Origin of the sequence: Streptomyces sp. NPDC005808, assembly GCF_042871385.1 — a bacterium.
Taxonomy (GTDB): Bacteria; Actinomycetota; Actinomycetes; order Streptomycetales; family Streptomycetaceae; genus Streptomyces.
In genome coordinates this window covers 114,159-170,402 of sequence record NZ_JBIAIK010000009.1, presented here as the reverse complement: position 1 = coordinate 170,402, position 56,244 = coordinate 114,159, and the positions used below count along the sequence as shown (strand labels likewise).

60 protein-coding genes, 2 pseudogenes and 1 riboswitch (2 of these 63 running past the window's edge) are annotated in these 56,244 nt (G+C 65.5%); of the genes and pseudogenes, 52 read left to right on the top strand and 10 right to left on the bottom strand.

Features of this window, described 5'->3' with window-relative positions; all coding sequences use genetic code 11:
• From ACFYPC_RS21505 to ACFYPC_RS21295, 43 genes and pseudogenes are all read left to right on the top strand, one after another.
• Positions 1-284, top strand: partial view of an HK97 family phage prohead protease gene (locus ACFYPC_RS21505; protein ID WP_388678472.1) — the 3' portion only. The gene continues 370 nt to the left of window position 1, outside the view; only the last 284 of its 654 coding nucleotides appear in the window; its start codon lies beyond the left edge, outside the window; its stop codon occupies positions 282-284.
• A gap of 2 nt (positions 285-286) precedes the next feature.
• Positions 287-1,489, top strand: a complete 1,203-nt coding sequence (locus ACFYPC_RS21500; protein WP_388678470.1) for a phage major capsid protein — start codon at positions 287-289, stop codon at positions 1,487-1,489.
• A 68-nt stretch (positions 1,490-1,557) separates the two neighbouring features.
• Positions 1,558-1,926, top strand: a complete 369-nt coding sequence (locus ACFYPC_RS21495; protein WP_388678468.1) for a hypothetical protein — start codon at positions 1,558-1,560, stop codon at positions 1,924-1,926.
• Positions 1,927-1,944: 18 nt separating this feature from the next.
• Positions 1,945-2,367, top strand: a complete 423-nt coding sequence (locus ACFYPC_RS21490) for a hypothetical protein (RefSeq protein WP_388678466.1) — start codon at positions 1,945-1,947, stop codon at positions 2,365-2,367.
• A 14-nt stretch (positions 2,368-2,381) separates the two neighbouring features.
• Positions 2,382-3,377, top strand: a complete 996-nt coding sequence (locus ACFYPC_RS21485; RefSeq protein WP_388678463.1) for a phage tail tube protein — start codon at positions 2,382-2,384, stop codon at positions 3,375-3,377.
• Between the two features lie 10 nt (positions 3,378-3,387).
• Positions 3,388-3,819, top strand: coding sequence for an HK97 gp10 family phage protein (locus ACFYPC_RS21480; RefSeq protein WP_388678461.1), 432 nt, complete (start codon positions 3,388-3,390; stop codon positions 3,817-3,819).
• Between the two features lies 1 nt (position 3,820).
• Positions 3,821-4,096, top strand: a complete 276-nt coding sequence (locus tag ACFYPC_RS21475) for a hypothetical protein (RefSeq protein ID WP_388678459.1) — start codon at positions 3,821-3,823, stop codon at positions 4,094-4,096.
• 216 nt (positions 4,097-4,312) lie between these two features.
• Positions 4,313-6,502, top strand: coding sequence for a phage tail tape measure protein (locus tag ACFYPC_RS21470; protein ID WP_388678457.1), 2,190 nt, complete (start codon positions 4,313-4,315; stop codon positions 6,500-6,502).
• Between the two features lie 40 nt (positions 6,503-6,542).
• On the top strand, positions 6,543-7,409 hold the full coding sequence (locus tag ACFYPC_RS21465; RefSeq protein ID WP_388678455.1) for a hypothetical protein: 867 nt from the start codon (positions 6,543-6,545) through the stop codon (positions 7,407-7,409).
• A gap of 1 nt (position 7,410) precedes the next feature.
• Positions 7,411-8,400 (top strand): hypothetical protein, encoded by a 990-nt coding sequence (locus ACFYPC_RS21460; protein WP_388678452.1) that lies wholly within the window; start codon positions 7,411-7,413, stop codon positions 8,398-8,400.
• Between the two features lie 36 nt (positions 8,401-8,436).
• Positions 8,437-9,495 carry a hypothetical protein gene (locus ACFYPC_RS21455; RefSeq protein WP_388678450.1) on the top strand — a complete coding sequence of 353 codons (1,059 nt, stop codon included), beginning with the start codon at positions 8,437-8,439 and terminating at the stop codon, positions 9,493-9,495.
• Positions 9,479-10,114, top strand: a complete 636-nt coding sequence (locus ACFYPC_RS21450) for a hypothetical protein (RefSeq protein ID WP_388678447.1) — start codon at positions 9,479-9,481, stop codon at positions 10,112-10,114. Before ACFYPC_RS21455 ends, ACFYPC_RS21450 begins: the two co-directional genes overlap by 17 nt.
• Positions 10,105-10,365, top strand: a complete 261-nt coding sequence (locus ACFYPC_RS21445) for a hypothetical protein (protein WP_388678444.1) — start codon at positions 10,105-10,107, stop codon at positions 10,363-10,365. Before ACFYPC_RS21450 ends, ACFYPC_RS21445 begins: the two co-directional genes overlap by 10 nt.
• Entirely contained in the window at positions 10,349-12,322 is a 1,974-nt protein-coding gene (locus ACFYPC_RS21440; protein WP_388678441.1) for a hypothetical protein, read from the top strand. The genes ACFYPC_RS21445 and ACFYPC_RS21440 overlap by 17 nt, the downstream gene beginning before the upstream one ends.
• 68 nt (positions 12,323-12,390) lie before the next feature.
• On the top strand, positions 12,391-13,194 hold the full coding sequence (locus ACFYPC_RS21435; protein WP_388678439.1) for a peptidoglycan-binding protein: 804 nt from the start codon (positions 12,391-12,393) through the stop codon (positions 13,192-13,194).
• An 11-nt stretch (positions 13,195-13,205) separates the two neighbouring features.
• A complete protein-coding gene (locus ACFYPC_RS21430; protein WP_388678436.1) occupies positions 13,206-13,388 on the top strand; it encodes a hypothetical protein in 183 nt (60 codons plus the stop codon).
• A gap of 52 nt (positions 13,389-13,440) precedes the next feature.
• Complete coding sequence (locus ACFYPC_RS21425) at positions 13,441-14,007, top strand: hypothetical protein (protein WP_388678434.1); 567 nt, start codon at positions 13,441-13,443, stop codon at positions 14,005-14,007.
• Positions 14,008-14,178: 171 nt separating this feature from the next.
• Positions 14,179-15,702: a hypothetical protein gene (locus ACFYPC_RS21420; protein ID WP_388678431.1), complete on the top strand. Its 1,524-nt coding sequence runs from the start codon at positions 14,179-14,181 to the stop codon at positions 15,700-15,702.
• A 231-nt stretch (positions 15,703-15,933) separates the two neighbouring features.
• Positions 15,934-16,773, top strand: coding sequence for a hypothetical protein (locus ACFYPC_RS21415; protein WP_388678429.1), 840 nt, complete (start codon positions 15,934-15,936; stop codon positions 16,771-16,773).
• A 3-nt stretch (positions 16,774-16,776) separates the two neighbouring features.
• On the top strand, positions 16,777-16,962 hold the full coding sequence (locus ACFYPC_RS21410) for a hypothetical protein (RefSeq protein ID WP_388678426.1): 186 nt from the start codon (positions 16,777-16,779) through the stop codon (positions 16,960-16,962).
• Between the two features lie 110 nt (positions 16,963-17,072).
• Positions 17,073-17,273: a hypothetical protein gene (locus ACFYPC_RS21405; RefSeq protein WP_388678423.1), complete on the top strand. Its 201-nt coding sequence runs from the start codon at positions 17,073-17,075 to the stop codon at positions 17,271-17,273.
• A gap of 101 nt (positions 17,274-17,374) precedes the next feature.
• Entirely contained in the window at positions 17,375-18,001 is a 627-nt protein-coding gene (locus ACFYPC_RS21400) for an RNA ligase family protein (protein WP_388678420.1), read from the top strand.
• 187 nt (positions 18,002-18,188) lie between these two features.
• Positions 18,189-18,923, top strand: coding sequence for a hypothetical protein (locus ACFYPC_RS21395; protein WP_388678418.1), 735 nt, complete (start codon positions 18,189-18,191; stop codon positions 18,921-18,923).
• A gap of 734 nt (positions 18,924-19,657) precedes the next feature.
• Entirely contained in the window at positions 19,658-20,080 is a 423-nt protein-coding gene (locus tag ACFYPC_RS21390) for an HNH endonuclease (protein ID WP_388678416.1), read from the top strand.
• A gap of 48 nt (positions 20,081-20,128) precedes the next feature.
• On the top strand, positions 20,129-22,609 hold the full coding sequence (locus ACFYPC_RS21385) for a phage/plasmid primase, P4 family (protein ID WP_388678414.1): 2,481 nt from the start codon (positions 20,129-20,131) through the stop codon (positions 22,607-22,609).
• Positions 22,610-22,676: 67 nt separating this feature from the next.
• On the top strand, positions 22,677-23,177 hold the full coding sequence (locus tag ACFYPC_RS21380) for a DNA cytosine methyltransferase (RefSeq protein ID WP_388678411.1): 501 nt from the start codon (positions 22,677-22,679) through the stop codon (positions 23,175-23,177).
• 70 nt (positions 23,178-23,247) lie between these two features.
• Positions 23,248-23,730, top strand: a complete 483-nt coding sequence (locus ACFYPC_RS21375) for a DNA (cytosine-5-)-methyltransferase (RefSeq protein ID WP_388678409.1) — start codon at positions 23,248-23,250, stop codon at positions 23,728-23,730.
• Positions 23,731-23,823: 93 nt separating this feature from the next.
• Positions 23,824-25,734, top strand: a complete 1,911-nt coding sequence (locus ACFYPC_RS21370; RefSeq protein ID WP_388678406.1) for a DNA polymerase — start codon at positions 23,824-23,826, stop codon at positions 25,732-25,734.
• Positions 25,735-26,220: 486 nt separating this feature from the next.
• Entirely contained in the window at positions 26,221-27,225 is a 1,005-nt protein-coding gene (locus ACFYPC_RS21365; protein ID WP_388678404.1) for a hypothetical protein, read from the top strand.
• A 50-nt stretch (positions 27,226-27,275) separates the two neighbouring features.
• A complete protein-coding gene (locus ACFYPC_RS21360; RefSeq protein ID WP_388678401.1) occupies positions 27,276-27,593 on the top strand; it encodes an endonuclease VII domain-containing protein in 318 nt (105 codons plus the stop codon).
• A 27-nt stretch (positions 27,594-27,620) separates the two neighbouring features.
• On the top strand, positions 27,621-27,824 hold the full coding sequence (locus tag ACFYPC_RS21355; protein ID WP_388678399.1) for a hypothetical protein: 204 nt from the start codon (positions 27,621-27,623) through the stop codon (positions 27,822-27,824).
• A gap of 21 nt (positions 27,825-27,845) precedes the next feature.
• Positions 27,846-27,931: pseudogene (locus ACFYPC_RS21350) on the top strand.
• A 142-nt stretch (positions 27,932-28,073) separates the two neighbouring features.
• A complete protein-coding gene (locus tag ACFYPC_RS21345; protein WP_388678396.1) occupies positions 28,074-28,370 on the top strand; it encodes a hypothetical protein in 297 nt (98 codons plus the stop codon).
• A 50-nt stretch (positions 28,371-28,420) separates the two neighbouring features.
• A complete protein-coding gene (locus tag ACFYPC_RS21340) occupies positions 28,421-28,732 on the top strand; it encodes a hypothetical protein (RefSeq protein ID WP_388678393.1) in 312 nt (103 codons plus the stop codon).
• Positions 28,729-28,926 (top strand): hypothetical protein, encoded by a 198-nt coding sequence (locus tag ACFYPC_RS21335; protein WP_388678390.1) that lies wholly within the window; start codon positions 28,729-28,731, stop codon positions 28,924-28,926. The genes ACFYPC_RS21340 and ACFYPC_RS21335 overlap by 4 nt, the downstream gene beginning before the upstream one ends.
• A 71-nt stretch (positions 28,927-28,997) precedes the next feature.
• Positions 28,998-29,690, top strand: coding sequence for an FAD-dependent thymidylate synthase (gene thyX / locus ACFYPC_RS21330; RefSeq protein ID WP_388678387.1), 693 nt, complete (start codon positions 28,998-29,000; stop codon positions 29,688-29,690).
• 27 nt (positions 29,691-29,717) lie between these two features.
• Positions 29,718-29,945: a hypothetical protein gene (locus tag ACFYPC_RS21325; RefSeq protein ID WP_388678385.1), complete on the top strand. Its 228-nt coding sequence runs from the start codon at positions 29,718-29,720 to the stop codon at positions 29,943-29,945.
• Positions 29,942-30,274, top strand: a complete 333-nt coding sequence (locus ACFYPC_RS21320; RefSeq protein ID WP_388678382.1) for a hypothetical protein — start codon at positions 29,942-29,944, stop codon at positions 30,272-30,274. The genes ACFYPC_RS21325 and ACFYPC_RS21320 overlap by 4 nt, the downstream gene beginning before the upstream one ends.
• A 274-nt stretch (positions 30,275-30,548) precedes the next feature.
• The gene (locus ACFYPC_RS21315; RefSeq protein ID WP_388678379.1) at positions 30,549-30,965 is read left to right on the top strand and encodes a deoxycytidylate deaminase; all 417 of its coding nucleotides are present in this window, start codon (positions 30,549-30,551) and stop codon (positions 30,963-30,965) included.
• 1,037 nt (positions 30,966-32,002) lie between these two features.
• The gene (locus ACFYPC_RS21310) at positions 32,003-32,599 is read left to right on the top strand and encodes a hypothetical protein (protein ID WP_388678377.1); all 597 of its coding nucleotides are present in this window, start codon (positions 32,003-32,005) and stop codon (positions 32,597-32,599) included.
• 59 nt (positions 32,600-32,658) lie between these two features.
• The gene (locus tag ACFYPC_RS21305) at positions 32,659-33,465 is read left to right on the top strand and encodes a hypothetical protein (protein ID WP_388678375.1); all 807 of its coding nucleotides are present in this window, start codon (positions 32,659-32,661) and stop codon (positions 33,463-33,465) included.
• Between the two features lie 66 nt (positions 33,466-33,531).
• A complete protein-coding gene (locus ACFYPC_RS21300) occupies positions 33,532-33,792 on the top strand; it encodes a hypothetical protein (RefSeq protein ID WP_388678372.1) in 261 nt (86 codons plus the stop codon).
• A gap of 1,105 nt (positions 33,793-34,897) precedes the next feature.
• Positions 34,898-36,298, top strand: coding sequence for a D-alanyl-D-alanine carboxypeptidase family protein (locus ACFYPC_RS21295; protein WP_388678859.1), 1,401 nt, complete (start codon positions 34,898-34,900; stop codon positions 36,296-36,298).
• Here ACFYPC_RS21295 and ACFYPC_RS21290 read toward each other — a convergent pair.
• From ACFYPC_RS21290 to trpS, 3 genes are all read right to left on the bottom strand, one after another.
• Positions 36,252-37,214, bottom strand: coding sequence for a YihY/virulence factor BrkB family protein (locus ACFYPC_RS21290; RefSeq protein WP_388678369.1), 963 nt, complete (start codon positions 37,212-37,214; stop codon positions 36,252-36,254). The two genes, ACFYPC_RS21295 and ACFYPC_RS21290, sit on opposite strands and share 47 nt — an antisense overlap.
• Positions 37,215-37,365: 151 nt before the next feature.
• Entirely contained in the window at positions 37,366-37,950 is a 585-nt protein-coding gene (locus ACFYPC_RS21285; RefSeq protein WP_388678856.1) for a 2'-5' RNA ligase family protein, read from the bottom strand.
• 292 nt (positions 37,951-38,242) lie between these two features.
• Positions 38,243-39,256 (bottom strand): tryptophan--tRNA ligase, encoded by a 1,014-nt coding sequence (gene trpS / locus ACFYPC_RS21280; RefSeq protein WP_388678366.1) that lies wholly within the window; start codon positions 39,254-39,256, stop codon positions 38,243-38,245.
• Positions 39,257-39,345: 89 nt separating this feature from the next.
• On the opposite strand from trpS, the gene ACFYPC_RS21275 reads away from it, so the two are divergent.
• Together ACFYPC_RS21275 and ACFYPC_RS21270 are read left to right on the top strand one after the other, a co-directional pair.
• Entirely contained in the window at positions 39,346-39,969 is a 624-nt protein-coding gene (locus ACFYPC_RS21275) for an RNA polymerase sigma factor (RefSeq protein WP_388678363.1), read from the top strand.
• Positions 39,962-40,987: a hypothetical protein gene (locus ACFYPC_RS21270; protein ID WP_388678361.1), complete on the top strand. Its 1,026-nt coding sequence runs from the start codon at positions 39,962-39,964 to the stop codon at positions 40,985-40,987. The genes ACFYPC_RS21275 and ACFYPC_RS21270 overlap by 8 nt, the downstream gene beginning before the upstream one ends.
• A 151-nt stretch (positions 40,988-41,138) precedes the next feature.
• On the opposite strand, the gene ACFYPC_RS21265 is transcribed toward ACFYPC_RS21270, so the two are convergent.
• Complete coding sequence (locus ACFYPC_RS21265; RefSeq protein ID WP_388678358.1) at positions 41,139-42,587, bottom strand: glycine hydroxymethyltransferase; 1,449 nt, start codon at positions 42,585-42,587, stop codon at positions 41,139-41,141.
• Between the two features lie 41 nt (positions 42,588-42,628).
• Positions 42,629-42,715: riboswitch (ZMP/ZTP riboswitch) on the bottom strand.
• Between the two features lie 129 nt (positions 42,716-42,844).
• On the opposite strand from ACFYPC_RS21265, the gene rocD reads away from it, so the two are divergent.
• A complete protein-coding gene (gene rocD, locus ACFYPC_RS21260) occupies positions 42,845-44,071 on the top strand; it encodes an ornithine--oxo-acid transaminase (protein WP_388678356.1) in 1,227 nt (408 codons plus the stop codon).
• Here rocD and ACFYPC_RS21255 read toward each other — a convergent pair.
• On the bottom strand, positions 44,068-44,970 hold the full coding sequence (locus ACFYPC_RS21255) for a helix-turn-helix transcriptional regulator (RefSeq protein WP_388678353.1): 903 nt from the start codon (positions 44,968-44,970) through the stop codon (positions 44,068-44,070). The two genes, rocD and ACFYPC_RS21255, sit on opposite strands and share 4 nt — an antisense overlap.
• A gap of 210 nt (positions 44,971-45,180) precedes the next feature.
• Here ACFYPC_RS21255 and ACFYPC_RS21250 point away from each other — a divergent pair, with 210 nt between their 5' ends.
• Positions 45,181-46,104: an alpha/beta hydrolase gene (locus ACFYPC_RS21250; protein WP_388678350.1), complete on the top strand. Its 924-nt coding sequence runs from the start codon at positions 45,181-45,183 to the stop codon at positions 46,102-46,104.
• A gap of 166 nt (positions 46,105-46,270) precedes the next feature.
• A pseudogene (locus tag ACFYPC_RS21245) lies at positions 46,271-46,498 on the top strand (hypothetical protein); the annotation flags it as partial.
• A gap of 114 nt (positions 46,499-46,612) precedes the next feature.
• On the opposite strand, the gene ACFYPC_RS21240 reads toward ACFYPC_RS21245, so the two are convergent.
• The gene (locus ACFYPC_RS21240; RefSeq protein ID WP_388678348.1) at positions 46,613-48,013 is read right to left on the bottom strand and encodes a PLP-dependent aminotransferase family protein; all 1,401 of its coding nucleotides are present in this window, start codon (positions 48,011-48,013) and stop codon (positions 46,613-46,615) included.
• 168 nt (positions 48,014-48,181) lie between these two features.
• Here ACFYPC_RS21240 and ACFYPC_RS21235 point away from each other — a divergent pair, with 168 nt between their 5' ends.
• The 3 genes from ACFYPC_RS21235 (at position 48,182) to ACFYPC_RS21225 (ending at position 50,500) form a co-directional block, all read left to right on the top strand.
• Complete coding sequence (locus tag ACFYPC_RS21235) at positions 48,182-48,688, top strand: carboxymuconolactone decarboxylase family protein (protein ID WP_388678853.1); 507 nt, start codon at positions 48,182-48,184, stop codon at positions 48,686-48,688.
• 116 nt (positions 48,689-48,804) lie between these two features.
• Entirely contained in the window at positions 48,805-49,728 is a 924-nt protein-coding gene (locus tag ACFYPC_RS21230) for a GNAT family N-acetyltransferase (RefSeq protein WP_388678345.1), read from the top strand.
• Positions 49,729-49,810: 82 nt separating this feature from the next.
• Entirely contained in the window at positions 49,811-50,500 is a 690-nt protein-coding gene (locus ACFYPC_RS21225; protein WP_388678342.1) for a siderophore-interacting protein, read from the top strand.
• 163 nt (positions 50,501-50,663) lie between these two features.
• Here the strand turns inward: ACFYPC_RS21225 and ACFYPC_RS21220 are convergent, their stop codons facing one another.
• The 4 genes from ACFYPC_RS21220 to ACFYPC_RS21205 all read right to left on the bottom strand — a co-directional run bounded on the left by ACFYPC_RS21220 (position 50,664) and on the right by ACFYPC_RS21205 (position 55,972).
• Positions 50,664-51,653, bottom strand: coding sequence for a malate dehydrogenase (locus ACFYPC_RS21220; RefSeq protein ID WP_388678340.1), 990 nt, complete (start codon positions 51,651-51,653; stop codon positions 50,664-50,666).
• A gap of 570 nt (positions 51,654-52,223) precedes the next feature.
• Positions 52,224-53,531: a DUF2690 domain-containing protein gene (locus ACFYPC_RS21215; RefSeq protein WP_388678337.1), complete on the bottom strand. Its 1,308-nt coding sequence runs from the start codon at positions 53,529-53,531 to the stop codon at positions 52,224-52,226.
• A 670-nt stretch (positions 53,532-54,201) separates the two neighbouring features.
• Positions 54,202-54,675 carry a DUF3017 domain-containing protein gene (locus ACFYPC_RS21210; protein ID WP_388678850.1) on the bottom strand — a complete coding sequence of 158 codons (474 nt, stop codon included), beginning with the start codon at positions 54,673-54,675 and terminating at the stop codon, positions 54,202-54,204.
• A gap of 442 nt (positions 54,676-55,117) precedes the next feature.
• Positions 55,118-55,972, bottom strand: coding sequence for a bifunctional methylenetetrahydrofolate dehydrogenase/methenyltetrahydrofolate cyclohydrolase (locus ACFYPC_RS21205; RefSeq protein ID WP_388678335.1), 855 nt, complete (start codon positions 55,970-55,972; stop codon positions 55,118-55,120).
• A 241-nt stretch (positions 55,973-56,213) separates the two neighbouring features.
• On the opposite strand from ACFYPC_RS21205, the gene ACFYPC_RS21200 reads away from it, so the two are divergent.
• A protein-coding gene (locus ACFYPC_RS21200) for an RDD family protein (protein WP_388678332.1) crosses the window boundary here: on the top strand, positions 56,214-56,244 show its 5' portion. The gene runs 551 nt beyond the window's last position; 31 of the gene's 582 nt are visible here — the first part of the coding sequence; it begins with the start codon at positions 56,214-56,216; its stop codon lies beyond the right edge, outside the window.

Below are 56,244 nucleotides of genomic sequence, written 5' to 3'. Positions count from 1 at the left end.
ACGGTGGGCAGCGTCGGGCAGACGAAGACGACCCGGAGACCGGTCTTCCTGTTCGGGAGATCACGGCCATGGACGTTGCCGAAGTCGGACCGGTCGTGAACCCGGCTTACCCGACCACTCAGGCAGCGCTTCGCTCCGTCGAACAGGCGCTAGGCATTGGGGACTTCGCTCCCCCTCCGCCCGAATCCGAAGAGCGAAACGACGCACCGGCTTCCAACACGGAGCCGGTTTCTTATTTCAACGAGCGCGCGCTTCTCCGTGCGCTCAGTAAGGATGGTGTCTGAGCATGGACGCTAAGACCCTGAGCGCCAACTTTGAGGCTCGTGAGCGTGCGACCCACGAGCTTCGCGCACTGACCGACGAGTTCGCCGGCAAGGACATGACCGCTGAGGCACGTGAGAAGGAGACGAACCTTCTCACTGCCATTGCCGACTTTGACGGTCGGATCAAGCGCGGCGTGGACGCTCTCGCTGCGACTGAGAACGTCACTTCGCTCATGCAGGGGCTCAAGGGCTCCGGCAGCAAGCGTGAGACTCAGGACAAGCTTGCCGACGCTGCGACTCAGCTTCGGTCCCTGGGTGGCGCTGACGGCTTCGGCAAGATGCTTGAGTTCCGCGCTGAGGTTGGCGACGTTGAGACCCGGACCGTTGACCGTCCGACCAACCCGAACGTTCTGACCCGGACGCTGTACGGTCAGCTTCTCGCTCAGGCCGTTGAGCGTTCCACGATCATGCGCAACGGTGCGAGCATCGTGACCACGTCCAGCGGTGAGCCGATTGACTTCACCGTTGTCACCGGTCGCGCGTCCGCGTCCATCGTTGGCGAGAACGGGAACATCCCGGAGTCTGAGCCGACCACGACTCAGGTTTCGGTGGGCGCTTACAAGTACGCGTACGCTTCCACGGTTTCCAGTGAGTTCATTGCCGATCAGGCACTTGACCTTGTCGGCTTCCTTGTTGGTGACGCGGGTCCGGCGATCGGTGACGGTATGGGTCGTCACTTCCTGACCGGCACCGGTACGGGTCAGCCGAAGGGCATCTTCACTTCTGCCCCCGCTGCCACTGCCGGGTTCACCCTCACTTCTGCTGACGGTGAGGTTGCCGACGCGCTCATTGACCTGAGCTACGAGCTGACTCAGTCCTACCGCCGTGACGCGAAGTACGTTGTGGCCGACAAGACTGCCGCGCTCATGCGCAAGCTCAAGGACGCGAACGGTCAGTACCTGTGGGCTTCCGGTCTCGTGGCCGGCGCTCCCGACACCTTCAACGGCAAGCCGGTCCTGACCGACGACGGTGTTCCGGAGACGAAGGTTCTGTTCGGTGACCTGAGCAAGTACCGGGTCCGCCTTGCCGGTCCGCTCCGCGTTGAGCGGTCGGTTGATTACAAGTTCCTGAACGATCAGGTCGTGTACCGGTTCATTCAGCGTGCGGACGGTCTCCTTGTGGACGAGCGTTCCGCGAAGGTTCTGACCATCGGTGCGGGTGCCTGATCCCGCTTGACGGGAAGGGGTCAGCCCACTCTCAAGAGTAGGTTGACCCCTTCCCCGTAGGGGGTGACATGGCGTACGCCGACATTGCTGAGCTTCGCGCGCTGGACGGTTTGGAAGACTCCGCACTGTTCAGTGACGCGCTCCTGTCCGAAGCAATCGACTTCGCGGTTGAAACCGTTGAAGTCTACTGCGGGCAGAAGTGGGACACGGTGGAAAACCCCACTCCGGAAACGATCCGGTGGGCTGTGCGCACGATTGCGCGTCAGTACGTGCTTGACACGGTGTCCCGCATTCCTGATCGTGCGCTTCAACTTCAATCCGAATTCGGCAGCATTCAGCTTGCGCAAGCGGGTGGTTCTTTCCGTCCGACTTCCCTGCCGGAAGTGAACGCGAAGCTGAATCTCTACCGCGCTCGTCTGCCGTTCATCTTCATGTAAGGGGGCAGCGTGGCGCTCATGTTTGACACGAAGGCTGCACTGTTCGAACGGCTCAAGGCTTCTACGCCGGCCGGAGTTCAGTGCACCTTCGCTGAGACCGGTGACACTTCCCGGCGGCAACAGGTGTGGCTAGGCGCGACGACCGACGACGAACTTACGTCAGCCGGTATGCGCGAAGGCCGGAAGCCCACGAACGTCACGGGCTACGTGGAAGTACACGCGTGCGTGATCTCCCCGGGCAACCCGCTGGACGCTGAGCGTGCCTTGTACGTACTGCGGGACAGCATCACTGACGCGTGCGCCACGGTGGACAGAACGGCCGTGACGGGGCTCGTAGACCTTCGGCCGGAGTCCGCATCGGTGGACACATCCGAGACGACTGACGGAGCGTACAGCGCTCTTACGGTCCGCGTCCGCGTTCGTGGTCGCGTCTATCAGTAGAGAGGGGCGCAAGCATGGCGCTTGACGCAAGCATTGGCATTGGCCGTGAGGACACGTACGGGACGCTGTCCGCCACCGTTGAGGGCTACGAAGGCAAGGCTGACAGTTGGAAGACCACACGCGACTTCGTTGAGTCGGTCGGCTTCCGCGCCGGTATGCAGACTGCACGAGCTGACCGCCGGAACATTGTCAACATGGGTGGCGAAGGTGAGCTTGAGGTTGACCTTCTTGACGCCGGAGCGGGCTCACTGCTTGCCGCCGCGTTCGACAAGCACACGGTCACGGCGGATGGGGCCGGCCTTCGGACTCACGTTCTTGAGACTTCGTCCCGCATGGAGTCCCCTTCCTTCTCGGCACAGATGGTTCGTCCCACCGTGGACGGTCTGAACGTCGCTTACAAGCACGTCGGTTGTGTGGCAACTGAGTGGTCCCTGACCGCTGAGGTTGAAGAGGCCGTTGTTCTCAACGTCACCTTTGACTTTCAGGACGTGTCCCACACGAGCACTCCGGGTCAGATTGTCGCGCCCGTGTACCCGGCGGAGTCCTACGCGTACGACTGGACGCGGGCAAGCATTGAGCTGACTCGTGACGGTAGCGCGGTTGTGTTCGACGCGACTTCCCTTGAACTGACTGGTGACCGTGGCCTGAACGTTGACCGTCGCTTTCTGCGGGGGAACGCGCTCAAGAAGAAGCCTGCCCGCAACGCCATGCCGACTTACGAAGGCACGCTTGAGGGTGAGTTCACCGCTGATTCGCTGGGGCTGTACGAAGCCTTCCTTGCGGGTGAGCTGTGCGGGTTCAAGGCGACGTTCGCCGGCCTCTTCCCCGGGACTTCGCTCGTGATTGAGGCTCCGGCGATTCAGTTCACCGGCGAGTCTCCCGAAGCAGCGGTTGACGAGCTGACCGTTCACAACCTGCCGTTCCGCGTTCTTGACCCTGGGGCTGTCGGCGTTGCCGCAATCAAGGTCACGTACACGGAGCCTGACCCCGACTTCGTTCCGGCTCCGTAGGGGGTAGCTCGTGGCTCAGCGCTCCGCATACACGGTCCGGGTGGACGGTCTCCGTGAGTTTCAGAAGACCGTGCGCAAGCTCAAAGACCGTGAGCTGAACAAGAAGGTCCGTGAGGTCAACAAGACCGCTGCGGAGATCGTGAAGCCCGAAGCAGTGAGAGCGGCCCCGGACGGTAAGCGTGACGCGAAGTCGAACAAGCGCTACCGCCCGGGGAAGCTTGACAAGTCCATCAAGGTTCAGGCTTCCGCGAAGTCAGCCGTGATCAAGGCGGGTTCAGCGTCCCGCGTTCCCTACGCTGCCGCAATTCACTTCGGATATCGGAAGCGGAATATCCGCCCGAATCGATTCCTGTTCCGCGCTATGGCGCGTAAGAGCACCGAAGTGAGCACGACTTATGAGCGCGAAATTCACGCGCTCGTTCAGACGCACTTGGAGAGCTGATATGCCCGCTCGTAAGCCCGCTCCTGCCGCTGATGACGTTCTGTCCCTCAACATGGACAGCCTGACCATTGGCGAGATTTGCGAGATTGAAGAGATCATTGACGGTCCGCTTGACGGTATGGCGAAGGCCGGAGCCCGCAAGGGCAAGCTCATTCTCGCCATGGCGTACGTGGTGAAGCGTCGTGACAACCCCGACTTCACCGTTGAGGACGCGAAGAACCTTCGCATTGAGTTCAAGGGCAAGGCGAAGGCGGACCCTACCGTTCCCAACGCGTAGTGACGTGCGCGCGTCTCGTTGGCCATTTCAAGGGGCTGACGTGGCGCGACGTGCAATCCCTTGAGCTGAGGGATTTCCGCGCGTTGGTTGATCAGATGAACGAAGACCTTGAGGCACAAGAGCGAGAGCACAAGAAGGCTCTTCGCGGGGGACGTGGCCGGTCAGCCGGCGGTAACGGGGAGCGTCGTACTCCCGTCATGACGTAGGGGGTGCGACGTGGCTGAGCCAATCCGGATCACGATTGCCGGTGACGCTGACGAGCTGTCTCAGACGCTTGAAGAGGCCGGTAACGAAGTCAGCCGCTTCGGTGAGATTGCGTCCGGTCTCGCTCTCGCTGCCGGTGGCGCAATCGCTATGGGTATCGGCGCGGGCATCATGGAAGCCCTAGAACAGTCGGCAGGGGCGGACGTGCTTGCCGCTCAGCTTGGGGCAACACCCGCTGAGGCACAGAAGCTAGGTGAGGCAGCCGGAGCCGTGTACGCGGACGGGTACGGGGAATCCGTGGCCGACGCGAACGAAGCGCTCAAGAGTCTTTGGCAACAGGGTCTCGTTCCCGCCGGGGCTACCGCTGATGAAATGGCGAACATCAGCAAGAAGGCAATGGACGTTGCAACGGTCCTGGGCGAAGAGGTTGGGCCGACTTCAAATGCGGTCGGGCAGATGCTCAAGACCGGAATGGCGAAGAACGCCGAAGAGGCTTTTGACATCCTGACCCGGGGCGCTCAGGAAGGCGCGAACAAGTCGGAAGACTTGCTTGACACCTTCAACGAGTATTCCGTTCAGTTCAAGAAGGCCGGCCTTGACGGTAAGACCGCAATGGGTCTGATCTCTCAGGGCTTGCAGGGTGGCGCTCGTGACGCGGACCTTGTGGCGGACGCTATCAAGGAATTCACCATTCTCGCCGTTGAGGACGGTGGTACCGCAAGCGAAGCATTCAAGAAGCTGGGGCTTGACGCTGGGGGCATTGCCGAAGCCATTTCCAAGGGTGGTCCCGCTGCACGTGATGCGCTGGGGCAGACGCTAGACAAGCTTCGGGAAATGGGTCCGGGTGCCGACCGGTCGCGTCTGGCAGTGCAACTTTTTGGAACTCAGGCAGAAGACTTGGGTGACGCGTTGTACTCGTTGGACGTTGACACTGCCGTTGAGAAGTTGGGCAAGGTGGACGGAGCGGCGAAGGCAGCCGGCGACACCATGCACGACAATGCGGCAACGAAGGTCAAGCAATTCACTCGTGGTCTACAGACCGGAGTGGTTGACTTCCTGGGCACGACGGTCATTCCCGCGCTCACGTTCCTTGCCGACAAGTTCAGCTTCGTCGGTACGGCCATTCAGGGTGCGGCGAACCTGATATCTCAGAATCAGACGACCTTCGGAATCATTGCCGGAGTCATCACGACCCTGATTCTCCCCGCTCTCACTGCGTGGCTCATTCAGCAAGGCATCACGGCTGCCGGAGTCATCACGGGTTGGGTCACTACCGCGTCCGCGTCGGTCACGTCCGCAGCAACTCAGGTGGCAGCGTCGTGGTCAACGATCGGGGGATGGATCGCAGCGGCAGCACGAGCCGTGATTGCCGGTGCTGTGATCGTCGGTCAGTGGGTTCTCATGGGCGCTCAGGCCATGCTTCAAGCGGCTCGTATGGCAGCGGCGTGGTTGATCGCTATGGGTCCGATCGGTCTGATCATTGCTGCGATCGTTGGCCTTGCGCTGATCATCTGGCAGAACTGGGACACGATCAAGCAATATACGCTTGAAGCTTTCGAATGGGTTTGGGAGAAGATCAAGGGAATCTTCAACTTCATAAAGAACCTGTTCCTGAACTTCACGGGTCCCGGCCTGATTATCAAGCATTGGGACACGATCGTTGAGAAGACGCGGAGCGCCTTTACCTGGGTGAAGAACCTAGCGAAGAACGCGCTTGACGCTGTGGTGAATTTCGTGACCGGTCTTCCGGGGCGAATCCTCAGCGCCGGCCGTTCGATCCTGAGCGCGGCAAAGTCCATCGGTGGCTTCGTCATTGACGGAATCAAGAACGGGCTTTCCAAGCTGGGCGGGTTCGCGTCGTCGCTCGCTTCCGCTGTGACCCGGGCGGCAAAGGGTGCGATCAACGGAGTTGTTGACCTTCTCAACTGGGCGATTCCGAACAAGCTGGGTTGGGGCAAGCTCAGCATTGATCTGCCCGATAACCCGATCCCCAAGATCCGCGCTATGGGTGGACCGGCAAGCGGTCTTACTCGCGTCGGTGAGCGTGGTCCGGAGTGGGTCAACCTGCCCGGTGGCTCAACGGTGGTTCCCAACCACGCTGCGGGCTCCGGCGCTGGGGTCGTGGTCAACGTACAGACGAACGCTGATCCGTTCGCTATCGGCCGTGAAGTCGCATGGGCGCTGCGCACTTCTCCGGCATAGGTCAGCCCACTCTCAAGAGTAGGCAAGCAAGGGGGATGGAATGGCGGAGTTGAACGACTGGACTTGTGAGTACAACGGGCTAGTCATGGGGGAACCCGACTCCGCCGTTTCCATCGTTCAGGTTGACGGGTTGCTTGAGCTTCCGGAGATCCGGTCATCTGACCTGACTCTTGTGCAGCGTCACGGTCTGTACGCCGGAGACGACTACATGAACGGCCGAACGGTGACCGTGACCCTTGAGGTCTACGGCAGCACGCGTGAGGAGTTCACTCAGGCGCTCGTCAACCTGCAATCGGCATTCATGCCCGGGGACGTTGAGAAGCCGTTTCGCTTCCGGTTCCCGGGCGTGGCTGCCGATCAGACCGGTTACGTCATGGCGCGTCCACGGAAGCGGAGCGCGCCCCTTGACCTGAACTTCGCAAACATGGTGTGCAACGTCGTCGTTGAGCTGTACGCCACGAGCCCGTACATACATGGCGACGCTCCCCGTGAGTCGGTCGTTCGGTCGTACGAGCGTGAAGCGGATATGTCCGGGCTCACCTTCCCTGCTGCTGTGCCGTGGCAGGTGCGTGGTTCGGGGGCTCCGCCGGCTGACCCCATTACGTGGCTGACTCAGTACGGGTCGGTGGTCGCTCGTCCCCAAGTCGTTATTACCGGTGGGGCTTCTCCCACGCTGTGGGACGACACAACGGGACAGTTCTTCTCTGTCGATTACGACGGAGACCTTGTCATTGATAGCGCCGGAATGACCGTGACAGCGGTGACCGGTGAGGACATTACGGGGCTCGTACGGGCGGGTTCCGTGTGGCCGGAGTTCGGTCCTGGGCTTCACCGGCTGAGGCTGACGAGCCGTAACGAATTCACGTCCGCACGAGCGGTCATCACGTGGGTAGATAGGTGGGTTTAGCATGGCGGGTTTTGCATGGTTTCAGGAAGGCGTGACCTACGGCGGTAACGACCTTGCCAACTTCAACAGTTTGAGCGTTCCGCGTCTCGGCATGACCCACCTGTTCGCGTCTACTTCTGAGTTCCTGCTGAACAGTGACCAGACAGCGCGCACGGTGAGCGTCGGTGCGGGCAACGTCCTGATCGGGCTCAGCTCCGGTGGGGCAACGTGGGCATGGTCGGACGCTGCCACTGTGGCCGTTCCTACCGCGTCCAGCGTGAACCCGCGTCGGGACCTGATCGTTGCCCGGCTCACTACGGCTGCCGCTGACGGAGTGAACGGCATTGCCGTCGAACTCATTCAGGGGACCCCGGCGGCAACTCCGGCGGCTCCGGCTCGTCCCGCGAACGCCGTTGCGCTGGGTTGGGTGGACGTTCCGAAGGCCATGACCACGTTCACCATTACCGTCACCCGCTATCAGGGTCAGTACCGGGATCAGGCAGCGTTGGCCGGCCGTGGCACTATCGCCATTGATTGGGCGGGACAGCTTCCGTCCGCGTCGTCCGTGAGCGTCGGTGCGTCCGTGTACGACGTGGGGACTAATCAGCGTTGGGTTCGGACCGCTGACAACGGGTGGTTCACGGCGGACCCGGGTCCGTGGAAGCTGTGCACCCCTCAGAACGTACAGGCTTCGGACGGAACCAACATCACGGTTACCGGCACGCTGTACGTCCGTGAGGACTCCACGAAGTGGGAACTGAGCGGTCAGCTCAACTTCTCCCCCAGCAAGGACATTGGCAAGCTCGTCGTTCCGGCGCTTCTGCCTTCCGGTATCACGCGTCCGACCACGAACACGTACGGGTCTTCGGGTCAGTCGTACGGCAGCAACAACAGTGGTGTCGGTCGCCTTGCTCTCATGACGAACGGTTCCATTGAGTTCGGTGCCGACGAGTCCGTTGCCAACGTGTATATCAACGAGTCGTTCAGTAAGAGCCCGTGGAACACGGCTTGAGTCAACCTACTCTCAAGAGTGGGCTAGGGGGTTACGGTGAGCGCTGCCCGGTACGAAGTCTTGCAGACCGTCGCGAAGACCGGTGAGGTAGTCGGTTCGATTCCCGTCACCGGGATTCAGTACGGCGAGACGCTGAACGCAGCGGGTAGCGCCACCGTGGGTATGCCCCTCAAGGCTGCCGACCCTGACACCCTTGAGCCGGGCAAGAGCGCGCTCGTCATCACGCGGGACGACGAACCCGTGTGGGGCGGGATGCTGTGGACGGCAACGGCTGACCTGAACGCGGGGACGCTCAGCCTGAACGCGTCCGGGTGGCACTCGTACTACGCGGCGCGGTATCTCGACATGGCCGGCGGGTACAGCGGCAAGACGGATCAGGCGCTTCTCTTGCGCGCGTGGATTGAGCACGCGAACAACAACGGCGGTATCGGTACGGACACTTCGCGGCTGACGACGACCGGCCGGATTCGTGAACGCCGTTGGGGCTTCGCAGAGTTCAAGTGCATCGCTGAGGCTATCAACGAGCTTGCCGACGAAGACGGGGGCTTTGACTTCCGGTACGAGTCCTTTTGGCTGGACGACGCGCACGTTGGCAACCGGATTCTCAAGAGCGGCAGGCTCCAAAACGTAATCCCTTCCGCTCTAGTACACAGAGAGAATTGCAACGTCACTCAAGTTGCGTACGACGGAAGCAAGTTGGCGACACGAGCCGTGGCGTTCGGTGCCGACATGGGAACGGGCGTGAAGCCCTACCACATTGCGAGCAACGAGCTTGACGCTCCGGCGCTGACTCAGGTCACGACGTGGTCTGACTTGAAGTCCACTGCGGACTTGATTCCGAAGGCTGCCGCTATCGGTGCGGTCGGTCGTCAGGTGATCGGCGTTCCCACGCTGACCCTGTACCCGGGCGTGTTCGATCCGGCGTCTTTCCTTCCCGGTTCGGTCGGCACTGTTCAGGTGGACAGCGGGTACGTGCGTCTGCTTGAAGAGTTCGTTCTGACTGAGCGTCGGGTTGACGTTGACGTGAATGGCACGGAGACCGTGTCACTTTCCCTTGCCAGTAAGGACGTGTTCGTAAGTGGCGATTCAGGCTAATGCCCTTCCGCCTTCGCTTGTGGCGGAGCTACAGGAAATGCAGCGGCGTATTACCGCGCTTGAGCGGAAGCCGAAGTTGGGCAGCGTAAACCAACCCATGCCGTTCAGCTCGTATCAGTCGCCTTCGGTGGAAGGCACCGTTGGCGACGAGTACACGCACACGCTAGGCGTGATCAACACAACCGGGCTCAATCAGCCGGTTGTCATCATGCAGATTCCCTTTCACCTTCCGTGGACTTCCAACGGCACCCCTGATGTATCGGTGACCGTGTGGATTCGGGACATGATTTCCGGCGGCAAGACGCGTGAGTTCACGCTTGACAAGACGAGCGACTATCCAGCGCCTGATAGCGGGTTCACGCGTCGCCTCACGTACTCGTGGATTCACCCTCAGCCGATCGGCTTTGACGACCCGAACGTGTGGAAGGGGTTTGTCATCAACTACCGCGTAAACAAGCGGCAGAACATTGACGGTGAATCCATGACGGTTGGCATGGGTGCGCCACACCTTGTGACCGGCGTTCCGCTGGGGACGTATCAGGAAGAGACGACGGACGGTAACCCGCGCATTGACGGGACGCTTACGCCGACTGACGGGGGGCCGGCGACGTGGGGATAACAGACGCGGTCGGTGCCGCTGAGATCGTCGGTGGCGCTGCCCTCTTTCTCATGCTCGTGTATCGGCAGGTTAAGACCGGTGCCCGGGATGCGTGGCGCGAAGAGGCTGAGGCACAGACGCTACGCGCTGACCGACTTGAGAAGGAGCTTGCCCGGCTCACCGAAACCGTCAACGAGCTTCGGCGTGAGAACCGTGAGCTTCGTGAGCACATTGACCGACTGATCAGGGGGACAGATGACACAGCCCATTGAGACGTACCCGCTGCCCCCCAGCATCGCGACCGTCAAGGTCAAGGGGCAGTACCGGGGACCGGACGGAAGGGGGCTACAGGGAACGGTTACCTTCACGGGTCCGGGTCTCCTGACGTTCCCTGACGCTGACCTGTTCATTGCCGGTCCGGTCGTCGCGCGGCTGGACGAGTTCGGTTCCTTTGAGGTGACGCTTCCCGCTACGGACAACGAAGGTATGAACCCTTCGGATTGGTCGTACACGGTGAAGGAGAACCTGACCGGAGTCACCGGGGCTCGTACCTTCGCTCTCCTTCTTCCGAAGGACACAGCGGAGATTGACCTTGCGGACGTTGCGCCGGCTGACCCGCTGACCCCCAACTATGTACCCGTTCCGGGTCCCCAGGGTGAGACCGGGCCGGAGGGTGAGAGCGCCTATGACGTGGCCGTGACGGTCGGCTTCATTGGCACTGAGGCGGAGTGGATCGCGTCTCTCAAGGGTGCGAAGGGTGACACGGGCGCTCAGGGGCTCAAGGGTGACACGGGCGCTACGGGTGCAACCGGCGCGAAGGGTGACCCGGGCAGCAAGGTCTACAAGGGACCGGTGGGCGCGGGTGTCGGCGTTGACGGTGACGTTTCGATCAACACGACGAACGGCGGTCTCTACTGGCGTGAAAACGGCGCGTGGGTCGCTCAGGGCAGCCTTATCGGTCCCCAGGGTCCCGCCGGTCCTACCGGTCCCGAAGGTCCCCAGGGTCCCCAGGGTCCGCCCGGAGCTGACGGAACGGGCTCAGGCACGGTCACAGCGGTCAACGGCGTTCTCCCCGCTGCGGGTGGCAACGTCACGCTCACTGCCGACGACCTGAACGCGCTTCCGGACACCGGGCTTGTCTCCGGCGGGTTCCTGACGCTCGATTCCCCAACGGGTGACTACCGGGGTCTTTCGTTCACCACGAACGCCGGTAACCGGTGGGTCTATCAGGTAGACAACGGGGCGGAGACCGGAGCGGACGCGGGCTCAAACTTTGAGCTGAGCGCATGGAGCGACGCGGGTGAGTGGAAGTCCACGGTTCTCTTCGGAGACCGCGCGACGACGAACGTGGGTATCGGCACGAACGGGCTCGTCCCTGGGGCGAAGCTGACCGTGGCCGGCGGTACTGCGCTCACGAACGTCACGGCTGCACCTGCCACGCCTACCGGTGCCGTTGTTGCGTACGCCGAAGGTGGCGCGCTCAAGGTCGTCACGCCGACTTCACGGTTCACAGTCGTTGAGCCGGTCCCGCTGTCAACGAAGGGTGTGGCCAACGGAGTTGCGTCCCTGGGCGCTGACGGGAAGGTTCCGACCGCTCAACTTCCTGCCGCAACGAGCACGGGCGTAAAGAACGCGTGGACCCCTCAAGCGCTGGGCTTTGAAGCGTGGTCTTGTGACCCGTACGGCGTGGCCAACCCGGTTGCTAAGTACCTCAAGCCGAACAGGCTGTACTTCGTGGGTATCAACATCACGGAGAGCACGACTGTTGACCGGATCGTTCTGTTCGCGCGCGGTTACGGTGGCGTGTCTTCGAACCGGTATCGGGCCGCGCTGTACCGCGAGAACGGAACGGGCACCGGCACGAAGGTTGTTGAGTCCGCTTCGGTCGCACTCACCATGGCCGGCCAGGAAGCCGGGACGTTGCCCGCTCAGGTGACGAACCACATTGGCGCTGTGCCGGTGACGATCGCTCAGACCGTTCTCACTCCGGGGCGCTACTGGGTTGCGTTCTCGCTCGTGGTCGGTGGGACAGCGGACTTCGCGTACTTCCACGTCCAGAACGAAGCGCCAATTGCCACGGCGAACTTCTTCATGACGAATTCGCCATGGGCACGAGCGTGGTATTTGGAGGGGCAGACAAACGCAGCACTGCCGACCACTGCAAATCAGGCAGCGTCTACGTCCCTTGCCGATCACGACATTCCGATTGTGGCGCTTGCCAACGTGTGAGCCCGCACAGCTTTTGAGCCCCTGCCCTGGGAATGGGCGGGGGCTCTTTTCATGGAAGGAGACACAACGTGACTGACGTTGAGAAGGTCATAAGCGTTGCGAAGGCCGAAGTGGGTTACCGCGAAGGCTATTCGGGCGGTCGGTACAACAACAAGAACAAGTTCTCTCCGGCTGTCCCTGGGCTTGAGTGGTCCGATTGGCAGCCGTGGTGTGCGACTTTCGTGAGCTGGGTTGCGCTCAAGGCCGGCGTGGCTGATCTGTACCCGCGTACCGCGTCGTGTGCAACGGGCGTGTCGTGGTTCAAGAACAAGGGGCGCTTTTCGGAGTACCCGGCGGTTGGTGCTCAGATTTTCTTCGGCTCCGGCGGTGGTTCGCACACGGGCATTGTGTACGCCTATGACGCGGACTACGCGTACACCATTGAGGGCAACACGAACGATTCCGGCTCCGCTGAGGGTAACGGCGTGTACCTCAAGAAGCGCGCGCGTCGGGATGCGTACCTGTACGGGTATGGCTACCCGGAGTTCGCGGAAGGCATTGTGTCCGCTGACCCGAAGTGGGGCGGCAAGGCTTCCGGCGCTGTGTCCGTGAGCAAGCCGAAGCCGAAGCCGACCACGAAGCCGAAGTATGAGCCGTTCCCGGGCGCTGCGTGGTTCAAGAAGAACCCGAAGAGCCCGATCGTGACTGCCATGGGCAAGCGTCTCGTGGCTGTCGGGTGCTCCGCGTACAAGGACGGTCCGGGTCCCCAGTGGACGGACGCTGACAAGGCTTCGTACGCGAAGTGGCAGCGGAAGAACGGTTACACGGGTGCCGACGCTGACGGTTGGCCCGGTAAGAGCACGTGGGACAAGCTCAAGGTCCCGAACGTCTAGGAGGTAGACAGATGGGTGAGCACAGCAAGGCCGGCGGTATGTCGGCAGTGGGCGCGGTCTTCGCATGGGTCGGCAAGCACAAGGCAAAGATCCTTGCCTTCGCTGCGGGTGTCGTCGCTGCGGTCTCTGCGATCAAGCCTGACTTCCCGGGCTCCGCTGTCATGGCTGCACTGCACGCTGTCCTAGGCGTGTAGGAATCCCCTTCGCTCTCCTTCCGGTGAGACACAATCCGCCGGAAGGGGAACGATGCGGTACAAGCACGTTGGGTTGATCGGCAAGGCACGGAGCGGCAAGGACAGCGTGGCCAACCGGCTCGTACAGGGTCGGGCATACACGCGGGTTGCCTTCGCTGATCCGCTCAAGGCCATGGTTATGCAGACGAACCCGCTCGTACAGACGAGCCCCGGGGTCGTGGTCCGCCTTGCTGCCCTGATCAACGACGTTGGTTGGGAGTACGCGAAGGACACGTACCCGGAAGTTCGCCGGCTCTTGCAAGCCACGGGCGAAACGGTGCGGCTGCACGACGAAGATTTCTGGCTTCGCCTTGCGCTCAAGAAGGTGGACGCTGCCGACTCGTGGAACATGCCGGTCGTCATCACGGACGTGAGGTACGAGAACGAAGCTTTCGCGCTCCGTGATCGTGGCTTCGCGCTGATCCGCGTCACGCGCCCGGGTGCCGGAGCTGGGGAGAACGCCGACCACAAGAGCGAGACCGCGCTTGACTACGTGAACCCTGATCTCACGATCGGGAACACGGGCACGCTGGACGACCTGAACAGGATCGTTGACAGCTTGCTTCTCCCCCGGAGCTGACACACAGCCCCTCACTGATCTGCCTTCGGGCCGGTCGGTGGGGGGCTCTTCTGCGTTCGGCCACTTCGTACGGAAGGTAAAGGTTCGGTAACGCGGTCAGCCTACTCTCAAGAGTAGGTTCCCCATGCGCTAGTGTGGTCCACGCAAGCACACAACAACGAGGGGGACAGCGTGGCTACTGTGACCGCACCGACCGGGTTCCGCACCTTCTATCTGGGTAAGGGCAAGGTCGTGCACGCGGCTCAGGACAGCGACACGGTCACGCTGTGCAAGAAGTCGATTACGACCGTGAGGCTTGCCCACTCGCCTTACGTCACCTGCACGCAGTGCGCGAAGGTGGCGCTCACCATGACCAACACTGACGCTCCGTCAGACACCCCGAAGGATGACGACATGCCGAAGAACGACAGCCCCAGCGACGCGGCGAACACGGACGTTGACGGTCTGATCAGCGACGTTCACGCCACCGTGGATCAGATCAAGGAACTCGTCCCGGGCTCCGAAGGTGTGACCGGTGCGGCGGACGCGCTCAAGTCTGAGGCGGAAGAGAAGATCCGTCAGCTTCCGACCAACAAGCGGACCGCTCTCCGTAAGGCCGTGACCGACGCGCACAAGGCTGCCACGGCGAAGCCTGAGCCGGAGCCGGCCCCCGCTGCCCCTGCCCCCGCGTCCACTGCCGTTGTGCGTCAGGCTGAGAACCCTCTTGAGATTGAGGGCATTCCGGATCTCGTCTCTCAGTCCATTAAGGCTTTCAAGGACGGAGTCAAGTACGGGCTCAAGCTCTCCGAAGTCGGTGAGACCGTCGCGCGCACCATGCTTGAGATGCGTCTCAAGATGACGCACAACGCTTCGGGTCTGCCTGACCTCACGTCCATCGAAAAGAAGACGAAGAACGCTGCCGGTCTCGTGTACGACGGAGCGCGCAAGGGTGTGAGCGCGGAAGACACGAAGACGAACGACGCGCACGACGCATTGCAGAAGGCCACTCAGAACAAGATGGCTGACATTCTCGTTGGGTGGCTCCGTGACTTTGACTCGTCCCCGAACCCGGACGAAGCCCTTGAGACCGCGCGCGTGTACTTCCCGGAAGCGGCGAAGCTCGTTGAGGACGGACGCGCGCTGATCGCTGAGGGTGAGGCGGAAGAGGGGGACGAAGACGTGTACACGTCCCTGACCGAAGCCATTTACGCCGTGTACGAGCACGCGGGCATTGAGCTTCCGCGCTACGGGCGTACGGAGATTCAGCGCTTCAACTACCGCGTAAAGCAACTGGACGCGGCCCGTAAGGAGCTTGACGCGGCTCGTGACTCGCTGGACGACGACGAGCTTCCGAAGGAGGAGAAGGAGAAGCTGACCGCGAAGGTCACGGAGCTTGAGGAGAAGGCGAAGGGGATCACGGAGGAGATTCCCGCTGAGTGGCTTGAGAAGGCCACGCCGGAGAAGACCCCGAAGCAGCGTGCCGAAGCGAAGGTTGACCGGGCGGAGAAGCTGACCACGAGCGTCACGAAGGCAGTCAAGAAGCTTGAGGGGGCCGACCGTCAGGAAGTCGCGTCCAAGCTCATGACGCTGGGTACGGCGCTCGTCACCGGGGTCACGGAGAACGCTCAGAAGATGACCGATGACGAGAAGGCTGACCTCAAGGCTCAGCTCAACGACCTTGTCACGCGTCTCGCCGGCGAAGCTGCGAAGCTGTGACCGACTGACAGCGGACAGTAACGGAGCCCCCGGCTCTTCCCACTGCGGAAGGGTACGGGGGCTTCGTCGTGTAGAAGTGCAGATTTGTAGGTCAGTCAGATACAGCAATAGAGATCACTAAGGGATACCGGGCCGGAGTGCAAACGTGCACTTCTGCACCTGCCGCTGAAAAGCCCTTCCGCTCAAGGACTAGTGCAAACACTTCCCTGAGCCCGGAAGGGGCACAGCATTGTGAGCAAGATCCGAACTATCTACAGGGGCGGAAGTCGCTTCTACCTGAACACAGCGGCCCCGGACAACGTGTACCCGGGCGTTACAAGCGTGATCGGGATGCTTCCGAAGCAGAATTTCTTGGGTCCGTGGAACGCGCGCATGACCGCTGAGCTTGCCGTTGACTCCATTGACTTCGTTCAGCAGATGGCAGCGCGCGACCGTGACGGAGCCGTTGACTACCTTCGCGGTGCGGCTCGTCGGTACACGAAGGTTCGCGCGGACGTTGGCAGCAAGGCTCACGACCTGTTTGAGCGGTTGATTCGCGGTGAGACCGTGTACAGCGTCCACCCGGACCTTGAGCCGTACAAGAAGCACTTCCTTGAGTTCCTGGCAGCCGTGAACCCGGAGCTTGTCCGCGCCGAAGATGTGGCGTGGTCGGACACGCACGAGTACGCCGGCTCTTTCGACGTGGTCATGTACGTGTGGCTTGACGAAGAGGGCAAGCCGACTCCGGACCGCTCCGGCAAGCGTCACCTGATCATGGGTGACTGGAAGACGAGCAAGGCGACGTACCCGGACGTGGCGCTACAGATGAGCGCTTACGCGAACGCCGACTACATCATTGACGCGGACGGCAACCGGGAACCCATGCCTGAGTTCGATGGTGCTGCCGTTCTGCACATCACTGACGAACAGTGGGCTTTCAAGCCGGTCGTCATTGACGACGAAGTCTTTGCGGAGTTCCTTCGTCTCCGGGGAACCTTCAATTGGGATCGTGACCTGAGCCGGCGGGTTGTCCTCAAGCCGATCGCGTCCAGCAAGAGCAAGCTCGTGACCGGTACTCAGCGGAGGGGCTGACCCATGCTCGCAACGCACACAAGCCGTATGCACCCGTACAGCGTCCACCTGACGCGCGACGAGCTGAACGAGCTTCTTGACGAGTTCGCTGACGCTGTCCCGTACGACCCGGAGGAGCTTCCCAAGCTGAGCAAGCTCCGAACGAAGCTGACCAACCTTACCGGCACGAAGCAGGGTGAGCGCGCTTGATCGGTCCGAACTGTCTTTGCAACCCGCAGAAGTCGGGGCTGTGTGGCTCGTGCGGAGGGTGAGGGAATCCCCTTCGCTCAAGTCCCGGTTACCCCAACGGAAGGTTGAACATGAAGACTGCCGGTGCGTTCGTCGGTGTGGTTGCTCTCGCTGTGGCTGCCCTTCTCTTCACGGCATGGGTCGTCATGCTGCTTGTCGGCATGTGGCACGGCTACCGTGACGCTGTCCCCCCGATCGGCTTCAATGAGTCGCTTCTTGTCGTGGTGCTTGCGGGCATCCTGACGGGGGCAGGGACAGCCGCGAAGCAGTAACCCGGGGACTTCCCCCAACGCTTGCCCCTCAGTGCCTTACACGGGCGCTGAGGGGCTTTCGTGCGTCTGCCCCCGGGAATCCCCTCCGCTCCGGTAAGAGCATGACCAACCACGAGTTCACCGCATGGCCGAAGACCCCCCGACTCTTCCGCACGATCGTCGTCACGGAGAAGCTTGACGGGACCAACGCAGCAATCCACATCAGCACCGTTCCGAACGTCCCCGCGTTCGGTGACTTCCCGCCGGAGTCGTACAGCGTCGTCGTTGACGGTATGCGCTACGTCCTCACCGCTCAGTCCCGGTCCCGCGTCATCACTCCGGGCAAGGGCAAGGACAACTTCGGCTTTGCCGGTTGGGTGTACGAGAACGCCGAAGGGCTCGTTCGTGCGCTGGGGACCGGTGTGCACTTCGGTGAGTGGTGGGGCTTCGGCATTCAGCGCGGGTACGGTCTGCCTGATCGTCGCTTCTCGCTCTTCAACACGGACCGGCACCGGGACGTGAACGTTCGTCTCGGCAGCGCGATCGTTGAGCCGGCCCCCGTGCTCTATCAGGGGACGTTCAGCGAAGGGGAGATCACGGCAGCGCTCCGCAAGCTCAAGGAGAACGGTTCGGTGGCTGCCCCCGGCTTCACCAACCCCGAAGGTATCTGCGTATGGCACTCGCAGACGCGGCAGGTGTTCAAGGTGACCCTTGACAACAACGACGCGGGGAAGTGGGAGACCGCGTAACACGAGCCCCCTTGTCTGGCCTTCGCGGTCGGGCAGGGGGGCTTTCCCATGCCGGGAATCCCTTCGGCTCTAGCGCCCATGCAGAGAGCAACGGAGCGGCGGAAGGCTGGACGGTCAGCAGACACCTTCGGGTGCGTGGACATGATCGGACCCCTTCCGCCGTTCCCTCAATTCCCAAGGGGAACGCATGGCGAAGCAGAGTATTTGGGCGAGCGACGAAGAGAACAAGCCGAAGGAGCGGCAGACCTACGCCGACGATTCCGTTGGCCGGCTGCACTCCGGCACGACTGAGGTGAACGAGCGTGGCAACGTCGTCCCGGTCGCGCTCACTGAGTGGCGTTTCAGCACCGGTGAGAAGCACGTTGCCGACGCTACCGCTCAGCTCTTCGGGGGCACTCCCGTTGAGAACGAAGAGTCTCAGTCGGAGAACTTCATTGACGTCTTCACGGGCGCGACGAAGATTCCCGTCATCCTTGAGGCGGACGGTATCCACTGGGACATGAAGCAGTGGGTCAACGGGAAGCTCAAGCACCACTGCGACGGGTTCGTGTTCGTCAGCCACAAGGACGAAGACAAGGTTGGTCGGGACTGTGGTTGCCCGTCCCTCTTCGCTGAGCGCAAGGCAGCGGCGAAGGACGACGACGGACCCAACCCGTCCATCACGGTCACGTTCAAGCTTGCCGACGACCCGGAGCTTGGAGAGTTCAAGTTTCAGACTGGCTCTTGGACGCTCATGGCCGTTCTGCACGAAGCCGAAGACGCGCTTGCCCGTATCGGCAAGGGTGGTCCGGTGCTCGCTGAGCTTGAGCTTGAGCCGGTTGACTTCGTGATCAAGAAGGGTCCGAAGCGCGGTACTCCGGTGTCGTACGTCAAGCCCGTGATCCGGGTCAAGAAGTCGTACAACGACGCGATTGCCGACTAGTGGCCGGCGGGGAAGCAGCGTCGCCGGAATCGTGGGCGCTCGTGATGCGCGGAGCGTCTGACGAAGCCGTAAGGGCTCCGCTGTGGCAGTACCCGCCGGAAGCACGCAACGCCGTGATTCACGAGCGCCGTGTTCGCTTCGGCGTGTACGAAGAGACCGGAGATCCTGAGTATGGGTAAACGGGCTGTGGTCGCTGACTACGCCGGTGAGCCCCTGTACCCGGGTGATCTCGTGAACTACCCCTCGCGTCAAGGCAACGGGGTCCGTGCGTCCGACGCGATTGTTCGGCGCACGTACTTCGTCCGCGTTGAGGGGCGCAAGTTCCCCATGCTCAAGGTGCAGCCGACCGGCACAGACAGCCGTTCGGAGAAGCCACGCAAGACGCTACGGGCTGAACACGTGGCAGCAACTCACGTGCGACTTCTGCGGAGCAACGTCACCGGGGAACAGGACGAAGGCAAGTAGGCGCGACACGGGCCGGACGGTACTCACACGGGTGCTGTCCGGCCCTTTGTCGTTTCAACCCACTCTCAAGAGTAGGCAGGAAGGGGAAGCCGTGGCTTCCGTACTGATTGACAGGGACAAGGCTCCGGCGCTGGGGGACCTTCGGCTTATGGGTGCTGGGGACAGCATCTTTCTCCGCAAGGGATGGACGGACCGCAAGGACGGAGCCCGGTACGCGGACGCGGTCATGAGTGCCGTTGCCCGTGGCGCTGACGTTAGGTGGGTCCGTCGTGGCTAACAAGGTCTGTCGGCACTGCGGACGAGCGAAGCCCGCTGAACAGTTCCTTGCCGGGAAGGCGAAGCGTCCGTCAAGCTCGTGCGCCACGTGTCGCCGGAAGCGGGCAGCGGACCACCGTAAGAAGTATTACGCGTCCCTGCCCCCGGACAAGCGCCACGAGCTGACCCACCGGAAGCGCGCGAAGGACTACGGCGTTGAGCACGAGTCGTACAGCCGCACAGAGATCATGCGCCGTTGGGGCTACCGCTGTGCGTACTGCGACAAGCGCGCCACGCATCTTGACCACGTCCACCCGCTGAGCAAGGGGGGTGCCGACAAGGCTTCCAACATGCTTCCCGCGTGCGCCGGCTGCAATCTGTCCAAGGGTGCGAAGACGCTTGCTGAGTGGGCGCTGACCTTCGGCCCGGACGTGTAGGAATCCCCTTCGCTCAAGAGCGGGCAACCGAGAGAAAGACGGTGGCCCGTGGAATTCAAGGACGTTCTTGCACGGTTCGGTGACGTGACCGCTGAGGCGGACGGGGGGTATCTCGCGAAGTGTCCAGCACACGCGGACTCCCGTCCGTCCCTTCGGATTTGGCGCGGTGACGACTTCAAGGTTCGGCTCACTTGCCGTGCGGGATGCGACACCAACAAGGTTCGCCTTGCCGCACGGCTCAACTGGAATGACCTTTTCAACGCGACCGGTGACGGTCTCACGGTTCCGAAGGAGAAGCCCGCGCTCGTGGGTACCGCTCTCACCGCTCAGCTTGCCATGTACGTTGACCGCACCGTTGCTGAGTTCGTCGGTACGACTGAATGGGGTCAGCGGGCTCGTGGGTACGCGCTTGACCGCTTCGGTCTGGACAGTGCCACGGCTGCCGAACTCATGGTTGGCGTGGACGACGGACGCGTTCCCGGTCTCGACTACACGGACGCTGAGGGACGAGCCCGTAACTACCGGTCCCGTGGCTTCCGTCAGTTCCCCCGGCTCACGGTCCCGCTCAACGACTTCGCTGGGATCACCCGTGGCTTGCAGGGGCGAGACCTGACCGGTCACTGTCCCGGACGGTGGCTGTCCCTGAGCAACCCGGAGGGGCTTCGGTGGGGTCAGTACGGCGTGTTCCGTGGCTCCGGCGGGTACTCCGTCACGATCGTGTCTGAGGGACCCGGGGACGGTCTCACGTCGGTTGCGGTCGGGTACGACGCTGTCTGTATCCGTGGTGCGGGCATTGCCGGTAACCCTGACCTTCTCGCTGAGCTTGCCGCCGGCCTTGCGGGCACTCAGGTCATTGCCGCCGGAGACAACGACGAAGCCGGGCAGCGCTTCAATCTTGCGCTTGCCGAAGGTCTCAAGCCGTACGGCATTGAGGTTTACGCGCTCCCCCTGCCGAACCTTGGTCCGAAGACTGACCTGACGAAGTGGCGTGAGACGACCGGAGAAGACTTCCCCGGGCTCATGCACTCCGCCGTGAAGAGCGCGCGTCCAGTGGTGGACCGTGCCGTTGCTGAGGCTGCACAGCGCAAGGCCACGGTGGCGAAGCGGACCGGTGCTGTCACGGTGTCCGACGATCAGGGACGAGACGCGGCGGATATCCTCGCTGATCTCGTGCGCACGTACGGCGAGAGCGACGCTATGAACGCTCATGCGCTCGTGGCGTGGTCTGACGGACGGATCAAGTACGCGCCCGGTCTCGGCTTCCACACGTGGAACGGCGTTACCTGGGAGCGTTCGGAGCACAAGGTTCGTCAGGAGATTCACCGCATGGGGGCCGCGCTCGTCCTTGCGGGCAACGCTCAGGAAGCACGCGGGTTCACCATGACGACGCGCATTGACGCTCTCATGACGGAGCTTCGCAGCGTCCCCAGCGTGTACGTGAACGCCGAAGAGTTCGACGCGGCTCCGCACCTTCTGAGCTTCCGTAACGGCGTGGTTGACCTTCGTACCGGTGTGCTCCGGGACCACGACAAGCACGACATGCTCACGGTCTCGCTGCCGATTGAGTACGACCCTGACGCGCTGTGCCCCCGCTGGGAACAGTTCCTTACGGAAATCTTCCCGGGGAACCCTGACCTGATCGGGTACATGCAGCGGCTCACGGGCTACGGGATCACGGGCAACACGTCGGAACAGTGCTTCGGCGTGCTGTGGGGGAAGGGTGCCAACGGTAAGAGCGTCTTCACGGACACCCTGACGAGCGTCTTCGGGAACATCACGAAGACCACGCCGTTCGCCACGTTTGAGGACAAGGGCAGCGGCGGAATCCCGAACGACATTGCCGCGCTCAGGGGCAGCCGGCTCGTCATGGCTTCGGAGGGTGAGAGCGGCAAGCCCATGAGTGAGGCCGTGTTGAAGCGGGTCACGGGCAAGGACAAGGTCACCGCGCGCTTCTTGCGTCAGGAGTTCTTCACCTTCTCGCCTACCTTCCTGATCCTGCTTGCCACGAACCACAAGCCCCGGTTCAAGGGTGCTGACGAAGGTCTGTGGCGAAGGGTCAAGCTCATTCCGTTCACGCGGTATTTCGCTCCGCACGAGCGGGATTACGACCTTGACAAGAAGCTTCTCGCTGAGGCTGCCGGAATCGTGGCATGGGCTGTGCGTGGTGCTGTCGAGTGGTACGCGTCCGGCCTTCGTGACCCGGAGTCCATCACGTCCGCAACGCGTGACTACCGCGCCACGTCGGACGCGCTTGCCGGGTTCTACAGTGACGACCCCTCACAGCCGGCGGTACTCGTCAAGGCTGAGGGTGCCGTGATGCTGGGCGGGGACGCGTTCAACCACTATCTCGATTGGTGCGAAGCGGAGAACCTTCCGAGCAAGGAGCGTTGGACGCGACGCGCGTTCTTCGCTGCCATGGAAGAGCGCGGCGTGTCCCGCAAGCGTGTAGCGAAGGGCAACGCGTTGGTCGGCGTGCGTCTCGCTGACGAGCCGGAGAAGTCCACGGGACCCGGAATCTTCGGCCAGTAGCCACGGTGGGAATCCCCTCCGCTCTCAGACAGGTACAAGCAACCCAATGAGAGCGGAGGGGCACCCGGTGCCAATCCTTGAGCTATGCGCAGGTTACGGCGGTCTCGGAATCGCCGTTGAAGCGCTGACCGGAGACAAGGTCACGGTCGTTGCCGAAGTCCACAAGGCAGCGTGTGAAGTCATGGCGTACCGCTTCCCGGACGCGCCGAACATCGGTGACGTGAGGTACGCCCCGTGGCACGAGTTCGCGGGGGAAGTCGACACGATCACAGCGGGCTTCCCGTGTCAGGACATTTCGAATGCCGGTCGGCGTGAGGGGATCAAGGGTGAGCGCAGTGGAATTTGGTTCAACATCGCTGACGCAGTACGGATCATTCGACCCCGACACGTGTTCTTGGAGAACGTCGGAGCTATCCGAAATCGGGGGCTCGGGTCGGTCCTCACATCGCTTCACGAGATCGGGTATGACGCTGCGTGGACGTGTATACGAGCTTCCGATATCGGAGCGCCCCACATGCGCGACCGGTGGTTCTGCGTTGCCACTCCTTCCGACCCCGACCGTAGCTGACGCGAACCGGGGTCCCGACTTCGCGAAGCGCGACCGTGCGGGGGCAGGTGGGGACGACCTTGTTACCGCCGTGGCTCGTCTCTTCCCGCGTGACCGCGCTGACAAGCTCTTCAAGACACCGACTGCCAACCTGGGCAGCAACGGCAGCGCTCAGCACCCGGACAAGAGGAAAGCCGGGGGGCACGGACCGACGCTTGAAGACGAAGTTGTGTTCTTGCTGAACGTCACGCCGGAAGACGAGTTGCCCGACGACGGACCGCACTCCCCCGCTGAATGGTGGGGAGAGTTCGCGCCTGCCGTGTACCGGTGGGAGAAGATCCGGCAGACAGCCGCACCCGTACCGGTCATTCGCGGTCCGCGCGGTGGGGTCAAGCTCAACCCGGAGTTCGCGGAATGGCTCATGGGGCTTGAACCCGGTTGGGTGACGAGCGTCCCGGGCCTCACTCACCGCGAGAAGCTTGAGCGGATCGGCAACGGGGTCGTCCCGCATCAAGCGTATGCAGCGTTCCGAGACCTTAAGGCGAAGTTGGACGCTGCCCGCGCGGAGCTGTAAGGCACGCAATCGACAAGGGGTCAGCCTACTCTCAAGAGTGGGTTGACCCCTTCTGCGTTAGGGGACAACACCTTGAAAACGTACTTCCATGACGTGGCCGGCGAAGTGGTCCGGATCAACGTTCCGGAGACTGACAACGACCTTCGTGAGTTCATGCAGTGGGCGCGCACTGCCGCTCTCCGGGGACCGATCGCGCTGGACACTGAGACGACCGGCCTTGATATCTACAGCGCCGGTTACCGACTCCGGACCATTCAGTTCGGGGACGAGCGGACAGCGTGGGTCATTCACTGGGAACGCGGGGGCCGCTTCATTGAGGCAGCCTTGTTCGTGCTCCGCATGGCTTCCCGCTTCCTGATCCACAACGCGCCGTTCGATTGGCTCGTGTTGGACGAGCACGCCCCGTACGCGCTTGAGATCCTGGCACCGAAGACCACCGATACGAAGATCAAGGCCACGCTCATTGACCCGCGTGAGCCCCACAAGGGGGGAATCGGGACCGGCCTCAAACCGCTCTCCGCCCACTACACGGACCCCAGCGCCCCGGACACTGCCGGAGACCTGACCGAAGTCTTCAACGGTCTCGGCTTCACGAAGGCCACGGGTTGGGCGAACATCCCGCTTGACCACCCGACTTACAACTTGTACGCCGGCCTTGACGTGATCTACACGGCGCGTCTTGACCCGATCCTGACCGCTGAGCTTGCTCGTCTCGGCGTGCGTCAAGCGCTCGTGGACTATGAGCACGAGATTGCCCGCATGTGCTCAGTAATGATGCGCGCGGGAATCGTGCTGGACACTGAGTACGCGTCCACGCTGTCCGTGAAGCTTCACGAAGAGGAAAGCAAGTACAGCGTCATTGCCGCCCGGTACGGCGTTGAGTCGGTCAACTCCGGTGCCCAGGTCTCCGAAGCCCTTCTTGCCATGGGCGAAGAGCTGACACAGCGCACAGACAAGGGTGCGCTCAAGTTGGACAAGGCCGTTCTTCTGCCGTTGGCGGACCTTGACCGTGATTGGGTGCGCATCGGTGCCCGGGAACCCAACCCTCTTGCGGACGCTGTCCTTCGCGCGAAGCGTGCCGGTAAGTGGGTCACGGCGTACGCCGACACGTTCATTACCAACGTGGACGCGAACGGTCGCGTACACCCGAACATACAGACACTCGCTGCCCGCACGGGACGCATGAGCATCACGAAGCCCGCGCTTCAAACGCTCCCGTCTTCTGACTTCATGATTCGGCGCGCACTCCTTGCTGACCCCGGTCACGTCATGGTGTCCACCGACTTCGCTGCCGTTGAGATGCGCGTTCTTGCCGCTCTCGCCAACGTGAAGCGCATGAAGCAAGCGATCAACGCGGGTGAGGACTTGCACGACTTCACGGCGCGTCTCGTGTTCGGTCCGAACTTCACGAAGGCTCACCGCAAGCTGTGTAAGGGAATCGGCTTCGGCAAGGTCTACGGCGGAGGGGCGGAGACGATCGCGCGGCAGACCGGTGCGCCTATCGCTCAGGTGCGTGCTGCCATTGCTGCGTACGACCGGGCGTATCCGGAGATCGTTCGTGCGTCCAAGAAGTGGCAGCGCGAAGCTCGTGCAACCGGGCTCGTCACGGTGTCTGCCACCGGTCGCCGGCTGCCGCTTGACCGGGACCGCATGTACGCCGTTGTGAACTATCAGTCACAGTCGGCAGCGCGTGACGTGCTGGGGCAAGCCATGATGAACATGGAAGAGGCCGGTCTTCTCGACTACATGAAGTTGCCGATCCATGACGAAGTTCTTGCGTCGGTGCCCGCTCGTGAAGCCCAGGACTTTGCCCGTGAGTTCGAGCGCTGCATGTCGTTCGATTTGTTCGGCGTTCCGATTGCGTCCGAAGCCGAAGTTGGGGGCCGCTCGTGGGGCAGCCTGTACATGAAGGATGCGAAGGGCAAGTACCTGCCTGAACTCCTGATCTCTCAGGACGAGTGGTACGCGGAGAACCCGCAAGCGGCGTACGCGAAGGCTGCCTAAGTGGCGTGCGCCACGTTCCGCTTCTGCCTGACGTTCGATTAGGTCACGGCGCGGTCACGATTCACTGCCTACTCTTAAGAGTGGGCTGACGGACCGTAAAAGATCATTTCTTCGATCCGAAGGTAACCCCCCTGTTATCGGGGGTGCGCAACCGTCATCCCAAAGGATGAGCCCCGGGTTGCGCCTTAGAAACAGCACTTTTCCCGGCTCAGCCGGCGTGGTCAGATGTATGCACAGTGCCTACTCAGAACGTTGCTTCTGAGTAGGCACTGACATACGTTCGAAGAGCACCACGACGCACGGCACTGATCAAGCCCCGTCGCAAAGAAGCCCACTGACGGGGCTCAGGCCGTGACACCCAACTTCGCCATGCCGTGGCGGAGCCTTGCCAAAAACAGGCGCTGACCTGGGCAAACGTCCTGACTCCTTCGGTGGGAATCCCCTCCGCTCCATTCCGGAGCGAAGCCACCCCGAAGGAGATTCCCCGTGATTGACCTCACCGCTCAGCAGATTGCCGCCGCTCAGAACAACGACCTGACCGCCGTGACCGCTGTCATTGAGGCGACGGAAGAGCGCGTCATTCAGCTTGCCCGGCGGTACGCCACGACCGGCGGACGCACTGACACGGATCTCATGGACGATCTCGCTCAGGTGGGTCGGGTGGCCGTGTGGCAGGGGCTCAGCCGCTTCAAGGGCTCGTCCGTGGCGGAGTTCTTCACCTTCATGGACCGGACCGTTTCCGGGATGCTTGCCGACGAGCGCAAGGTTCAGACGCGGCAGGGTGTCAGCCGCTCGATTGCCGCTGAGTTTGAGAAGGCGCTGAGCATGGCTGCCGGAGACCCGTACGAAGCTGAGCGTCTGTGCACCCTCACCGAAGTCATGGGCGCGAAGCGTATGACCGCTGAGACCGCGTACGCCGCTCGTATCTCGTGGCAGGGTGCGGAGTACCTTGACGCTCCGGTTGGCGAGAACGAGAACGCCACGGTGGCCGACACCCTGAACGACAACTACGCGCTTGCCCGGCTTGAGGCGAACGACGAGCTGTCTGAGCGTCAGCGGGAGAACAAGCGTCGCGTCCACGAGACCCTTGACCTTCTGCCGACCGAACAGGAAGCCGTTCTTTCCGCTGAGTACGGCATTGGCGACTTCCCTTGCATCGGTGCCGACGATCACCGGGGGCTTGCTGAGGTTTCCGGAGTGGCGTACACGGCGCTTGAGAGCGTCAGGGACGAAGCCCGGAAGAACTTCAAGACGCTGTACCTGGGCGGTAGCCCGGAAGCCCCGAAGGGCGAAACGCAGTGCTGCAAGGCGTGCGGTATCGAGAAGCCCGTTGACGAGTTCTACGTTCGGAACAAGGTCACCGGGGCGCGCATGTCTCAGTGCAAGTCGTGCAAGCGCGGAGCCACGAAGCGCTTCCGCAAGGACAACCCGGAGAAGCGCAACGCTCAGAAGCGCGCGTACAACGCTCGCAAGAAGGCTGCCGCTGCGTGAAGTCCTGTTCTCGCTGTGGGGAGAAGAAACCTCTTGGGGACTTCTCCCCCATGCGTGGCAAGCCCCGCGCTAAGTGCCGGTCGTGTTGCTCGCTTGAGCGGACGTTGAGCCGGTACGGGATCACGGCCGAAACGCTCACGGAACTCATGCGCCGGCCGTGCGACATATGCGGAGCCCCACCGGGGAGTTTCCAGCGCTCCCACGCTATCGACCACGAGCACTCGTCCGGGCGCGTCAGGGGCGTGCTGTGCCACTCCTGCAATCTCGCACTAGGCCACTTCAAGGACGACCCGGAGCGCCTTGCTCGTGCGGTCTCGTATCTCGCCCATGACGCGGACTACCGCGCGGGAATCCCCTCCGCTCCATAGAGAGCAACAGACCGAAGGAGAACCACCGTGGCTACCTACAACCTGCCGACCGGCGGAACCGTTCAGACCCTCCGCAGCAACCGGCCGCACAAGGTCATTGAGTTCGTCACCCGCAACGAGAGTGGCGACGTGATCAGCACCGTGCACAAGAACGGCGAAGAGTCGCTGTACATGCTCGCTTCCCTCCGCAGCGCTGACGCTCTCGCCTGCCGGATCAAGTCGTCAGTCTGACGCACGGGGCTTCGGCCCTTAGCCCCCGTAGCTCAACGGAAGAGCATCCCAATCCGGAGCCCGCAAGGGTGCACGGGACGACGCGGGTTCGAATCCCGCCGGGGGCACGCAAGACCACACCCAACGATCAGGAGACGCAACGTGAGAGTTTGGCGGGTTGCTCACTCGACTGTGCGTGACCGGGACTTCCCTTCCGGCCCTTACTCGTGCCGGAACGTCCCTCTTGCCGACCGCGAGAAGTTGGCCGGTATGGGTTGGCGACACAGCGACGAGCGCCACCCTTCCCCGCAAGCTGACCCGAACCTGATAACGATTCACGACGACGAAGTTTGTGGGTTCGCGTCGCCGGACGAACTGAACGGTTGGTTTGAGGACTTCGGAGACCGGTTGGCTTCCGCCGGCTTCCACGTGTGGGAGTACGAAGTTCCTGAGTTCTCGTACCGCGTCGGTCGCTTCGGTCAGGTCGTCTTCAAGAAGGAAGACGCCGTTCTGATCGGTCACGAGCCGTTCAAGCCCGTACAGCTTTCCCTTTGGGCGGACGCATGAGCGTAAGCCCCTCAAGCCCCTGGTCACCCAATCGCAAGGAGACAGCACCCATGCTGAGCGTTACCCGTGAGACGAAGGCCGTACTCAAGACGAAGACCGGTGAGCGCGTCGTTGCGTTCACGAAGGACAGTGAGCCGGGCATTGCGTCTCTCGCCATTCCCGGTGACCGCGCGAAGCTGTCCCCGCGTGAGATGCGTGAGCTTGCCGCATGGTTGAACGAGACTGCCGCTGAACAGGAGAAGGTCACCCGCGACACGGCGAAGACTTCGCTCACGTTCAACGGCACCCGGTACGAGCGACGCACCATGAGCCCGCAGGAACGCGCCTATCAGGATCTCATTGCGCGCGGTCTCCGTCCGTGACGATCCCGGAGTTCAAGCCCCCTGTACTCACCTCACGAGCACAGCGGGCAGCCGAAGACCTTGCTGAGCGCGTGGACATTTACCGGGTGGCCGTTCAGGAGATCCGTAAGGCCGCGCTCACGAACGACGCGTACCCGGAAGACGTGCTTGCCCTAGCGCGCTTCCTTGCCCGGGACACCAACGACACCGACTGACCACACACACACACGAGCCGGTCAACCTACTCTCAAGAGTGGGTTGGCCGGCTCTTCCCTTGGGAGACACCTTGCGGGTTGAGACCCTTGCCCACACTGCCCTGAACACGGGCGTGATGCTCTCGGCGTACGAGTACGACGTTTGGGGGCCGACGCTGCCCAAGGATGCTGACGCGCTGGGCGAAGCGGCTGGACGACTGTGTTACAAAAGCTTCCACCGACCGAACCCGAACACGGCGCGGAACGCTGACTACATGGCCAACATTCTTGCTCAGGGTCATTACAGCGTGCTTGAACACGCGTCGGTCACCTTCCTTGTGCGGGACGTGTCTCGTGCGCTTCTCACGGAGCTGACGCGCCACCGGCACCTTTCCTTCTCCGTCGTATCTCAGCGGTATGTGGACTACGCGAACACGAAGCCCGTGATACCGCCGGCCATTGTCGGCACGGAGCTTGAAGAGCCATTCCGTGAGGACTACGCCGAAGCGCTCAAGGCGTACGACGCTGCCGTAAAGCTTCTGCGTGCGCGGGGAATGGTCACCCGCAAGGAAGCCCGGGAAGCGGCTCGTGGCCTTCTGCCGAATGCCGCACCGGTAGACATGGTGGTGACCGGGAACCTTCGGGCGTGGCGTGACGTGCTGGGTAAGCGTCATCACGTTGCCGCTGACAAGGAGATTCAGGAGTTCGCCGGTCTCGTGCTCAAGGAGCTTCGCAAGGTGGCTCCGAACTCCGTTCAGGACGTGCCGGACGAGCCGTACGAGTAGGGGAATCCCCTCCGCTCCGGTAAGAGCATGGCGAACGAGAAACCGAACCCGTTCCTTGAGCTTGAGCCCGCTGCCATTGACGTTCTTGACGACATGGTTGACGAGTGGCTTGACCGTGAACGCCACGGTGAGCTTAACGGCGGGTGGGGCTACGGACCCAAGAAGACTGACGCGCTGTCCCTGATCTCGATTCAGGTCAGGGAAGCGTACGTGCGCAAGGTCAGGTACACCAACGTTGAGGAGAACGACGCATGAACCCGTACGGTAAGCGCGACAAGGTGAGCACGGGCGCGAAGGTTGCCGCCGCTGCTTCGGTCGCTCTCGTGGGCGCTCTCATGGTGGCCGGCTGTGCCGCTGACGACGACGACACCCGCTGTGACACGTACTCCACTGTGGCGTTCTCCCCGCGTCCGGCTCCGGCTCCGGCTCCGCGTCCGGCCCCCGCTCCGGCACCGAAGCCCAACCTGACGAAGCCGACCACGCCGAAGGCTCCGCAGCGTTCCGGCGGTACGACGGTTGTTCCCGTTCCGGTCAACCCGGGGCCGACCACGCACGTCAACTGTCACGACGAGTACGACGACTGAGCGCTTGTGCCTACTCTTAAGAGTAGGCTATGATTTCCCTTGTAAGCACGAACGAAGGGGAGTCATGGAAACGACGATCATGCAGTGTGGCGGTTGCTCCGGAGAGATCCGGGTCACGCAAGAGCAGTGGCGCAAGGAGAACGTCATCCCCTGCCCCACCTGCCCGGACAGTGGCGTTGACCTGATACACGCACGCCGACACGCTGACGAGTGGTAAGCCGAGACACATGAGAAGCCCCCTGGGAAACCGGGGGGCTTTTCCTTTTGGGGAGACATGAACGACACGAGCCGACCGGGTTGGGATTCCTACTTCCTGAACATCGCACGGGTAATCGCCACACGAGCCGACTGCACGCGCTCTCAGGTGGGCGCTGTGCTCGTCAACGCGTTCAATGAGATCAGGGGGACCGGATACAACGGGGCTCCGGCAGGTGTGCCCGGGTGCCTCACAGAAGGCGCGTGCCCGCGTGGACAGCTCACGTACGACGAGTGTGCAGCGAACACCGACTACGCCAATTGCATTGCCGACCACGCCGAACGGAACGCCATACGCCATGCGCCGGCGAACGAGCTTCCCGGTTCCACGCTGTACGTGACGCGTGAGCCTTGCCCGGCTTGCTGGACGCTCATACGTGCTGCGGGCATTCGTCGCGTCGTCACTCCGGAGCGGTCAACCTACTCTCAAGAGTAGGGAAGTTTCCTCCGTCAGTACCTACTCTTGAGAGTAGGCACGTGCTACGATTCTCTTGTAAGAACGACGGAGCGAAGGGGAACGAAAATGGCTCAGGTCCGCGAACTCAAGTGCACTCGACATGGCAACGAGTGCGACGGCAACCCGAAGAAGGCGCACATCTTCCGGTGGGTCCGGGTGAACTAAGCGGGGAAGCCCCCAGGGGATCAGCCTACTCTCAAGAGTGGGTTGGTCCCCTTTCTTGTGAAGATCATTTCACAAGCGCACAAACTTCTGACGTGGGCTAACTCTCTGGCATATGTCAGACCCGGGGAGTAAGGTCGTACATCCGATCGCACAGCCGTTCGAACAAAGCCGTGGCCATGGGTGACTAGTCCTGACCGACGAGTGATGTTGACAGTTGTACGACTTAAGGAGGGTCCTTACACACACCCTACGAACGACGGAAAGTGATCGGCTGGAAACGCACCATGGAACTACACGTTCCGGCTCTTGGGGGGCTTCGATGCACGCTGCACCATTCACACTCGCACTCACTGTCTGGGTTCCGTCCCGCGCGTCCGGCACGTGGCTTCCCTGCACCCTTCTCGGCTCGTCCATGACGGAAGAGTTGATCCGGTCGTGTACGGAACTCAGGGCCGTTCTGTCCGCTCAGGGTCGGCTTGTCGCACGCATCCTGTCTGCACCCGCAGCGCCCCGGTATGACGGTTTTCGGGTGTGGGGTCGTCGCAAGGACAGCGGGCTTCTCGTGGCGGGTGTCGAGTGGGAACGGTCGCGTGAGACACGAGAGTTGGTCACCGCGTCAGCCGGCGTGTGGACCACGTGTGAGTACGTCCACGCTGACGATTTTCCGGTTCAACAACTTGTTGCCTAGCTGTGACGGAAGTTCGTATTCCGGTGTCAGTGGTCCATGCAACCATTGAGACACAAGACGTTGAAAGTGCAACAAGATCATCTTCGGGGTCATCGTGAACAACAAGCTCGTTCTTCCCGTTTCAACTCTCGCTTCGGCTGCCGTTGCCTTCGGTCTCGGAGCAATGATCTTCACAAACGGCAACGGTCCGGCGGACGCTGCAACCCCCCGACCGACCACGACTGTCACCGCGTCACCGAAGGCCGCTGAGAAGGCCGCTGAGGCTGCCAGCAAGCCCCCGGGAAGCGCCACGAAGGCCGAGACCGGCAAGGCCGCAACGGCAGCGGAGAAGCGCGCTCAGGCAGGCGACAAGGGACCGTTCAAGGACGCTCAGAAGGACGGCAAGTACATGGACGACTTCGGCAAGTCGGTCATGCCCAACGGAGTCGGGGTCAGCGTCCCGGACGCACTCCTTCCCTTCCCCGGAGCCGGCGAAGAGGACAAGGAGCTTCCGCCCGGTGTGGTCCCGGCGGAGCCTGACAGCTCGTACCCGGACCCGGACGCGGGCACAGACACGAGTGATGACGTGGTGTCCGGAACACCCGGTGAGGTGACCAACCCTGACGCGGAGTCGGCTCCGGTCACGGACGCTCGTCCCGGTCCCGCACCCGGTCCCGTGCGTCCCGGTGGTCCCGGTGGCGTGCTTCCGCCCGGTGTCGTCCCGGTCGGCCCGGTTCTCAACTCCGTTACTGGCGTGGTCAGTTCAGCGCTGCCGGAGTAGGAATCCCCTCCGCTCCATGACGGGTGACAACACGTCAACACCCGTTAGGAGCAAGCGACATGGGCAAGGCGAACAAGCCGACCCTGACCCCGACTCAGAAGACGATCAGGCGCACGAGACGCGTACTGACCGGTGGTCGGTGGTTCTTGATCACGGGGCTTGTGTTCTATTCCCTGATGACGACGACCCCCTTCGTCAGCGCGCACAGCGAATGGCGTTGGTCCGGCTTCGTCCTGGGCTTGATCGTGGACGCTGCTTTCATCATGGCGTTGAGCGCAGAGAGCACCCTTGCCCGGCACGGCGTGACGAAGCTGGGAGCGTGGCCGGTTGCCTTCCGGTGGCTGACCGGTCTCAGCTCCGTCTTCCTGAACGTGTGGCTCAGCGTCTCGGCGCGTGATGCGGTCGGCGTGGCCGTTCACTTGATCGCTCCGGCGCTCGTCATGCTGCTTGCCGAAGTCGGCCCCGTGTACATGGCTGCCCTTGCCGACGCGGAGCGCAAGGCGGAGAAGGCAGACGCGTTCAAGGAGCTGTACGCCGTACCCGCTCCGCTCGTGCTGCCGGAGCCGGTCACTGCCCGCATGGTGGTGCACAACCCGCCGGAGACCCTGAGCGTCCACGAGCCCGTTCAGGAGACCCTTCCGGAGCCTGAGCCGGTGGACGAGCCGGAGCTTGAGCCTGAGCCCCAGGACGAGCCGGCTGAGCCCCAGGACGAGCCCGCACGGCTGAGCAACAAGGAAGCCGACGAGATCATTGAGAAGGGTTGGCGACACCGGCTGAGCCCCGAAGAGGTGGGCAAGGCCGCTACCCGTCACCCTGCAACTGTCCGCCGCAAGTACAAGGAGCTTGACGCTGCACTGAGCGTCTGACACTGAGCCCCCGTGCTGACTACCTACCCGGTAGTTGGTGCGGGGGCTTCTGCGTACCCTCAACTCATGGATGACGACGACTTCATGGCGGGACCGATCGGCCCGAAGACGAAGAGCTTCACGAGCGTGCCGGAGATCCTTGCCAAACTTGAGGGCAAGTGCGCCATGTGGGAACGCGTGGCACGAGACAACAAGGAACGGGCCGAAGACTTCGAGCGTGCTGCCCAAGCAATCCGAGACGGAGCGTCAGCGGTCACCGTGGGCCGAACAACCTACATCCTGACGAGCGAGACCCGTGACGAAACGGCAGACGAAAGCGTTTCGTAGGCGTAGCCTGAAACGGCACCACTCCTGACGGATGATCAACTCACCTTGGAGTGACAACAAAAGATGACCACAGCGGACCGCGTGAAGACGCGGGGAAGGTCGCTGTACGGAGCGGGGAGCGCGTTTCCCCCTTCCGTCAGCCACCCTTCCCCGTTCCCTGAGCGAAAGAGGGTGGCTCACTTGTCTCAGCCTGACACTGACGCGCGTCAGTCGGAATATTCGACCTACGCGCCCACCGGTGAGAAGTGCCGGAAGTGCAAGCGCCCGTTCAAGTCGTTGGAGACATGCCGACGCGTGACCATTGAGCGCGCTTCGGGGGGACCTTCGGCTGACCGGTACGAGCACCACGAGTGCCCGTGACCGCGCCGGCGAAGCGGCTGAGCGCCCGTACAAGCGCTTTACCTGAGCCGGAGCTAGTCAGTCTCATAGATGACCCCACCGGCCCGTACGCGGACAGCCCGGAAGGGTGGTGGACGGAGTACGGCGGAGCGCTGGACGTGCGGTCGAACGTCGTCTACTTCCCGCCTTCGGCTGAGCCCCCTCCGTGCCCGTTTCCGTGTGAGCGCTGTACGAGACGGAAGGGGGCGTGATGGTCACACAGTCCATGATCGGAAAGCGCGTCACCGATGGACACCGGACCGGAATTCTCAAAGAGGTAGACCCGAAGTGGGTTGACCCCGCGAAGATGCCCGGTGACCGCGTACCGACCGCTACGGCGTTCGTGTGGCCCGAAGGCGGGGGCTGTGAGTGGACAGCTTCCCCGAAGTCCCTGAACGCCGCGTGAGCCGGTTAGTGACAGCAGCGGCATGGGTCGCATGGGTGGCCGTTGTGGCGCTCATAGTGGCCCGTGGCGTGGCTGCCTAGGTCCCTCACAGTCGGTCCCCAGCACCGGCCGGCGGTGAGGTAGAGAAGCCCCGTCCGTGCGTCCCTCCCCCGTGGCGCATGGGCGGGGTTTCGCTGTGTCGTACCGGTAGCCTGAGCCCGTGTCATATGAACGGGGCTTCGGCGTTAGGTGCTGGGTTGTTGTCCATGGACAGTGATCCAGATGACCCAGCTCCACACCCCGAAGGCGATCAGGAACCAGGAGACGGGGCGGGTGAGCTTCATGGGTTCAGTATCGCCGTCGCCGGCCGGGCTCCGGCGCAGGGGTGGGGACCGGAGTGGGACTTCCCGACCGGAGCCATGTAATTTCTCGACCGTGCCCGCCACCAACTCGACCCCGTCCGCCAGCAACAAGACCGCCCTGCGGCCCCTGCTGGTCACTTCCGCCGCCCTGCTGTCTCTCTCCCTCGCCGCCGCGCCCGCTTTCGCGTTCGCGGACGCGAGCCCGTCTCCAACCCCCTCGGCCTCCACCTCGCCGTCGGCCACACCCCCGGCGAACATGTCGACGGTCGGCGGCGAACAACTCGGCAAGGCCGGGACCCAGGTGAACCTGGGCACCGGCGCCCCCGTACTGCCGAAGGACATCAGCGCGCGCTCCTGGATCGTCTCCGACGCCGAGTCCGGCGAGGTCCTGGCCGCTCACAACGCGCACTGGCGACTGCCCCCGGCGAGCACCCTGAAGATGCTGTTCGCCGACACGCTGCTGCCGATGTTCCCGGGAACCATGGAGCACAAGGTCCTGCCCTCCGACCTGGCCGGCATCGGCGCCGGCTCGAGCATGGTGGGGATAAAGGAGAACGAGACGTACACGGTCCACGATCTGTGGCTCGGTGTCTTCCTTCGCTCCGGCAACGACGCCGTACACGTCCTGTCCGCCATGAACGACGGTGTCAACAAGACGGTCAACGACATGCAGGCGCACGCGGAGGAACTGCAGGCCCTCGACACGCAGGTGGCCAGTCCGGACGGCTACGACGCGAAGGGGCAGGTGTCGTCGGCGTACGACCTGACCCTGTTCGCCCGCTCCGGGCTGCAGAAAGCGGATTTCCGCGAGTACGCCTCGACGGTCTCGGCGAAGTTCCCGGGCGAGACGACGACGGACAAGAAGGGCAAGACAACCCGCGGTTCCTTCGAGATCCAGAACACCAACCGCCTGCTCACGGGTGACAGTGACATCTCGCAGTACCCGGGCATCGCAGGTGTGAAGAACGGCAACACCACGAACGCGGGAGCCACCTTCACCGGCGTCGCCGAGCGCGACGGCAAGGTGCTGCTCGTCACGGTCATGAACCCGGAGAAGGACGAGCACAACGAGGTCTACAAGGAGGCGGCCGCCCTCCTCGACTGGGGTTTCCAGGCGGCGGGCAAGGTCGAGCCGGTGGGCGAGCTGGTGCCGCCCCAGGGCGTCGACACGAGCGCGCAGCCAGGCGCCAACGCGACCACGCCGGGTACGGACACCACGTCCGCCAAGCCGGTGGCCGCGTCGACCGAGGCGAACGGCGGGTCTAGCGGAGTAGGGATCGCCCTGGCCGTCGCGGGCGGCCTCCTCGTACTGATCGCGGCAGGCAGCTTCCTGGTCAACCGCCGCTGGCCGTTGCCGGACCTGATGCGCCGCCGTCGCTGAACCCAGCCTCGGCCTCAGCTTCCTCGGCCTCGGTTTCCTTCTCCTCGGCCTCGGCCTCGGCCTCGGCCTCCTCGCTCCGCGTTGCTGTCCAGGCGGCGCAGAACAGCAGCAGCTTCGCGGTGAAGTTGATCCACAGCAGCAGCGCGATCGGCACCCCGAACGCGCCGTACATGCTCTTCGACGCCACCTCGCTGATGTAGCCGCTGAGCAGCAGCTTGAGCAGCTCGAACCCGGCGGCGCCGATCAGCGCGCCGACGATGAGCCGCCGGCGCGGCGGCTGCACGCCGGGCAGCAGCGTCAGGAGGTACAGCAGGAGCAGGAAGTCGGCGAGTACGGCGACGGCGAAGGCGGCGACGTGGAGCAGGACGCCGCCCCAGCCGTCCTCGTCGATACCGATATGGCGGGCCGTCCAGCCGACCGCCGTGGAAGCGACGGTGGACGCGGCGATGGTGACGAGCATGGCGCCGCCGAGCCCGACGAGTACGCCCGCGTCCTTGAGCTTGGCCAGGACGGGGTTCTCCTCCGGATCCGGCAGCTCCCACACCGCCCGCAGGCAGTCCCGCATCTGACCGACCCAGCCGATGCCGGTGAACAGCAGAATGGCGCCCGCGATGACACCGACCGTGCCGGCGTTCTGGACCAGCGAGCTGATGTCGAGCTGGTCGGAGATGCCGGGCACCTGCTCGGCGATCTTGTCCTGGAGATCTTGTTGCTGCTCGCTGCTCAACGTGGCGGCGGCGATCGCGGCGGCGACGGTGAGCAGTGGAAAGAGCGCGACGAAGCTGATGAAGGTCATGGCCGCGGCGAGCCGCGACCACTTCACCCGGTCGAGCCGCTCGTACGACCGCCACGCGTGCGTGGCCATCAGACGAACGACCAACGGTCCCACACCGGGAAGCTTCTTCAGCCAGTCCATGATCTGACTCTGCCCTCACCTCGGAAACCCAATGTGCGGGTGCCCCAAAAGCGCACGTGCAGGATCCCGTGTCGGCGGTACGGGGCGCGCGGACCGAAGACGGGAACGGGACGGACCGGCAGCGAATGCGGCCGGCGACGGGCTACGTCAGTCAGTGTGCGGGCAGTGTGGTGTCGCGCTCCACGGGCGCGCAGGATTGCGGAGGCACCACCGCGCCGCCGAAGACGAACTCCCGGATCTGGCGCCAGACCCCGTCCGCGCCCTGCTCGTAGAGCGCGAACCCGGTGCACGGCCATTCGGCGGCGTATCCGGCGAGCTCCTCGTAGGCCCGGTCCATCGCCTCGTCGTCGATTCCGTGCGCCACGGTGACGTGCGGGTGGTAGGGGAACTGCAGTTCGCGTGCCACGGGACCGGAGGCGTCCCGGACCTGCTTCTGCAGCCAGGTGCAGGACTCGGCACCTTCGACGACGCGCACGTACACGACGGGCGACAGCGGGCGGAAGGTGCCCGTTCCGGAGAGCCGCATCGGGAAGGGGCGCCCGGCGGCGGCGACCTCGACGAGGTGCGCCTCGATCGCGGGCAGCGCCACGTCGTCGACCTCCGTCGGCGGCAGCAGGGTGACGTGCGTGGGGATGCCGGAAGCCGCGAGGTCACCGAAGCCGGCGCGCTGCTCCTGGAGCAGGCTGCCGTGAGGCTCCGGGACCGCGATCGACACACCGATCGTTACGGTCCCCACGTCGTCTCCTGTCGTCGTCATCGGTTCTTCTCGGTTCCTCGCGGACAGGCGTGACCGCTCGGCTGGTACGGCTATCGACTGTACGGCGGTACTGCGTGATCCCGGCTCTCGTGCGGGTGTTGTACTCGTCTCGTACTGGCTTCCGGACCTGCTGTCGCCCTGACTTCCCCGACCGAACGTGCCGGCGGTCACCGCCTTGGCGACCGCAGGACACACACCGGGCGCCGTACCCCGCCGTACCCGCCGCCGTACCCGCCGCCGTATCCCGCCCTACCCGCCGCCGTACCGGCTGTCAGTGCTTAGCGGGCAGGAAGCCGACCCTGTCGTACGCCTGGGAGAGCGTCTCCGCGGCGACGGCACGCGCCTTCTCGGCACCCTTGGCCAGGATCGAGTCGAGCGTCTCCGGGTCGTCCAGATACTGCTGGGTGCGCTCCCGGAAGGGCGTCACGAAGTCGACCATGACCTCGGCGAGGTCAGTCTTCAGCGCACCGTAGCCCTTGCCGTCGTACCTCTCCTCCAGCTCGGCGATTCCGGTTCCTGTGAGGGTCGAGTAGATGGTCAACAGGTTGCTGATACCCGGCTTCTGCTCTGTGTCATACCTGATGACGGTGTCGGTGTCGGTGACCGCGCTCTTGACCTTCTTGGCCGTCGTCTTCGGGTCGTCGAGAAGGTTGATGAGGCCCTTCGGAGTGGACGCCGACTTGCTCATCTTGATCGACGGGTCCTGGAGATCGAAGATCTTCGCCGTCTCCTTGAGGATGTACGGCTTCGGCACCGTGAACGTCTGGCCGAACCGGCCGTTGAACCGCTCGGCGAGGTCCCGCGTGAGCTCGATGTGCTGACGCTGGTCCTCACCGACCGGGACCTCATTGGCCTGGTACAGCAGGATGTCCGCGACCTGCAGGATCGGGTACGTGAAGAGGCCGACGGAAGCCCGGTCGGCGCCCTGCTTCGCGGACTTGTCCTTGAACTGGGTCATGCGGCTCGCCTCGCCGAAACCGGTGAGGCAGTTCATGATCCAGGCGAGCTGGGCGTGCTCGGGAACGTGGCTCTGGACGAAGAGCGTGCAGCGGTCCGCGTCGAGCCCCGCGGCGAGCAGTTGCGCGGCGGCCAGCCGGGTGTTGGCGCGCAGGTCCGCGGGGTCCTGCGGAAGGGTGATCGCGTGCAGGTCGACGACCATGTAGAACGCGTCATGGGACTCCTGCAGAGCCACCCACTGGCGGACGGCGCCGAGGTAGTTGCCGAGGTGGAACGAGCCTGCGGTGGGCTGGATTCCGGAGAGCACACGGGGACGATCAGAGGCCATGGGGCCCATTCTCTCAGGTGACTCTCATTGCTCGGGAACAGGTCGGGAACAGGCGGGAACCGATTGGGCTCGAGCGGTGTAACAACAGTGTGAGGACGCGGGAGGGGGGCCGCATCGTCGTCGACGAGGCCGTGGTGATCGCACGGGTACGCGCCGGAGAGCCGGAGGCGTACGCGGAGCTGGTGCGCGCCCATACGGGCATCGCGATCAGGGCGGCCAAGGCGCTGGGGGCGGGTGCGGACGCGGAGGACGTGGTGCAACAGGCCTTCATCAAGGCGTACTGCTCACTGGGGCGGTTTCGGGACGGCGCGGCGTTCAAGCCGTGGCTGCTGTCGATCGTCGCCAATGAGACGAGGAACACAGTGCGGACGGCGGTGCGCCAGCGGACACTGGCCGGCCGCGAGGCCGCGCTCGTGGTGGCGGAGCCGCTGATACCGGAATCGGCGGACCCGGCGGTCGCGGCGCTGGAGATAGAGCGCCGCGCGGCACTGCTGGCCGCCCTGGACCGGTTGAGCGAGGACCACCGGCTCGTCGTCACCTACCGCTATCTCCTGGAGATGGACGAACCGGAGACGGCCCAGGCCCTCGGCTGGCCCCGCGGCACGGTGAAGTCACGGCTCAACCGCGCCCTGCGGAAGCTGGAGCGCCTGCTGCCGGATTTCGAGCCCGGTAATCACCGGGAGTCCCGGGAGGGAGGTGATGAGCATGAGTGAGCCGTACGAGCCTGGGGGCACGGGACCGTCCTCCGGTGACCGGGATCGGCGTGAGCGTGGCCGTGGGGGTGAGCGCGGCCCTGCTGCCGAGCGCGGGGCCGCGGGCGTCTCGCGGCTGCCCGAGGAGCTCCGGGCGCTCGGGCGCTCGCTGGATCAGCCGGGGGCGGCCGGAAGCGAGTCGATGGTCGAGAGGGTGCTGGAGCAGATACTCGCCGAGCGGCTGTCCATCCCGGACTCGGTACCCGTCGCCGTCCCGGTCACCGACCCACCCGGCCGCGGGGAGCGGCTCCGCGGCGTGCGGCTCGGTGACGAGCGGCACGGTGACGAGCGGCACGGTGACGAGCGGCTCCGCGGCGTGCGGCTCCGGAGCATGCGCCGCTGGGCCCGGAAGCGCTGGCGTGCGCTGACGGCGGGCCTGTGCGGCCTGCTCACGGTCCTCGTGCTCACGCCGCCGGTACGCGCCGCGGTCGTGGACTGGTTCGGCTTCGGCGGGGTCGAGGTGCGGTACCGCCCGTCGGCGGCGCCCTCTCCCGGAGCGAAGATGCCCGACTGTGCGGACACCTCGCTGACGCTCGCCGAGGCGGGACGGCAGGCGGGCTTCACACCACTCGTGCCCCCCGCTCTGGGGACGCCGGGAGCGGTGATGGTGACGCGCGAGCCGAAGGGCCGATTCCTGGTCACCCTGTGCTGGCGCGAGCAGGGCCACACGATCCGGCTGGACGAGTTCGCGGCGCAACTGGACCCGGTGTTCACCAAGGTGGTGCGGGAGCAGCCGGAGTGGGTGCCACTGGGTGCGGGCACGGGGTACGCGAATCAGGCGCTGTGGTTCGCCGAGCCTCATCTCCTGGAACTCTGGCTGGTGGACGAGGACGGTGACCGGTTCACCCGCTCCCAGCGGACCGCGGGACCCACCCTGCTCTGGACGCACGGAGGTGACATGACCCTCCGACTGGAGGGCGTGGCGTCCAGGTCACGGGCGGTGGAGATCGCCAAGTCCGTCAGCCGACCCGCCGACTAGCCAGTCCTCCCCTGTCCGCCGAGGCTTACAGGTCGATCAGCTCTTGTCGCGGCGCCACGAGGCTCGGTCAAGTTCGAGAAGCCGGTGGGATCGGCGCAGACCGATGAAGACCGGCGAAGACGGGTAGGTCCGTCCCGCTCCCGCCGTGAAGTCAGCCGAGGTCGATCTCCGGGTAGAGGGGGAAGCCGGTGAGCAGGTCGGTGGCGCGGTGCGAGATCTCGTCAGAGATCTTCGGGTCCAGGACGTGCTGGGCCTTGGACGGCTTGCCCTTGGCTGTGGTGCCGGGCTCGGCGGCGGAGAGGACGCGGTCGATCAGCCCCGCGATCTCGTCCATTTCCACGGCGCCCAGACCACGCGTGGTCAGCGCGGGCGTGCCGATGCGGATACCGGAGGTGTACCAGGCTCCGTTCGGGTCGGCGGGGATGGCGTTGCGGTTGGTGACGATGCCCGAGTCGAGCAGGGCGGTCTCGGCCTGGCGGCCGGTGAGGCCGTAGGAGGAGGCGACGTCGATCAGGTTGAGGTGGTTGTCGGTGCCGCCGGTGACCAGGGTGGCGCCGCGGCGCATCAGGCCCTCGGCGAGGGCGCGGGCGTTGTCGACGACGGCCTGGGCGTAGTCGCGGAATTCGGGGCGACGGGCCTCGGCGAGCGCGACGGCCTTGGCGGCCATGACATGCGGAAGGGGGCCGCCGAGGACCATCGGGCAGCCCCGGTCGACCTGCTCGGCGAGGGACTCGTCGCACAGCACCATGCCGCCACGCGGGCCTCGCAGCGACTTGTGCGTGGTGGTGGTGACGATCTGGGCGTGCGGGACGGGGTCGAAGTCACCGGTGAGCACCTTGCCGGCGACGAGGCCGGCGAAGTGGGCCATGTCGACCATCAACGTGGCGCCGACCTCGTCCGCGATCTCCCGCATGATGCGGAAGTTCACCAGGCGGGGGTAGGCGGAATAACCGGCGACGATGATCAAGGGCTTGAACTCACGGGCGGAGGTGCGCAGGGCCTCGTAGTCGATGAGGCCGGTGGCGGGGTCGGTGCCGTAGGAGCGCTGGTCGAACATCTTGCCGGAGATGTTCGGGCGGAAGCCGTGGGTGAGGTGGCCGCCGGCGTCGAGGGACATGCCGAGCATGCGCTGGTTGCCTAGGTCGCGGCGGAGCTGGGCCCAGTCGGCCTCGGTGAGGTCGTTGACGTTGCGGACGCCGGCCTTGGCGAGCGCGGGGGCCTCGACGCGCTCGGCAAGGACGGCCCAGAAGGCGACGAGGTTGGCGTCGATGCCGGAGTGCGGCTGGGCGTAGGCATGCTCGGCACCGAAGAGTTCGCGGGCGTGCTCGGCGGCGAGGGCCTCGACGGTGTCGACGTTGCGACAGCCGGCGTAGAAGCGGCGGCCGACGGTGCCCTCGGCGTACTTGTCGCTGAACCAGTTCCCCATGGCCAGGAGGGTGGCCGGGGAGGCGTAGTTCTCGGAGGCGATCAGCTTGAGCATGTCGCGCTGGTCGGCGACTTCCTGGCTGATGGCGTCGGCGACGCGGGGCTCGACGGCCCGGATCACTTCGAGGGCGCTGCGGAAGGCGGTGGACTCGGTGGAGAGGATCTGTTCTGACATGGCGGCCTCCGGACGGCGTGGCATAGGGCATTCACGATGCACGGTTCGGCCCAGGCGCACGGCACTCGGTCTGCGAGCCGCTCCCCGATGGTCATTCCCATCCCAGCGCGCCAGTCACGGCCCGCCGGTCACCCTACCGGGCACGCGGAATCGCCAGGTTTCCGAGTCCACCATGCGAGCGACGAGAGGGACGATTGGAATGGGCCGGAAGCCGACCCCCACTCCCTTCCCCTGTGCGGCAGGAAACGGAGGATCCCGTGAGCGGTACCGAGACCACGCGGGCGTACATCGCCTCGGCCGACGCGCACAGTGCGCACAACTACCGCCCCCTGCCGGTCGTCGTGGCGACGGCGGACGGGGCGTGGATGACGGATGTGGAGGGGCGCCGCTATCTCGACATGCTCGCCGGATACTCGGCGCTGAATTTCGGTCATGGCAACCGGCGGCTGATCGACGCGGCAAAAGCGCAGTTGGAGCGGGTGACGCTGACGTCGCGGGCGTTCCACCACGACCGGTTCGCCGATTTCTGCACGCAGCTGGCCGAGCTGTGCGGCATGGAGATGGTGCTGCCGATGAACACGGGAGCGGAAGCGGTGGAGACGGCCGTGAAGACGGCCCGGAAGTGGGGGTACCGGGTCAAGGGTGTCCCGGACGGCAGGGCGAGGATCGTGGTGGCGAGCGACAACTTCCACGGCCGTACGACGACGATCATCAGCTTCTCCACGGATGTGGAGGCGAGGGCGGACTTCGGGCCGTACACGCCGGGCTTCGATGTCGTGCCGTACGGGGATCTGGCGGCGTTGCGGGCAGCGGTCACCGAGGAGACGGCCGCCGTGCTGCTGGAGCCGATCCAGGGGGAGGCAGGGGTGCTGGTGCCGCCGGAGGGCTACCTCCAGGGGGTGCGCGAGGTGACGCGTGAGCGGAACGTCCTGTTCATCGCGGACGAGATCCAGTCGGGGCTTGGACGGACGGGCCGGACCTTCGCCTGTGAGCACGAAGGGGTCGTGCCTGATGTCTATGTGCTGGGCAAGGCGCTCGGGGGCGGTGTCGTGCCGGTGTCTGCTGTGGTGTCCTCGGCCGAGGTGCTCGGGGTGTTCCGGCCGGGTGAGCACGGGTCGACGTTCGGGGGGAATCCGCTGGCCTGTGCGGTGGCCCTTGAGGTGATCGCGATGCTGCGGTCGGGCGAGTACCAGCGGCGGGCCGCCGAGCTGGGCGATCACCTGCACCACGAGCTGGGGCTGTTGACGGGCACGGGCCATGTGACGCAGGTGCGCGGGCGCGGGCTCTGGGCAGGGGTCGACATCACCCCGGCGTACGGATCGGGCCGGGAGATCTCCGAGAAGCTGATGGACCGGGGGGTCCTGGTCAAGGACACCCACGGGGTCACCATCCGGATCGCCCCGCCGCTGGTCATCAGCAAGGAGGACCTGGACTGGGGGCTCGCCCAGCTCCGCGCGGTGCTCACGGTCAGGGCACAGGGCTAGCGGCTGCGGCGGCGCTCTGCGGCGGGGGTGTCCGGCCGGTCGGTGGGGTGGCCGGACCACTGGAGGAGGAAACGCAGGGCTTCCTGGGAGGGGGAGCCGGGTGGGGCGGTGTAGGCGACCAGTTGCTGGTCGGGCTGTGTGTCGACGGAGAACTGCTGTACGTCGAGGGTGACGGTGCCGATGACCGGGTGGTGGTAGGTCTTGGCGAGCTGCCGGGGCCCGCGGACCTGGTGGTCCGCCCACCAGGTCCGGAAGTCCGGGTCGCGGAGGGTGAGTTCGCCGACGAGGACGGTCAGTGCCTGGTCGCCGGGGTGACGTCCGGCCTCCATCCGCAGGACCGCGACGCACTCGCGTGCGGCGCGTGGCCAGTCGGCGTACAGGGCCCGGTAGGCGTCGTCGAGGAAGGTCAGCCGGATCAGGTTGCGTTCAGCCGGGGGCAGCGCGGCGAAGTCGGTCAGCAGGGCGGTCGCGCCTCGGTTCCAGGCCAGGACGTCCATCCGGCGGTTGAGGACCATTGCGGGGATGTCGTGCATGCCGTCGAGCAGTTGACGCAGTTGCCCGTCGACCTGCTGCCTGCCCGGCCGGGGCGCGGGGGTGGCCGGGGTGGTATCCGCGACGGTGAACAAGTAGGCGCGTTCGTCCGGGGCGAGCCGCAGTGCGTCGGCGAGCGCGTCGAGGACCGGGCGGGAGACCCGGCGGGTGCGTCCCTGTTCGAGCCGTACGACGTAGTCGATGCTCACGTGCGCGAGCTGGGCCAGTTCCTCGCGGCGCAGGCCCGGGACCCGGCGCAGGCGGCCGTCGTCGGGCAGGCCGAGACGGTGGGGGTCGAGGGCGGCGCGGCGTGCGCGGAGGAAGTCGCCCAGTTCGTTGCCGCCCGAAGGCCGGCCGTGGCTTTCCATGCCCCCAGTGTCCGCCGGGCCACAGCCGCGTGCCTGGTACTGGTCTGCACAGGCAGGACCCTCCCTGGTACGCCGTACCGGGCGGCGCGACGGTCGTGGATGTGGCCGGCGGACTCGATGCGGCCATCGGAACTCGCTCCCTGGCTCCCTGGGGCGAGCCCGCTGTGCGAGCTCCCTGTGCGAGCTCCCTGTGCGACTGGAGAACCCACCATGAAGACGGACGTCACCTTTCTCAGTGCCGGTCTGAAGATCGCCGGTCACCTCTACACCCCCGATGGCGAGGCCGACGGCCCTCGACCCGCCGTCGTCGTGGGCCATCCCGGCAGCGGTGTGAAGGAACAGGCCGCCGGTCTGTATGCGCGGCGGCTGGCCGGGCAGGGCTTCGTCGCCCTCGCGTTCGACGCGGCCTTCCAGGGCGAGAGCGAGGGCACCCCGCGCGGTCTGGAGGATCCGGCCCACCGGGTGGAGGACATCAAGGCCGCGGTCTCGTTCCTCACCACCCGTGACGAGGTGGACCCCGAGCGCATCGGGGCACTGGGCATCTGTGCCTCCGGCGGATATGTCCTTCCCGCCGCCGCGACCGACCACCGCGTCAAGGCCGTCGGCACGGTCAGCGCCGTCGACATCGCCCGCCAGTTCCGCCTGGGCGCGGACGGCGCCCAGGACCCCGCCGTCATCCAGGGCATGCTCGACGCGGCCGCGGCGGCGCGTACCGCCGAAGCCCGTGGCGAGGGCGTCCAGAGTTTCCAGCTCTTCCCCGACACCGCCGAGCAGGCCCGCGCTCTGGGTGGCCGGCACGGCTTCGAAGGCTTCGAGTACTACTGCACCGACCGCGCTCAGCACCCGCGCTCGGCGAAGTTCCTGACCTGGTCCAGCGTGGACCACATGGTCTCCTTCGACGCCTTCCGCTTCGTCGACCTGATCGCGCCGCGCCCGCTGCTGATGGTCGTGGGACGCGAAGCGGTGACGTCCTGGATGAGCGTCGAGGCGTTCCAGAGCGCGCGCGGTCCCAAGGAACTCCACTGGATCGACGGCGCCAGTCATGTCGACCTGTACGACAAGGAGCAGTACGTGGGCCCCGCCATCGCGGAACTGACCGACTTCTTCAGGGCTCAACTGGCCGAGGCCAAGTAGGACGCCGGCCGCGCGTCTGCGTCACTACAGTCGCTTCGTGCTCTTTGGAATGATCTGCGCCCTTGGCGCGGCGGTCTGCTTCGGTACGGCGACGGTGCTGCAGGCGATGGCCGCGCGGGCGGCGGCGCCCAGCGGTAGCGGCTCCGGCAGGGGGTCCGGGGTGGATGCCGCGCTGCTTCTCACGTCCGCCTTGCAGCGGGGGTCGGTGACCGTGGCCACCGCCGGGATGGTCGTGGGGGAGACCGTCGGGCCCGCGGTGGTGGGGGTGGTGTGGCTGGGGGATCGCACGCGGGAGGGGTTGGGGTGGCTGGCGGTGCTCGGATTCACTGTGGCGGTGGTGGGGGCGTTGGCGCTGGCGCGGTTCGGGGAGGCGCCGGTGGATGGTGGGACGTAGGGGTTGTTCGCCCCCTTCCGCTCCTACCCGTCCCGTACCTGGGGGCTCCCCCCCCCGGACTACTCCCGTATCGCACTGAAGGTGCTCGTCGCTCGCCCTCAAACGCCGGACGGGTTAAGAGTGACCCTCCAGCGCTCCGCACAACGCGTCCAGCGCTCCCGACCACGCATGGTCCGGCGGCGTGCCGTAACCCACCACCAGCGCGTCGAGTGGATCGGTGACCGCGTCCGGGTGGCGGTAGCGGGACAGGCCGTGGACGGCGAGGCCCTGCCAGGCTGCCGCTCGCACGACCGACTGCTCGGTGCCGGGCGGGAGTTGGAGGACCGCGTGGAGGCCGGCCGCGATGCCGGTGGCATGGACCGCGGGGGCGCGGGTGGCCAGGGAGGAGACCAGGGCGTCGCGGCGACGACGGTAGCGGAGGCGGGCGGCGCGGACGTGACGATCGTAGGCGCCGCAGGTGATGAACTCGGCGAGGGTCAGTTGGTCCAGCACGCCGGTGGACCAACCGCCCCCGCCCTTCAGCGCCGTGACCTCGCCCGCGAGCGACGGCGGCAGGACCAGCCAGCCCAGACGCAGGCCGGGGGCGAGGGACTTGCTGGCGGTGCCCAGGTAGGCCACGTGGTCGGGGTCGAGGCCTTGCAGGGCGCCGACCGGCTGGCGGTCATAGCGGAACTCGCCGTCGTAGTCGTCCTCCAGAATCAGCCCTCCGGTGCGCCGGGCCCAGTCCACGGCCTCGGCCCGGCGGTCGGGGTGGAGCGGGACTCCCATCGGGAACTGGTGCGAGGGGGTCAGCAGCAGGGCCCGTACGCCCGTCAACTCGTCTGTGCGGGTGCCGAGTTCGTCGAGCGGCAGCGGGATGGTGCGCAGGCCGGAGCGGTGCAGCAGGTTCCAGTGGACGTCGTGGCCGTACGACTCCACGGCGAGCGAACGCAGCCCCCGCCGGCGCAGGATCATGCCGAGCAGCGTCAGGGCGTCTGCGAAACCGGAGCAGATGACGATGCGGTCGGCGTCGGCCCGTACGCCGCGGGCGCGGGAGAGGTAGCCCGCGAGGGCGGTGCGCAGTTCGGGACGGCCGCGCGCGTCGCCGTAGCCGAAGGCCTCGTGCGGTGCGGAGGTCAGGGCGCGGCGGGCGGCCTTGAGCCACTCGGTGCGCGGGAAGGAGGCGAGGTCGGGGCTGCCGGGGATCAGGTCGTACGTGGGGCGGCCCGGTTCGCGGGTGCGGGGCGTCGATTCCGGGGCCGCTCGTGGAACCGTTCGCTCCGCCACCCGGGTGCCCGAGCCCTGGCGCGCGGTGAGCCAGCCCTCGGCGACGAGGCCGGCGTACGCGTCGGCGACCGTGTTGCGGGCGATCCCAAGGTCGGCGGCGAGCGAACGGGAGGAGGGGAGGCGGGTTCCGGGTGCGAGCCTGCCGCTGCGGACCGCCTCGCGCAGGGCGTCCGTCAGACCTCTGCGGACACCGGGCCCGGCCGGCTCCACATGCAGGTCGACCCCCAAAGTGGCCCATGCTTTTGCCATGGGAATGGACCATACCCGTGGGCTATTCCGCTCGTAGGGTCCACAAGCATGACGACGCACACCACGACCACTCAGGCCGAGACGCCGCAGGCCCACACACCGCAGACGAAGACGCCGCAGGCCCAGACACCACAGACCGAGACGCCGCAGGCCCAGACACCGCGGACCATGTCGACGGGCGACAGCGGGACCACGGCGTACGCCTCCGAGCCCGCCCCCCGTCTCGCCTGGGCCGAGCTCGCCCCCGACGTCTACAAGGCCATGGTCCGGCTCGACATCGCGGCCCGGCAGGGCGTGGATCCCGTACTCCTGGAACTCGTGAAGATCCGCGCCTCGCAGCTCAACCACTGCGCGTTCTGTCTCGACATGCACACCAAGGACGCGCTCGCGGCCGGTGAGAGCGTCGAGCGGATCGTGCAGCTCAGCGCGTGGGAGGAGTCGCCGCACTTCTACACGGAGAAGGAACTCGCGGCGATCGAACTGACCGAGGCGGTGACCGTCCTGACGGACGGCTTCGTGCCGGATGCCGTGTACGAGCGTGCCGCCGAGCACTTCGAGGAGAGTGCGCTCGCTCAGCTGATCGCCTCGATCACGGTGATCAACGCGTGGAACCGCTTCGGAGTGGCGTGCCGACTCGTGCCGGGCAACTACAAGGCCGGGCAGCACAAGGCGTAGGCCAGCGGTGAGCCAGTCGTCAGCAGTCTCAGACCAATCGCAGTAGACATGCCAGGTGCCGTTGCCCCTCCGACTCCATGGACTCCTTCCACTTCTTTGACTAAAGTCAAAGAACTATGGAGCCAGTGAGGAAGGCCGAGCCGGTGTCGCCGGACGAGGTCGCCGCCTTTCGCCACTTCAACCGCTACTTCACCCGCCGCATCGGCGCACTCGACGACCACTACCTCGGCCAGGACCGTCCCCTCGGCGAGGCGCGTCTCCTCTTCGAGATCGGCGACGGCGTCTCGCTGCGAGAACTGCGCGGCCGGCTCGCCCTGGACGCGGGGTACCTGAGCCGCATGGCGAAGTCCCTGGAGGCGCAGGGTCTGGTCCGGCTGACCACACCGGCGCACGACACCCGCCTGCGCCTGGTCGAGTTGACCCCGGCGGGGCGCGTCGAGGTCAGGGAGCAGAACCGCCGCGCCGACGCACTCGCCGCCGGCCTCCTCACCACCCTCACCGCACCCCAACGCACCGAGCTGACAGGCGCATTGGCGACCACCCAACGCCTGCTCCGGCTGGCCGGCATCACGATCGCCCTGGTCGACGGCGGCACCGAGGACGCCCGAGCCTGCCTCGACGCCTACGCGGCCGATATCGACGCCCGCTTCCCGGAGGGATTCGACAGGACCGACCTCGTAAGGCCGGAGGAGGTCACCGGTGAAGCGGGCGCGTTCTTCGTCGCGTACGAGGAGGGGCGGCCGATGGGCTGCGGCGCGCTACGAACCCTGAAGCCGGGCACAGGCGAGATCCGGCACGTCTGGGTCCACCCCGACGCCCGCCGCCTGGGCCTGGCCCGCCGCATCCTGGCGGAGCTGGAACGGGCCGCCGTGGAGCACGACATCAGCGTCGTACGGCTGGACACGCACGCGGTGCTCACGGAGGCGCAGGCGATGTACCGGGGCTGCGGGTACACGGAGATCCCGGCCTACGTCGACCACGTCTACGCGGACCACTGGTTCGAGAAGCAGCTGGGACCCGTCCGGCCGGGCAGGCCCTGAGCGACGGCGGCCGACCACTCCGCCATCAACTCCTGTACGACCATCAACTCCCCTTGTTCACCGCCCCGTTGAGGAGGCACCCGTGCCCGCCCTGCTGAACCCCGTCCTCGACCTGCTGACGCTCCGCGGCACCGTCACCGAGGCCGGACCGATCACCGCCCGCATGCGCCGGCTCCGCATCGAGGGCGACGCCCTCTCCGGACTCGATGTGCACCCCGGACAGCAGGTACGCGTCCTGGTCGGCTCCGGACTGACCCGCCGCACGTACTCCGTGTGGCGCTACGCCCCCTCCGGCGCCGTCGAGTTGTGCGTGCTGGATCACGCGGAGGCGGGGCCCGGAGCACGCTGGGGTCACGAGGTCGAGGTCGGCGCGCAGGTCCGGCTGGGCAAGCCCGAGGGGTCGTTCATCCTCCGCCGCGACGCCGCCCATCACGTCTTCGTCGGCGAGGAGACGGCGTCCGTCGCCTTCGGTGCGATGCTGGCCGCCCTGCCCGAGGGAGCGCGCGTTGCCGGTTGCGTGGAGACGGAGACGGTGGAGGACCGGCTGCCGTTGCCGCACCCCGACCGCTTCAACTGGCTGACCAGAGGCGGGACTTCCCTCCCGGACGCGGTGCAACAGCTCGCCCCCGAGCCGGGCGGGATCGCCTACGTCGCCGGGGAGGCCCGTACCGTGCAGCGGGTACGGCAGGTGCTCGTACGGGAGTTGGGCTGGGACCGACGCTCTGTCCTCACCAAGCCGTTCTGGGCGCCGGGGAAGCGTGGGCTGGAGTAGGAACCCGCCTCCCGGACGCGGTTGTGCGTGACGTACCACGGGCCCCGCTCCGGCCGTAACCGGAGTCGGGCATGACATGGCACGGGCCCCGCTCCGGCCGTAACCGGAACGGGGCCCGTGCAAGCCCATGGCAGAGCCGTGCTGAACGGCCTGCGGGGTTGGCTCAGATGAGGCCGAGGGCGCGGACGGCCTCGCGCTCCTCCGCCAGTTCCTGGACCGACGCGTCGATGCGGGCGCGGGAGAACTCGTTGATGTCCAGGCCCTGGACGATCTCGTAGGCGCCGTCCTTCGTGGTGACCGGGAAGGAGGAGATGAGGCCCTCCGGGACGCCGTAGGAACCGTCCGAGGGGATGCCCATGGAGGTCCAGTCGCCGTCCGCCGTGCCGTTGACCCACGTGTACACGTGGTCGATGGCGGCGTTGGCGGCGGAGGCGGCCGACGAGGACCCGCGGGCCTCGATGATGGCGGCGCCGCGCTTGGCGACCGTCGGGATGAAGTCCTCGGCGAGCCACTTCTCGTCGCTGACGACCTCGGCGGCGTTCTTGCCGCCGACCGTGGCGTGGAAGATGTCGGGGTACTGGGTGGCCGAGTGGTTGCCCCAGATGGTCAGGCGCTTGATGTCGTTGACCGTCGAGCCCGTCTTCTTCGCGAGCTGCGTGAGCGCGCGGTTGTGGTCCAGGCGGGTCATCGCGGTGAAGCGCTCGGCCGGTACGTCCGGGGCGGCGGCCTGCGCGATGAGCGCGTTGGTGTTCGCCGGGTTGCCCACGACGAGGATCTTGATGTCGTCGGCGGCGTTGTCGTTGATGGCCTTGCCCTGCGGCTTGAAGATGCCGCCGTTGGCCTCGAGGAGGTCGGCGCGCTCCATGCCCTTGGTGCGGGGGCGGGCGCCGACGAGGAGACCGACGTTGGCGCCGGCGAAGGCGACGTTCGGGTCGTCCGTGATGTCGATCCCGGCGAGGAGCGGGAAGGCCGAGTCGTCGAGTTCCATCGCGGTGCCCTCGGCGGCCTTGAGCGCCGGGGTGATCTCCAGGAGGCGCAGCTTGACCGGCACGTCCGCGCCGAGCAGTTGGCCGGAGGCGATGCGGAAGAGGAGGGCGTAACCGATCTGGCCGGCCGCGCCGGTGACGGTGACGTTCACGGGAGTGCGGGTCATGGCGTTCTCCGTTGACAGCTGGCGGTGGGGCGTCCCTGCCCCGGGGTGCAGGAGCTCCCCTGCGTCCGCCGCTCTGATCGATCAGGGGTACCGGTGATCGGACTGTGACATCGGCACCGATGATCGATCTCTTGGCGTCAAGAGAGATCCGCCGTCAGGCTATCGCGCATCCGGAAGGCCGAGTATCCGGGTACGTGTGGCCCAGCCCACAGAACGCTGCGGGAAGGCGGTCGCCGGGCCCGGGAGAGTGGGCTCGGCGACCGCCGATGGGGTACCGGGGTGCGTCCAGGAGAGGTGTTTCCTCCCGAGCGGCACCGGATCCCGTGGGGGTACCGGTGCGTCTGCCCCGGATGGGGGCGGGCATTCCGGGTGGGGGAGTTTTCCCGTCCCCTCCACCCTGCCCTCCCCCGGTCTCGGCTTCGCTCGACCGGCCCACACCCCGCCCCCGTCGTCCCAGAGGGCCCCCATACCCCCCCTGTCGCGCCCGTCCAGCTCGTCCTCACACGCTGGACGAGCTGGACGGGCTGGACGAGCTGGACGGGATGGACGGGATGGACGGGCTGGACGGGCCTACTGCGTGCAGCCCGTCTCCCCCGACGCGAGCGTCGCGCACGCCTTCGCGTCGCCGGCGTCCTTCACGGCCACCATCGGCGTGTAGGCGTCGGTCTCCGCTTCGACCGAACCGGTCTGCTCGGCCTCGGCGCCCGTGCCGGCGGACACCACGACCGTGTCGCCCACGACCGCCTGGGTGATGCGGGCCCAGGCGGCGGAGCAGGTCTTGCTGTAGCGGACCTCGACGAGGGTCGTACCGACGGTGATGCTGGTGGCGGTCGTCGCCAGCTCACCGCCGCAGCCCATGTTCTCCGGGTCCGCGCCCGCGCAGTCCGCGCCGCTGCACTTCACGCCGGCCGGCAGGTCCGGAGCCGGAGCCGCGGAGCTCGTGGGTGCCTCGGGCGTGCTCTCGTCCTTCTTGTTGCCGTTGCTGGTCAGGAAGACGGCCGCGGCGACCACGACGAGCGCGCCGACGACCCCGGCGAGGAACATGGTGAGCCGCCGCTTGCGCCGCGCCCCGTCGGGCGAACCCGGGCCACCTCCGGAGGGCCGGGCGTCCCGAGGCGGACCGCCGGCAGGACCGGCAGGACCGGTAGACCCCGAAGGACCGGCAGACCCCACAGGACTGGCAGACCCCACAGCACTGGCCGGACCGGCCGGACCGGCCGGACCCGCGGGCCCGAACTGTCCGCCGGCACCGGACGACGGCGTGGCGACGACACCCCACCCGCCGCCCCGCCCGGCCCCGCCGGACGAGCCACCCCCGTACGAAGACGTCCCGTGCGGGGAAGCACCCTGCGACGACGCTCCGTACGACGAAGACCCGCGCGCGGAGCCCCCTCGGGACGAGTCCTCCGCATCCGCGGCCGACGGCTGCGGCGGGACCGTCGGCGAAACCCCCGCGGGCCCGGCGATCCCCGGTGTCGCGGTGGCGCTGCCGCCCTTGCGGGCCTGCCTGCTGTTGCTCACGTTCGCCGGAGGCGCGCCGAACTCGCCGAGCGCGGCGCGCGCCTGGGAGATCCGAATCGCTTCCATGGTCATGTCGTGGCGCATTTCCGAACGGCTCCAGGCGCGCTCGGCAAGCTCCCACATGGTGGTCAGGTGCATGGGACTGGTTCCGGTCACCTCGGCCAGAGCGACGATCGCGCCCTTGGGCGCGAGAAGCCGGCCGTTGAGGTAACGCTCCCAGGACGTCTTGCTGTAGCCGGTGCGGTCGGCCACGGCGGCGATGCTCAAACCGCTCCGGTCGACGAGCCGGCGCAACTGGCTGGCGAACTCTCTGACCTGCGGATCGAGTTCATCCGGCAAGGCCCTCCAACGAGGCATTGCTTCCCCCCCTGCTTCTTTCCCCCCGTACGTGGCTGGTTGTTTCCCCGTACGTCGATCGCTGTTCCCCCGTGCACGGCGCCCCTCCGCCGAGTCCCTGTTCTGACTACCCACAGGGATGTGTTCGGTAAGGATCTCAGTTCCCGGGATGGGGGCGCACGGGAGCGTTGGGGCGGAGACGTGCACCGTTGCACGCCCGTTGGTCTGCGGTCCAGTGTCCCATCGGCATTGTTGTACGACCGGTCGAATCCCTGGTTTCCGCACAGGACGTCCCGGACCGTCCCGATTGCCCACGTTATCCCGGGCGTTGGGTTGGATCAGGGTAAATCCTTGAACTTGTCAAGACATCGACACAACGGGAACACAGTTGCCACCTCAGCCGCCACGGGAGCGATCAGCTCACCCGAGGGTCACGAACTGCCGTGTACACAAGGGGAGTTGACGCGGCCGCGGCCGACCGGACGCAGCTTCCGTTGCATGGCGCGGACACCGTAGCGGAATAGTCACTTCCGTGCCACAGCGGGCTGACAGGTGTTGAGCAGTCTGTTCCCGTGCGCAAGTGTTGTCCCTGGGCGGAACACTCGCCCGGTCGCGGCCCGTCCTTTGCTCGGGGGAGAGGACGGGCCGCGGCCGTGACGCCGAGGCGGGGAGAACCCGGGGTCCGCTCCGCTCAGCGGACCGTGAAGTGCAGCGTGTCGTCCAGGAACGGGATCTCCAGCCACGGATGGGGCTGCGCCATCAGCGCGAGCAGCACGATGGCCACGCCGAGCACTCCGTACGTCACCAGGTCCGTGAAGCGGGAGCGGACAGCGAGCATGCCGACGTCGGGCAGGATCCAGCGCAGTGCCGCGCCCCCGAGGAGCGCGACACCGATCAGGAGCGTGCCGTAGCGGAACACGTCGAAGGCCGTCAGCAGCAGGCCGAGCGCGACCAGCGAGAGCACCAGGAGGATCGGCCACTGACGCGCGGGCGCCGGGGCATCCCGGGGCGCCGCCCGGCCGCCGCCCTCGGGCCGCGCGGTGTCCCGTGTGAACAGCGGAAAGCGTCGTGTGGTGCGCCGGGGGTTTCCCTCGGCATCGGGCGCGCTCACCGGGTCGACCGCGACCGGCTCGCCACCGTCGCCGAAGCCGTCGCCGAAGCCGATGCCGTCGCCGTCGCTGAAGCCGTCGCCGATGCCGTCGCTTGACGAGTCCGGCCCACCGGGCGCCGCGCTCTCCTTGTCCGCCGCCGACCGACCGTTGGCACCAGGGGTGTCCCGTACGGCCGGTTCGGCGCCGTTGCCCGACACATCCCGCACGACCGGCTCAGCGCCGTTGCTCAGCCCCTTCTGCACCGCGTCCGACCTGCCGGACTTCTCACCGGTCTTCCCGATGACCTTCTCGCCGGTCTTCCTGATGGCCTTCTCGCCGGTCGTCTCGCTTGCCTTGGTGACGGTCTTCTCGTCGGTCTTCTCGTCGGTCTTCTCGCTTGCCTTGGTGACGGTCTTCTCGTCGGTCTGCTCGCTTGCCTTGGCGACGGTCTTCTCGCCGGACCGCACGCCGGACTTCTCACCGGTCTGCTCGTCCGTCCGCCCGGAGTTGGCGCCCTCAGCCGACACTGCGCTCCGCCGCTTCCACCACGTTGACGAGCAGCTGGGCGCGGGTCATCGGGCCGACGCCGCCGGGGTTCGGGGAGATCCAGGCGGCGACCTCGGCAACACCAGGGTGGACATCGCCGACGATCTTGCCGTCGGAGCCGCGGGAGACGCCGACGTCGAGGACGGCCGCGCCGGGCTTCACGTCCTCGGGCCGGACGAGGTGCGCGGAGCCGGCGGCGGCGACGATGATGTCGGCGCGCCTGAGGTGGGAGGCGAGGTCACGGGTGCCGGTGTGGCACTGGGTGACCGTCGCGTTCTCGCTGCGCCGCGTGAGCAGGAGCGGCATCGGGCGCCCGATGGTCACGCCACGGCCGACGACCACGACCTCGGCGCCCTTGATCTCCACTCCGTACTGGCGGAGGAGGGTGAGGACACCGTTGGGGGTACAGGGCAGCGGGGCCGGCTCGTTCAGCACCAGCCGGCCGAGGTTCATCGGGTGCAGGCCGTCCGCGTCCTTGTCCGGGTCCATCAGCTCCAGGATGCGGTTCTCGTCGATGCCCTTGGGGAGCGGCAGTTGGACGATGTACCCCGTGCAGGCGGGGTCCTCGTTCAGCTCCCGCACCACCGCCTCGATCTCCTCCTGGGTGGCGGTGGCGGGCAGTTGGCGCTGGATGGAGGCGATGCCCACCTGTGCGCAGTCGCGGTGCTTGCCGGCGACGTACTTCTGGCTGCCGGGGTCGTCGCCGACCAGGACGGTCCCCAGGCCGGGCGTGACGCCCTTCTCCTTCAGGGCCGCCACGCGGACGGTCAGGTCGGACTTGATCGCGGCTGCGGTGGCCTTGCCATCGAGAATCTGGGCGGTCATGACCCCATCCTCCCGGATGACCGTGTCCTGGTTCCAATCGGGCGGAGCGGGACCGGCCGGAAAGATCACGAAGATTGCAGCTGCACAACATATGCGCTCATCGGCTGGACAAGAACTGGCCTGTCACAGAACGATATGCGGTGCACCACCGCGGTCCGTGTTGGGGGGCATACCGCTCATATCGTGACGTTCCTCCATGCCATCCGCGCCGTCCCCGCCTTTTGCCTGGAGGAAATTCGCCATGAGTTACGGCTCACCCAACCCCTACGGAC

What these genes read in the sequence shown, in the direction of transcription:
- ACFYPC_RS21500 (WP_388678470.1), top strand. Translation starts at nt 287, where the DNA reads ATGGACGCTAAGACCCTGAGCGCCAACTTTGAGGCTCGTGAGCGTGCG.
- ACFYPC_RS21495 (WP_388678468.1), top strand. Translation starts at nt 1,558, where the DNA reads ATGGCGTACGCCGACATTGCTGAGCTTCGCGCGCTGGACGGTTTGGAA.
- ACFYPC_RS21490 (WP_388678466.1), top strand. Translation starts at nt 1,945, where the DNA reads ATGTTTGACACGAAGGCTGCACTGTTCGAACGGCTCAAGGCTTCTACG.
- ACFYPC_RS21485 (WP_388678463.1), top strand. Translation starts at nt 2,382, where the DNA reads ATGGCGCTTGACGCAAGCATTGGCATTGGCCGTGAGGACACGTACGGG.
- ACFYPC_RS21475 (WP_388678459.1), top strand. Translation starts at nt 3,821, where the DNA reads ATGCCCGCTCGTAAGCCCGCTCCTGCCGCTGATGACGTTCTGTCCCTC.
- ACFYPC_RS21465 (WP_388678455.1), top strand. Translation starts at nt 6,543, where the DNA reads ATGGCGGAGTTGAACGACTGGACTTGTGAGTACAACGGGCTAGTCATG.
- ACFYPC_RS21460 (WP_388678452.1), top strand. Translation starts at nt 7,411, where the DNA reads ATGGCGGGTTTTGCATGGTTTCAGGAAGGCGTGACCTACGGCGGTAAC.
- ACFYPC_RS21440 (WP_388678441.1), top strand. Translation starts at nt 10,349, where the DNA reads ATGACACAGCCCATTGAGACGTACCCGCTGCCCCCCAGCATCGCGACC.
- ACFYPC_RS21430 (WP_388678436.1), top strand. Translation starts at nt 13,206, where the DNA reads ATGGGTGAGCACAGCAAGGCCGGCGGTATGTCGGCAGTGGGCGCGGTC.
- ACFYPC_RS21425 (WP_388678434.1), top strand. Translation starts at nt 13,441, where the DNA reads ATGCGGTACAAGCACGTTGGGTTGATCGGCAAGGCACGGAGCGGCAAG.
- ACFYPC_RS21410 (WP_388678426.1), top strand. Translation starts at nt 16,777, where the DNA reads ATGCTCGCAACGCACACAAGCCGTATGCACCCGTACAGCGTCCACCTG.
- ACFYPC_RS21405 (WP_388678423.1), top strand. Translation starts at nt 17,073, where the DNA reads ATGAAGACTGCCGGTGCGTTCGTCGGTGTGGTTGCTCTCGCTGTGGCT.
- ACFYPC_RS21400 (WP_388678420.1), top strand. Translation starts at nt 17,375, where the DNA reads ATGACCAACCACGAGTTCACCGCATGGCCGAAGACCCCCCGACTCTTC.
- ACFYPC_RS21395 (WP_388678418.1), top strand. Translation starts at nt 18,189, where the DNA reads ATGGCGAAGCAGAGTATTTGGGCGAGCGACGAAGAGAACAAGCCGAAG.
- ACFYPC_RS21360 (WP_388678401.1), top strand. Translation starts at nt 27,276, where the DNA reads ATGCGTGGCAAGCCCCGCGCTAAGTGCCGGTCGTGTTGCTCGCTTGAG.
- ACFYPC_RS21345 (WP_388678396.1), top strand. Translation starts at nt 28,074, where the DNA reads ATGGGTTGGCGACACAGCGACGAGCGCCACCCTTCCCCGCAAGCTGAC.
- ACFYPC_RS21340 (WP_388678393.1), top strand. Translation starts at nt 28,421, where the DNA reads ATGCTGAGCGTTACCCGTGAGACGAAGGCCGTACTCAAGACGAAGACC.
- ACFYPC_RS21325 (WP_388678385.1), top strand. Translation starts at nt 29,718, where the DNA reads ATGGCGAACGAGAAACCGAACCCGTTCCTTGAGCTTGAGCCCGCTGCC.
- ACFYPC_RS21320 (WP_388678382.1), top strand. Translation starts at nt 29,942, where the DNA reads ATGAACCCGTACGGTAAGCGCGACAAGGTGAGCACGGGCGCGAAGGTT.
- ACFYPC_RS21315 (WP_388678379.1), top strand. Translation starts at nt 30,549, where the DNA reads ATGAACGACACGAGCCGACCGGGTTGGGATTCCTACTTCCTGAACATC.
- ACFYPC_RS21310 (WP_388678377.1), top strand. Translation starts at nt 32,003, where the DNA reads ATGATCTTCACAAACGGCAACGGTCCGGCGGACGCTGCAACCCCCCGA.
- ACFYPC_RS21305 (WP_388678375.1), top strand. Translation starts at nt 32,659, where the DNA reads ATGGGCAAGGCGAACAAGCCGACCCTGACCCCGACTCAGAAGACGATC.
- ACFYPC_RS21300 (WP_388678372.1), top strand. Translation starts at nt 33,532, where the DNA reads ATGGATGACGACGACTTCATGGCGGGACCGATCGGCCCGAAGACGAAG.
- ACFYPC_RS21295 (WP_388678859.1), top strand. Translation starts at nt 34,898, where the DNA reads ATGGGTTCAGTATCGCCGTCGCCGGCCGGGCTCCGGCGCAGGGGTGGG.
- ACFYPC_RS21290 (WP_388678369.1), bottom strand. Translation starts at nt 37,214, where the DNA reads ATGGACTGGCTGAAGAAGCTTCCCGGTGTGGGACCGTTGGTCGTTCGT.
- trpS (WP_388678366.1), bottom strand. Translation starts at nt 39,256, where the DNA reads ATGGCCTCTGATCGTCCCCGTGTGCTCTCCGGAATCCAGCCCACCGCA.
- ACFYPC_RS21270 (WP_388678361.1), top strand. Translation starts at nt 39,962, where the DNA reads ATGAGTGAGCCGTACGAGCCTGGGGGCACGGGACCGTCCTCCGGTGAC.
- ACFYPC_RS21265 (WP_388678358.1), bottom strand. Translation starts at nt 42,587, where the DNA reads ATGTCAGAACAGATCCTCTCCACCGAGTCCACCGCCTTCCGCAGCGCC.
- ACFYPC_RS21255 (WP_388678353.1), bottom strand. Translation starts at nt 44,970, where the DNA reads ATGGAAAGCCACGGCCGGCCTTCGGGCGGCAACGAACTGGGCGACTTC.
- ACFYPC_RS21250 (WP_388678350.1), top strand. Translation starts at nt 45,181, where the DNA reads ATGAAGACGGACGTCACCTTTCTCAGTGCCGGTCTGAAGATCGCCGGT.
- ACFYPC_RS21240 (WP_388678348.1), bottom strand. Translation starts at nt 48,013, where the DNA reads ATGGCAAAAGCATGGGCCACTTTGGGGGTCGACCTGCATGTGGAGCCG.
- ACFYPC_RS21235 (WP_388678853.1), top strand. Translation starts at nt 48,182, where the DNA reads ATGTCGACGGGCGACAGCGGGACCACGGCGTACGCCTCCGAGCCCGCC.
- ACFYPC_RS21230 (WP_388678345.1), top strand. Translation starts at nt 48,805, where the DNA reads ATGGAGCCAGTGAGGAAGGCCGAGCCGGTGTCGCCGGACGAGGTCGCC.
- ACFYPC_RS21220 (WP_388678340.1), bottom strand. Translation starts at nt 51,653, where the DNA reads ATGACCCGCACTCCCGTGAACGTCACCGTCACCGGCGCGGCCGGCCAG.
- ACFYPC_RS21215 (WP_388678337.1), bottom strand. Translation starts at nt 53,531, where the DNA reads ATGCCTCGTTGGAGGGCCTTGCCGGATGAACTCGATCCGCAGGTCAGA.
- ACFYPC_RS21205 (WP_388678335.1), bottom strand. Translation starts at nt 55,972, where the DNA reads ATGACCGCCCAGATTCTCGATGGCAAGGCCACCGCAGCCGCGATCAAG.